The 57,671-nt window shown below is 51.1% G+C and carries 50 protein-coding genes (2 of these 50 only partly in view); 25 read left to right on the top strand and 25 right to left on the bottom strand.

Going from position 1 to position 57,671, the window contains the following annotated elements:
• Window positions 1-713: the 3' portion of a ThuA domain-containing protein gene (locus tag D4L85_RS21825; protein WP_119756297.1), read on the top strand. 34 nt of this gene lie to the left of the window's left edge; the window shows 713 of its 747 coding nt (coding positions 35-747); its start codon lies off the left edge, out of view; it ends in the stop codon at window positions 711-713.
• A gap of 19 nt (window positions 714-732) precedes the next feature.
• Here the strand turns inward: D4L85_RS21825 and D4L85_RS21830 are convergent, their stop codons facing one another.
• The 13 genes from D4L85_RS21830 to D4L85_RS21895 all read right to left on the bottom strand — a co-directional run bounded on the left by D4L85_RS21830 (window position 733) and on the right by D4L85_RS21895 (window position 18,637).
• A complete protein-coding gene (locus tag D4L85_RS21830; RefSeq protein WP_119756298.1) occupies window positions 733-2,958 on the bottom strand; it encodes a monovalent cation:proton antiporter family protein in 2,226 nt (741 codons plus the stop codon).
• Window positions 2,959-3,062: 104 nt separating this feature from the next.
• Complete coding sequence (locus D4L85_RS21835) at window positions 3,063-5,483, bottom strand: TonB-dependent receptor domain-containing protein (protein WP_119756299.1); 2,421 nt, start codon at window positions 5,481-5,483, stop codon at window positions 3,063-3,065.
• Window positions 5,464-6,816 (bottom strand): HTTM domain-containing protein, encoded by a 1,353-nt coding sequence (locus D4L85_RS21840; protein ID WP_119756300.1) that lies wholly within the window; start codon window positions 6,814-6,816, stop codon window positions 5,464-5,466. Before D4L85_RS21840 ends, D4L85_RS21835 begins: the two co-directional genes overlap by 20 nt.
• An 11-nt stretch (window positions 6,817-6,827) precedes the next feature.
• Complete coding sequence (locus D4L85_RS21845) at window positions 6,828-7,976, bottom strand: imelysin family protein (protein ID WP_119756301.1); 1,149 nt, start codon at window positions 7,974-7,976, stop codon at window positions 6,828-6,830.
• A 73-nt stretch (window positions 7,977-8,049) separates the two neighbouring features.
• A complete protein-coding gene (locus tag D4L85_RS21850; protein ID WP_119756302.1) occupies window positions 8,050-9,219 on the bottom strand; it encodes a DUF4856 domain-containing protein in 1,170 nt (389 codons plus the stop codon).
• A gap of 237 nt (window positions 9,220-9,456) precedes the next feature.
• Window positions 9,457-10,068, bottom strand: a complete 612-nt coding sequence (locus D4L85_RS21855) for a hypothetical protein (protein ID WP_119758894.1) — start codon at window positions 10,066-10,068, stop codon at window positions 9,457-9,459.
• A 114-nt stretch (window positions 10,069-10,182) separates the two neighbouring features.
• The gene (locus D4L85_RS21860; RefSeq protein WP_119756303.1) at window positions 10,183-11,340 is read right to left on the bottom strand and encodes a 2,5-dihydroxypyridine 5,6-dioxygenase NicX family protein; all 1,158 of its coding nucleotides are present in this window, start codon (window positions 11,338-11,340) and stop codon (window positions 10,183-10,185) included.
• 177 nt (window positions 11,341-11,517) lie between these two features.
• A complete protein-coding gene (locus tag D4L85_RS21870) occupies window positions 11,518-14,058 on the bottom strand; it encodes an aconitate hydratase (protein ID WP_174236168.1) in 2,541 nt (846 codons plus the stop codon).
• 4 nt (window positions 14,059-14,062) lie between these two features.
• Window positions 14,063-14,596 (bottom strand): MarR family winged helix-turn-helix transcriptional regulator, encoded by a 534-nt coding sequence (locus D4L85_RS21875; protein WP_119756304.1) that lies wholly within the window; start codon window positions 14,594-14,596, stop codon window positions 14,063-14,065.
• A 51-nt stretch (window positions 14,597-14,647) separates the two neighbouring features.
• A complete protein-coding gene (folE, locus tag D4L85_RS21880) occupies window positions 14,648-15,337 on the bottom strand; it encodes a GTP cyclohydrolase I FolE (protein ID WP_119756305.1) in 690 nt (229 codons plus the stop codon).
• Window positions 15,297-15,707 (bottom strand): 6-pyruvoyl trahydropterin synthase family protein, encoded by a 411-nt coding sequence (locus tag D4L85_RS21885; protein ID WP_119756306.1) that lies wholly within the window; start codon window positions 15,705-15,707, stop codon window positions 15,297-15,299. Before D4L85_RS21885 ends, folE begins: the two co-directional genes overlap by 41 nt.
• A gap of 83 nt (window positions 15,708-15,790) precedes the next feature.
• Window positions 15,791-16,696 (bottom strand): PorP/SprF family type IX secretion system membrane protein, encoded by a 906-nt coding sequence (locus D4L85_RS21890; RefSeq protein ID WP_119756307.1) that lies wholly within the window; start codon window positions 16,694-16,696, stop codon window positions 15,791-15,793.
• A 15-nt stretch (window positions 16,697-16,711) separates the two neighbouring features.
• A complete protein-coding gene (locus tag D4L85_RS21895; RefSeq protein ID WP_119756308.1) occupies window positions 16,712-18,637 on the bottom strand; it encodes a T9SS type B sorting domain-containing protein in 1,926 nt (641 codons plus the stop codon).
• 120 nt (window positions 18,638-18,757) lie between these two features.
• Between D4L85_RS21895 and D4L85_RS21900 the strand changes: the two genes are divergently transcribed.
• The 3 genes from D4L85_RS21900 to D4L85_RS21910 are packed head-to-tail and all read left to right on the top strand — an operon-like array spanning window position 18,758 to window position 21,975.
• Window positions 18,758-19,417, top strand: a complete 660-nt coding sequence (locus D4L85_RS21900) for a phosphoadenylyl-sulfate reductase (protein ID WP_119756309.1) — start codon at window positions 18,758-18,760, stop codon at window positions 19,415-19,417.
• Window positions 19,418-19,432: 15 nt separating this feature from the next.
• Window positions 19,433-20,353 carry an NAD-dependent epimerase/dehydratase family protein gene (locus D4L85_RS21905; protein WP_119756310.1) on the top strand — a complete coding sequence of 307 codons (921 nt, stop codon included), beginning with the start codon at window positions 19,433-19,435 and terminating at the stop codon, window positions 20,351-20,353.
• A 35-nt stretch (window positions 20,354-20,388) separates the two neighbouring features.
• Window positions 20,389-21,975: a Na+/H+ antiporter gene (locus tag D4L85_RS21910; RefSeq protein WP_119756311.1), complete on the top strand. Its 1,587-nt coding sequence runs from the start codon at window positions 20,389-20,391 to the stop codon at window positions 21,973-21,975.
• A gap of 65 nt (window positions 21,976-22,040) precedes the next feature.
• Here D4L85_RS21910 and D4L85_RS21915 read toward each other — a convergent pair whose 3' ends face one another.
• The 8 genes from D4L85_RS21915 to D4L85_RS21950 all read right to left on the bottom strand — a co-directional run bounded on the left by D4L85_RS21915 (window position 22,041) and on the right by D4L85_RS21950 (window position 28,708).
• Complete coding sequence (locus tag D4L85_RS21915; protein ID WP_119756312.1) at window positions 22,041-22,457, bottom strand: BrxA/BrxB family bacilliredoxin; 417 nt, start codon at window positions 22,455-22,457, stop codon at window positions 22,041-22,043.
• Between the two features lie 34 nt (window positions 22,458-22,491).
• A complete protein-coding gene (locus D4L85_RS21920) occupies window positions 22,492-22,854 on the bottom strand; it encodes an SUF system Fe-S cluster assembly protein (RefSeq protein ID WP_119756313.1) in 363 nt (120 codons plus the stop codon).
• Entirely contained in the window at window positions 22,851-23,285 is a 435-nt protein-coding gene (locus tag D4L85_RS21925; protein ID WP_119756314.1) for a SufE family protein, read from the bottom strand. Before D4L85_RS21925 ends, D4L85_RS21920 begins: the two co-directional genes overlap by 4 nt.
• Window positions 23,286-23,311: 26 nt before the next feature.
• Window positions 23,312-24,559 (bottom strand): aminotransferase class V-fold PLP-dependent enzyme, encoded by a 1,248-nt coding sequence (locus D4L85_RS21930; protein ID WP_119756315.1) that lies wholly within the window; start codon window positions 24,557-24,559, stop codon window positions 23,312-23,314.
• Between the two features lie 3 nt (window positions 24,560-24,562).
• Window positions 24,563-25,876: a Fe-S cluster assembly protein SufD gene (gene sufD / locus D4L85_RS21935; RefSeq protein WP_119756316.1), complete on the bottom strand. Its 1,314-nt coding sequence runs from the start codon at window positions 25,874-25,876 to the stop codon at window positions 24,563-24,565.
• A gap of 15 nt (window positions 25,877-25,891) precedes the next feature.
• Entirely contained in the window at window positions 25,892-26,647 is a 756-nt protein-coding gene (gene sufC / locus D4L85_RS21940) for a Fe-S cluster assembly ATPase SufC (RefSeq protein WP_119756317.1), read from the bottom strand.
• A gap of 41 nt (window positions 26,648-26,688) precedes the next feature.
• Window positions 26,689-28,134, bottom strand: coding sequence for a Fe-S cluster assembly protein SufB (sufB, locus tag D4L85_RS21945; RefSeq protein WP_119756318.1), 1,446 nt, complete (start codon window positions 28,132-28,134; stop codon window positions 26,689-26,691).
• A 109-nt stretch (window positions 28,135-28,243) separates the two neighbouring features.
• Complete coding sequence (locus tag D4L85_RS21950) at window positions 28,244-28,708, bottom strand: Lrp/AsnC ligand binding domain-containing protein (RefSeq protein ID WP_073131526.1); 465 nt, start codon at window positions 28,706-28,708, stop codon at window positions 28,244-28,246.
• 623 nt (window positions 28,709-29,331) lie between these two features.
• Here D4L85_RS21950 and D4L85_RS21955 point away from each other — a divergent pair.
• The 4 genes from D4L85_RS21955 to D4L85_RS21970 all read left to right on the top strand — a co-directional run bounded on the left by D4L85_RS21955 (window position 29,332) and on the right by D4L85_RS21970 (window position 34,026).
• Window positions 29,332-31,020: an AMP-binding protein gene (locus tag D4L85_RS21955; protein WP_119756319.1), complete on the top strand. Its 1,689-nt coding sequence runs from the start codon at window positions 29,332-29,334 to the stop codon at window positions 31,018-31,020.
• Window positions 31,021-31,158: 138 nt separating this feature from the next.
• The gene (locus D4L85_RS21960) at window positions 31,159-31,590 is read left to right on the top strand and encodes a TerB family tellurite resistance protein (RefSeq protein ID WP_119756320.1); all 432 of its coding nucleotides are present in this window, start codon (window positions 31,159-31,161) and stop codon (window positions 31,588-31,590) included.
• 228 nt (window positions 31,591-31,818) lie between these two features.
• The gene (locus D4L85_RS21965) at window positions 31,819-33,252 is read left to right on the top strand and encodes a TonB-dependent receptor (protein WP_119756321.1); all 1,434 of its coding nucleotides are present in this window, start codon (window positions 31,819-31,821) and stop codon (window positions 33,250-33,252) included.
• A 180-nt stretch (window positions 33,253-33,432) separates the two neighbouring features.
• Window positions 33,433-34,026 (top strand): Uma2 family endonuclease, encoded by a 594-nt coding sequence (locus D4L85_RS21970; RefSeq protein ID WP_160143910.1) that lies wholly within the window; start codon window positions 33,433-33,435, stop codon window positions 34,024-34,026.
• 87 nt (window positions 34,027-34,113) lie between these two features.
• Here the strand turns inward: D4L85_RS21970 and D4L85_RS21975 are convergent, their stop codons facing one another.
• Both D4L85_RS21975 and sixA read right to left on the bottom strand, forming a co-directional pair.
• Window positions 34,114-35,175, bottom strand: a complete 1,062-nt coding sequence (locus D4L85_RS21975; RefSeq protein ID WP_119756323.1) for an agmatinase family protein — start codon at window positions 35,173-35,175, stop codon at window positions 34,114-34,116.
• A gap of 24 nt (window positions 35,176-35,199) precedes the next feature.
• Window positions 35,200-35,703 (bottom strand): phosphohistidine phosphatase SixA, encoded by a 504-nt coding sequence (gene sixA, locus D4L85_RS21980; protein WP_119756324.1) that lies wholly within the window; start codon window positions 35,701-35,703, stop codon window positions 35,200-35,202.
• A gap of 228 nt (window positions 35,704-35,931) precedes the next feature.
• On the opposite strand from sixA, the gene topA reads away from it, so the two are divergent.
• The 3 genes from topA (at window position 35,932) to D4L85_RS21995 (ending at window position 40,141) form a co-directional block, all read left to right on the top strand.
• Complete coding sequence (topA, locus tag D4L85_RS21985) at window positions 35,932-38,448, top strand: type I DNA topoisomerase (RefSeq protein WP_119756325.1); 2,517 nt, start codon at window positions 35,932-35,934, stop codon at window positions 38,446-38,448.
• A 143-nt stretch (window positions 38,449-38,591) separates the two neighbouring features.
• Window positions 38,592-39,284: an SIR2 family NAD-dependent protein deacylase gene (locus D4L85_RS21990; RefSeq protein WP_119756326.1), complete on the top strand. Its 693-nt coding sequence runs from the start codon at window positions 38,592-38,594 to the stop codon at window positions 39,282-39,284.
• 83 nt (window positions 39,285-39,367) lie between these two features.
• A complete protein-coding gene (locus tag D4L85_RS21995; protein ID WP_119756327.1) occupies window positions 39,368-40,141 on the top strand; it encodes a type III pantothenate kinase in 774 nt (257 codons plus the stop codon).
• Window positions 40,142-40,146: 5 nt separating this feature from the next.
• Here the strand turns inward: D4L85_RS21995 and D4L85_RS22000 are convergent, their stop codons facing one another.
• Window positions 40,147-40,497: a hypothetical protein gene (locus D4L85_RS22000; RefSeq protein WP_119756328.1), complete on the bottom strand. Its 351-nt coding sequence runs from the start codon at window positions 40,495-40,497 to the stop codon at window positions 40,147-40,149.
• Window positions 40,498-40,503: 6 nt separating this feature from the next.
• Window positions 40,504-42,969, bottom strand: a complete 2,466-nt coding sequence (locus D4L85_RS22005; RefSeq protein WP_119756329.1) for a penicillin acylase family protein — start codon at window positions 42,967-42,969, stop codon at window positions 40,504-40,506.
• A gap of 119 nt (window positions 42,970-43,088) precedes the next feature.
• Between D4L85_RS22005 and D4L85_RS22010 the strand changes: the two genes are divergently transcribed.
• The 14 genes from D4L85_RS22010 to D4L85_RS22075 form a co-directional block, all read left to right on the top strand.
• Window positions 43,089-43,628 carry a KdsC family phosphatase gene (locus D4L85_RS22010; protein ID WP_119756330.1) on the top strand — a complete coding sequence of 180 codons (540 nt, stop codon included), beginning with the start codon at window positions 43,089-43,091 and terminating at the stop codon, window positions 43,626-43,628.
• Window positions 43,629-43,637: 9 nt separating this feature from the next.
• The gene (gene kdsA, locus D4L85_RS22015; RefSeq protein ID WP_119756331.1) at window positions 43,638-44,468 is read left to right on the top strand and encodes a 3-deoxy-8-phosphooctulonate synthase; all 831 of its coding nucleotides are present in this window, start codon (window positions 43,638-43,640) and stop codon (window positions 44,466-44,468) included.
• A gap of 171 nt (window positions 44,469-44,639) precedes the next feature.
• On the top strand, window positions 44,640-45,233 hold the full coding sequence (gene cysC, locus D4L85_RS22020; protein ID WP_119756332.1) for an adenylyl-sulfate kinase: 594 nt from the start codon (window positions 44,640-44,642) through the stop codon (window positions 45,231-45,233).
• Window positions 45,234-45,293: 60 nt separating this feature from the next.
• Entirely contained in the window at window positions 45,294-46,199 is a 906-nt protein-coding gene (cysD, locus tag D4L85_RS22025) for a sulfate adenylyltransferase subunit CysD (RefSeq protein WP_119756333.1), read from the top strand.
• Window positions 46,200-46,355: 156 nt separating this feature from the next.
• The gene (cysN, locus tag D4L85_RS22030; protein WP_119756334.1) at window positions 46,356-47,612 is read left to right on the top strand and encodes a sulfate adenylyltransferase subunit CysN; all 1,257 of its coding nucleotides are present in this window, start codon (window positions 46,356-46,358) and stop codon (window positions 47,610-47,612) included.
• Between the two features lie 116 nt (window positions 47,613-47,728).
• Complete coding sequence (locus tag D4L85_RS22035) at window positions 47,729-48,118, top strand: GxxExxY protein (protein ID WP_119756335.1); 390 nt, start codon at window positions 47,729-47,731, stop codon at window positions 48,116-48,118.
• A gap of 78 nt (window positions 48,119-48,196) precedes the next feature.
• Window positions 48,197-48,982: a 3'(2'),5'-bisphosphate nucleotidase CysQ gene (cysQ, locus tag D4L85_RS22040; protein WP_119756336.1), complete on the top strand. Its 786-nt coding sequence runs from the start codon at window positions 48,197-48,199 to the stop codon at window positions 48,980-48,982.
• A 325-nt stretch (window positions 48,983-49,307) separates the two neighbouring features.
• Window positions 49,308-50,114 carry a polysaccharide biosynthesis/export family protein gene (locus D4L85_RS22045; RefSeq protein ID WP_119756337.1) on the top strand — a complete coding sequence of 269 codons (807 nt, stop codon included), beginning with the start codon at window positions 49,308-49,310 and terminating at the stop codon, window positions 50,112-50,114.
• Window positions 50,115-50,117: 3 nt separating this feature from the next.
• Window positions 50,118-52,526, top strand: a complete 2,409-nt coding sequence (locus D4L85_RS22050) for a polysaccharide biosynthesis tyrosine autokinase (protein WP_119756338.1) — start codon at window positions 50,118-50,120, stop codon at window positions 52,524-52,526.
• A 52-nt stretch (window positions 52,527-52,578) separates the two neighbouring features.
• Window positions 52,579-54,477 (top strand): DCC1-like thiol-disulfide oxidoreductase family protein, encoded by a 1,899-nt coding sequence (locus D4L85_RS22055; protein WP_119756339.1) that lies wholly within the window; start codon window positions 52,579-52,581, stop codon window positions 54,475-54,477.
• A gap of 3 nt (window positions 54,478-54,480) precedes the next feature.
• Window positions 54,481-55,623 (top strand): acyltransferase family protein, encoded by a 1,143-nt coding sequence (locus D4L85_RS22060; RefSeq protein ID WP_119756340.1) that lies wholly within the window; start codon window positions 54,481-54,483, stop codon window positions 55,621-55,623.
• Window positions 55,620-56,450, top strand: a complete 831-nt coding sequence (locus tag D4L85_RS22065; RefSeq protein ID WP_119756341.1) for an NAD-dependent epimerase/dehydratase family protein — start codon at window positions 55,620-55,622, stop codon at window positions 56,448-56,450. The genes D4L85_RS22060 and D4L85_RS22065 overlap by 4 nt, the downstream gene beginning before the upstream one ends.
• On the top strand, window positions 56,447-57,412 hold the full coding sequence (locus tag D4L85_RS22070; RefSeq protein ID WP_119756342.1) for an ATP-grasp domain-containing protein: 966 nt from the start codon (window positions 56,447-56,449) through the stop codon (window positions 57,410-57,412). Before D4L85_RS22065 ends, D4L85_RS22070 begins: the two co-directional genes overlap by 4 nt.
• 9 nt (window positions 57,413-57,421) lie before the next feature.
• On the top strand, window positions 57,422-57,671 hold the beginning of the coding sequence (locus D4L85_RS22075) for an HAD family hydrolase (protein WP_119756343.1). Its footprint extends 389 nt past the window's final position; only the first 250 of its 639 coding nucleotides appear in the window; it begins with the start codon at window positions 57,422-57,424; its stop codon lies beyond the right edge, outside the window.

Consider the following 57,671-nt stretch of genomic DNA (forward strand, 5'->3'; position numbering starts at 1 on the left):
TCCTCTTTGTTCTCACGGGCTGTATTCATTTTTCCATCGCACAACCGAAAAAGATCAAGGTGCTTGTCGTGACCGGAGGACATGGGTTTAAACACAAACCGTTTTACGACGTTTTTAACGCCATCCCATCCATTACCTATGATAGCCTGGTTCAGCCACAAGCCAACGCGCTCATCGCTTCGCCGGAAGTAAACCAATATGACGTACTTGTGTTTTATGACTTAGCCGACTCTATTTCTGTTGCACAGCAGGAGGCCTACATCCGCCTTCTGAAAAAAGGCTCCTCCATGATCTTCCTCCATCATGCCCTGGTGTCGTATCAGAAATGGCCCAAGTTCCTGCAGATCGTGGGCGGCCAATACCACACCCAACCCGTAGTCGTGAATGGCGACACGCTGAAAGCCAACTACGAGCACGATGTGAACATCCCGGTGAAAGTGGAAGGCAAAAAGCACCCGGTGACCCGCGGCATAAGTGACTTTGACGTAGTGGATGAAGTGTATAGCGACGTTGAAATACTGCCGCGTGTAAAACCATTGCTGAGCACCACACACCCAAAAAGTATGCACTATCTCGCCTGGGTCAATCACTACGGAAACTCGGATGTCATTTGCATCCAGTTGGGGCACGGGCCTTCCTGTTACACGAATCCGAACTACAGGAAACTGATACGACAGGCAATCGAGTGGTCCGCTAAACAATCCGTTAAATAAACCCTGATGGGGAATTCGCCTAAGACAGAAACGCTTTCACTTTTTCTTTTACGCCAACGATCCAAACCACATCACCGTCTTCCAACTTCACGGTCGAGTCGGGATTGAGGATGCGTTCCCCGTTGCGTTCCAGTCCCACCACCAACGCCTGGGCTTCTTCGCGGATGCCCGATTGCCGGATGATCTTGTTGTGGAGACGCGAGCCGCTGCCTACTTTAAAATTCTGAAGGATGATCTCGTCGGAATGGATCTCGGCTTCCGCGCCACCGGGAGCGGTGAATTCAAACAGCTCTTTGATCGTGGCGAGTTGATCGTCCGTGCCGATAATCGAAACCCGGTCGCCGGGATACAAGCGTTCGTAGCGATCGGGGGCGAGAATGGAGATCTTTCCGCGATCGATGAGCGCGATGTTCACGCCGTATTTTTCGCGAAGTTGAAGTTCCTGCAATTGTTTGCCGGCCTGTGGAAATTCAGGCAGCACTTCAAAGTCGGCCAGGTGGGCGTCCCACGGTGTGATCTCCGGGCGGGGTGTTTTTTGCAACTCGCGCTCGTTCAGGTTCCGGAGAAAGCGTCCTTCCACGCGATCATAAAAGGCCTGCAGCTTTTGAGAAAAGATGACGACGGCCAGCGCCATGGCGAAAAGTGCTATGCCAAATGCCACCGATAACGAAATAAACATTTTGATCAATACCCCAACGAAAACAACAGCAATGCCGATGCGCGTGATCTCGATGGCGATGAGCGGGCCCCGGTTCAGTCTTCGGTTCAACCATAGGTTGGCGTACGCTTCCTTGTTTATTCTTCGTATGGCCAACGCCCAGATCGAAGGGGTCATCAGCAACAGCGTGATCACAATGGTAATGATGCGCGAGGCAAAAGCATCCGGAACGATGTTGACGAGGGTGGGGTAGAGAAAGCGTTGCGATAGAAAAATGATGGCTACCAGGATCACCGCATGAATGACCACATTCATGGTGTAGGTTCGGATCAGTTCTTTCCAATCGCTGTAGGCGGAGAGTTGCTGCGAACCACTGCTGTAGCGGTTCAGGCTGTTGACCCACCGTTGCGGCAAACGCTTCTCCAGGAACGCGTAGAAGTTGCCCGATTGTTTGATCATGAACGGCGTGGTAAACGTAGTGACGGCGGAGGCGGCTACGGCAATGGGGTAGAGGAAGGCGCTGGTCACGTTCAGCGAAACCCCTAACGAAGCAATGATAAACGAAAACTCACCGATCTGCGCCAGGCTCATCCCGGCCTGCACCGAATGTTTCAACGACTGGCCCGACAGCAAAGCGCCGAGCGTCGTAGCGATGAGCTTTCCAAAGATCGTGATGAGCGTAATCACCAGGACCGGCACGGCGTAGTCAACCAAAACCTGCAGATCGATCATCATGCCTACGGACACAAAGAAGATGGCGGCAAACAGGTCTTTCACCGATTTAACGAGATGCTCGATCCGCTCCGCTTGTGTGGTCTCGGCCAGGATGGAGCCCATCACAAAGGCCCCCAACGCTGCAGAGAACCCAACCCTCACCGCCAGCAACACCATGGCCAGGCAAAGTGCCAGCGACACGATGAGCATTGTTTCGTCGTTGAGCAGTTTGCTGGTGCGTTTTAAAAACGTGGGAATGAAAAAGATGCCGGCCAAAAACCACAAGATCAAAAAGAACGCCAGCTTCAGTATTTCCGCCAGCAACTGTCCTCCGCCAAACTGTTGGGTCACCGCCAAGGTGGAAAGCAACACGAGCAGCAAGATCGCCACCAGGTCTTCCACGATGAGGATGCCAAAGACCAGCGTCGCGAATTTTTTTGTGCGCACCCCCGCTTCATCAAAGGCCCGGATGATGATGGTGGTCGACGACATCGCCAGGATGGCGCCGAGAAAGATACTGTCCATCATAGACCAGCCCATCAGGGTGCCCGTCAGATAGCCCACGCCGATCATCAGGACGATCTCTACCAACGCCGTAATGGAAGCCGAGCCGCCCACTTTCACCAGCTTTTTAAAACTGAACTCCAGTCCCAGGGTAAACAACAAAAAGATCACACCGATCTCCGACCACGTCTTCACACCATCCTCATCGGCCACGGTGGGCAACAGCGAACTGTGCGGGCCCACGAGAAAACCCGCGATGATGTAGCCCAGGACAACCGGTTGTTTTATTTTTTTGAAGATCAGCGTGGTGATGGCCGCCACGGCGAGGATCAGCCCCAGGTCGGTAACAAAGTGTGGTAGATGTGTCATGATATGTGCGTGAGTGAGAAAATCAGTGTTTCAACTAACCCATTTTTAGGCGGATAAGCAAACGCAAAAATCTAGCCGGAGTGGCTCGGTTTAGGATGGACCTGCTATAATTTTACCTGGAGCGTCACATAAAAGCTCCGCCCATCCGAAGGCAGGATCCCCGGTCCGGGATAGCCGGTGGCCCGGCGGGTAAAATACATTTGATTGGCAAGGTTGTTCACGCTGCCTTCGATGCGAAATTTTTTCCATGGATAGGAGAGGCTCACATCCATAATGGAATAGGCGGGAATGATGCCCACCACACCGGACACGCCCCCATCGACGGCGTTGGTGGCTTCGCTGTATTGATCCGACAAATGCGTGTATTGAAACGATGCCTGCAATTTTTTATGCCCTAGCCTCACGCCCGTCTTCACGTTTACTTTCGGCACGAACTCCACTTCTTTTCCCTTCACACCGGGAATGTCGCTAGAGTGGTATTCCGAATGAATAAAAGCCGCGTTCACAAACACCACACCACTCCAATCCTTTTGCGCAGGATCGGCCAATCCCAGCAGGTTGCTTTCCACGTACGATTCGATCCCCTGTATCAACGCCTGTCCGATGTTGGTCCGCTCGCGGAGCACACGGTTGTTGGCGTCATAGGTCTGCACTTCCCCGATGCGGTTGTTGTAGTTGAGATAGAAAAGGCTGACGTCGTAATTGAACAGGGTGGTCTGCTCGCTGCGAATCCCCAGGTCGAGCGAATAGCCTTTCTCGTCGGTGAGGTTGGGATCGATGACCGACGATGGGTTGGCCACCCGCATATCGTTGAAGGTGATGGAGCGGTAGTTTTGAGAGAGGTTGGCATACACATCCACATGCCCCGTGGGCTTATAGCTCAACCCAATCCCGCCCAAAATAAATTGCCGGTGGTTATCGCGCGATTCTTCGGTGCGGCTGATGTCGATCACGTTGCCCGCCAGGTCGCGCGTAATGTTCCCGTAGTAACCGTTTGCTTTTGTATCGATGTACTCATACCGGATGCCGGGCGTAACCGAAAATTTTTCATGGAGATAAAAGATGTTCTCCGCGAAGAGCGCCACGTTCCGGTTTGGGAAGCGATAGTCGTACGTGATGTAGTCCTCCGGATTCACATAATTAAAATTGGCGTCGCTGCCGTTGCTGCCCAGCCCCTGGTTGCTATGATTGAAGCCATTGTAAAACCGGCTGCCCACCAGCAACACGGCGTGTTTGCCCGCGGGCGTGTAGCGCTTCAGGTAGCGTGCTTCGGCCCCCCAGTTGGTAAAGACTCCCTTGATGAGATCGCGCTCGCTGTTGTCGTCGACCGTGGCCACGCGATTAGGCCGGAAACCGAGTGAATAACGTGAAGCCGACAAGCCAAACACGCGCAGGTTCACTTCGCTGGTTTCGTCGACCTTGTGGTCGACGTGCAAGGCAAACAAATTCCAGTTCACCTTAAACCAGTTTCGCGCCCGGTTGGTTTGCCGAGGGTCGGCTTTGAACATCTCGTCGGTGAGCCCGCCCGGTTGCTGGGCCAGATAACTCATCAGCGTTGCATCGACCCCGATCTTTGTTTTGTCCGATACCTGGTAATTTACGTTGGCATAGCCCGTGTAGCTGTCGAAATGCGAGTTGTCGCGCCACCCGTCGCCACGTTTGTATTGAAAAAAAGTGTAGTAGCTAAGTTTGTTCACGGTGCCACTGGCGCTGGTGAACGCGTTGTAGAAACCAAACGAACCGGCGCTCTGGCGGGCCACCAGTTCCAGCCGTTTGTCGGCAGTAGGTCGCTTCATCACAAAGTTGATCAGCCCGCCGAATTGCGTGCCATATTGAAGCGACGCCGCGCCGCGCACGATCTGGATGCGCCCGATGCCTTCCGTGGGGGGCGTGTAGTAGCTTTCGGGATACCCCAAAGCATCGGCGCTGATATCGTAGCCATTCTGCTTCACATTAAAATTGGCGGTCCGGTTTGGGTCGAGTCCCCTGCCGCCGATGCTGAGCTGAAGACCGGCACCATCGTTCTCATAAATATTCAGACCGGCAACGCGCGAATAGATCTGGCGGGCATTGTTGGTAGCGAGATTGGCCACCAACTGGTCGGGCAAGATCACTTCCGATTTTTTTCCTTCATAGATGCCCATATTCTCTACCGCGCGCATCCGCACAAGTCCCAGGTCTCCGCTCTGGTCTGTCACCACCACCTCCTCCAGGGTGACGTCGTATGGCTCCAGGTAAACAACGATCGACGGGTTGTCGCCTTTCAGGGTGGTCTCTAATTTTCTATAGCGGAAGTCGCTTTGCGTGAGATGAAGCGTATAGGTTCCGTCGGCCAGGTCGTGTATCGTAAAACGGCCTTGAGGATCGCTGGTCACCATTTGTTTTCCATCATTCACGTGCACTGTGCAGTTCGCTATGGCGGAGCTATCGGATCGGGAAAGCACGGTGCCATGCAGTGTATTTTGTCCAAATGCCACTGCTGTAAAAAAACAAAACACGAAAGCACTAAAAACCTTTGATGTCATCGTTGAAGGGTAATACCCACGATTTATGATGGAACGATTCAATTTGTTTCGAAAGATCCGTGGCCGGGTCGATCATCGGTTTTCCCAGCCGGCCGTTCAAGGCGACATAGGAATCCACATAGACCCGCGGCGATTGAAAACCCTGCTCCGCGAAATGTGCCTCCAACACATGCGCATAGTGCAGGATCATGTCGGGCTGTGTGGCCATCATTTTTTCCTGCAGGGGCGTGAGAAACGTTTTGTTGTTCACCACCACGCGTTTTCCAGCTTCGTCTTTCACGGTAAATTCAGCAAAACCGGCCTTCTCCATCAGCATCACGCGCCACGAAAAACGATAGCCTTCCTCCGTCCAAAAAACTTCGCCCGGGTACAGCAGGTAACGCAGCGGCAGCGCCACCTGGATCAATAAAAAGACAGCCAGTGCACCCGTTGTAAACTTGGATGCTGCGGGTGAAAACTGATAAGCCGAGAAGGTTTCAGAGGCGGTTGATCTGAATATTTTTCGAAGGCGGTCAATGATCTTCTCATGAAATTCGGCGGAAAAGAAGATCAGCGCGGTCACGATCATGATATACGGGAACATGCCGATAGGAAACAACACCGCCGTGAGCACGTGAAAAATGACAACAGCAATATACGCATAGGGACGTGTTACCTTCTTTAGCAATAAGAAAGGAATGGAGAGATCATAAAGACAACCGACCCAGCTGAAAAGGAAAGCCATCCACGTGTAGTTCAGCAACGGACCGATCAAGGGCATATCATTGTGGGCCGGCAACCAAATGCGCAGGGGCTGCGCATGGAGCAGCCAATCGCTGTTCACTTTGGCCAATCCCGCATAGACATACACGATGCACACAAAAGCCTTGAGCACATCGATGCACACTTGTGGAATGTGGGTGGCCCGCAGCCCTTTGTTTCGCCACGCATCCACCGAAAAATAAACATGCGCCGGCAGGAAGATCAGGAGCAGGCACACCATGCTCACAAAATAATAATGGTTGAGATAGGTGCTCTTGTCCATGAGCTCAATGTAGGTGAAGCTCACAAACAAACTGACGATCGCCACCCGGTAGAAAAGCCCCAGCGCCACAAACAAGGCTGACAAAGCGCAAAGCGCAAACAATAAATACGTGTACGTGCCCAGCGGTTTAACAAACTCGAAGCCGTAGAACGGGAAGAAATATTGCGGATCGATATAGAGCGTTTTGATCCATCCCTTGGCCCAGAACCGGACGATGCTCAACAACAGCATCACACCAAAAGCAACCCGGAACACCGCCAGGGGTGCGGCGGAAGTGGATTTGCTGATGTAGCGCGCTATCGTCTGCATGGCCCGGGATTTTAGTCGCCGTCGTTGTCGGTATAGGTGATGGTCACGCTCATGGCCGAGGTCATGTCTACCTTCAGCATGCGCACGGCCTTTTGCAATTCGGCATACGTATCGAGCATGGCCTGGTTGTTTGTTTGCACCTGCGCATAGAAGTCCGCCGACAGCGCATTGATCTTTGCGTCGGCCACCGAAAACTGTGCGTTGATGATGGCCGACAATGCGGTGCCCGTGCTGCCATCTTTTGCGCCCAGTGCATCGAGATAAGATTTAAAGGAGGGGCCTTCCTGTGCGGTCAAAACATTCACGCCGTTAAAGAAGTCGATGGCCGCCTGGTGTGCGGTCTCCGCCAACGTACGCGAAATATCCCGTTTGTAATACGCCTCTACTTTTTCAGGATGCTTTGTGCCACCGGTCGACGTGAGGGCACCCGAGGGAATGCCGATCTTGCCCGAACGGATGAAGCGTTCATAGTAAAGCGCGTAAGCGTTCACCATCAACCCGGTAGAAGAGCTGATGTCCAAACCCGTTTTGCTGACAAACGTTTCGCGATAGTCACCCTTCCATTCGCCCAACACGCTGGCGAGCAAATCGTTCATGCGGTCGGTGATGCGTTTGATATAGGCCAGACGTTGGGCTGCACTGGCGTCGGTTGTATAATATACCAGGATGTCTTCGTCCGCGTCGGCCAGTCCGTTGATCAGGTAGTCCAGTGCGGGAAATCCCTGGCGTGGATAGGCTGCGGGCACGGCCATGTTGGCCGAAGGGTTCGCGATGTATTCGGCGATGCCCGCCTCGTCGGCAGGATAGATGTTGAAGAAATTCCGGATGGTGTATTTATCGCCGGGACCGACTTCGAACAATTCCACCTTTTGCCACTCGGTGTAGGCGCTGACCCAGGCCGCGCGGAAATCCGATAGGGTGGTGGTGGCCGGGTTGGCACGGAAGGCATCCGACGCGGTAGTCATGGCATCGAGCTTTACTTTGAAATTGTTGTAGGAGGGAATGATGATATTGTCCGCCCAATGCTCCAACATCGGTTTGCGATCCAGGGGGTCGGTCACGGGGTCCGTTCCGCTGTCGCTGCTGCCACACGCCCAGGCAATTCCCATCAGACCGATCAAACCGGCGAGGCGGATATGCTTACGATTCAAAAATGACATAGTCTTATTTAAATGATAAAAGGTGGGTTGATGCCAAAGCATCGACCCACCATAAATGAATTTGAGTTTTTGATCAGAGACCGAACTTCACTTTGATGGCGTCCGATGCCGTGTTGATCTTGGTAGCGTCCAGGTCCCAGAAGCCATTGGCCGAACCCACCAATCCGTTGAGCAGATTGTCGGAGAACGCTGCGTCGGCTCCGTGAAGCGTGGCAAAACGCAGCGAGTATACAAACCCAAGGCCTTCACCCATAGCGTGCGCGCGGGCCGGATCGTCGGAGCCGGTTTTCCATTTGTCCAGGTAACCCAAAGCGGCGCGGGCAATAGCATTTTCCATTTCGGTGCGAATAAATGTGGCTTGCGTCTGCAGCTCTGCACGATCGTTGTTCACGATAGCCGCGCGTCCTTTCAGGAATGCCGGGTAGATCTTGGCATAGGCGGCTTTGTTGTATTCCCAGATGTAAGAACCCAACGCAAACTCTACCGTTGCGCGTGTAGCGTCCGTTGAACCCTTCAGATAAACGTCATTCAACGTGAGCAAGCCATAGGCTTCATCCCAGTTGTGCTCCAGTTGTGAATAGTTCTTTTCGGAAACAACGCTGTAGTTGTCGGCCTCCAGGCCTTTATTCAACAACACATTAGAGATGTAGTCCAATTGCAAGGCGCCGATCAGAGATTTTTGGATGATCTGTGCCTGTTCAATTCCCTTGGCGTCCACCAGGTAGTTGCCCAACTTGCCGGCAACACCACTGGAAGCGGTTTGATTGACCGAAAGGCTGGCGGTAGCAATGGCGGTAAAGTCGCCTTCAATTTTCGTACGGACGGCTTCTGCTTCCGTAGCCGACAGCGATGAAGCCGTGATGTTGCGCAGTTGCAAACCCGAACCGTTCAGCGTAGCACCGGTCACCGAAACAGACGACGTGCTGATATCATAAAATGGATTGCCCGAATTGGCATATAAACTTTTCAATACGTTGGCGTCGATGGTTGTTTTCGCGGTTACTGAAGAGCTCGAGTGGTAGTTGAGCGCCTGGAACATTTTGAGGCGGTAGTTGCCTTCGGTAAAGTCAACGGTAGAGGCACCGCTTTGGTCTGTGAATTGGCTGGCATACCCTGCGGTTTCATCCAGGGTGGAATAGTCAACATCCGCTCGCAAATCTGGTTTAACATCGTCGTCGCTGCACGCCGCCAGCGCGGCAACGGCGGTTAAAATAAGGGTGTGCTTTCTGAAAGCCTTAAGCATGATAGTTTGGTATTTTAAGTTGGTATAGTGGGTATTTTAATTAGACTGATTCTAAATACGCTGCAATATTAGCCCGCTACACAAGAAATCCTTGTATGCACAAGGAAAATGGAGTCAAATTACCCTCCAGGTGTGATGCGTTATACCCTCAAGAGGGTAGTCAGTACCCGTGAGAGGGTATGGATTTCGAGATCCCGAGAGCGGGCACAGACTTTTCAGATGTACGGGGGGCGGATTTTACTGGTCGATCGAGTGGCTCGGGCGATTCTCAACTTTGGGTGTGATCAACTCCTTGTATCCCATAACCACCAACGGTAGGGCTAACAAAATATCCACAGCATGGGCGATACTCTCGATCCGCGGGATCCGGCTCAACGGAAAAGCGATCGCCCCAAGACACAACAAGGCACCCAACCACACCTCGACTTTCTTCTGGCGGATCAAAACAATTCCGAGGACCAATAGACTGAGGGGGAACAACGGTCCCGGCCAGAATAACAACAGATTGGCGCTAAGCGAATAATGCGACAAGGTTTCCAAATAGGTCTTATGCGGAATCTGAAACGCTTCACCATACACACCGACAAAACCGAAGTTCGCACCGGAAAGACAACCATAAATGGCGACGATCAATCCCACGGTAGCATAGCGTGGCATTTCCATTTTTAACTTATCAAAAAGCACGATGAAGGCGATGATCCAGGGCACCTGCGATAGATTGATGAGCGTTCCGCCCGTCACACCATACTGACCCTCTTTCCAAAAGAACGTGGAAGCGGCAAATACCAGTGGAGCAGCGATCAGGGAAAGACCGCCGGCAGTTTTTGAAATGGGAAGACCAGATTCCATACGCGCCGATTTTTGCTTTTGACGCGGCATGAAAAAAAACGTTACAAGGGGTGCTGATAAGTTTTGGTAAGCATCGGGGAAGTCACCGGATGGATTAGGTTGGACTAAATGCGCTCAAGGCGTCTTAAATGCTACCTTCCCGTCTATCTCCACCGTTACATTGGTGAGCGGAAAACTGATTTGCGGCGTGTCGATCGCATTGTTTCCTCCGGCAAATTGATTGCTTCCCAAGGTGAGCGTTACCACGCCTGCGGCGGCCTTTGGCCAGTAGAGACCACCGCCGGTATCCATCGGTTTTAGCAGGGGATTGAACCCGAACGAAATGCTGCCCACCACATCTTGAGGTCCTTGCGGCGACGCGAACTTATTTTTCAGACACTCGCCACCGTCCTGGGCGGTGAGGGTCTGTAATTTTCCGCCGGCAAAAATAAGCGTGGCCTGATGCGCAGCTTCATAGTCGCATTCCGTTTGTGAAACGACGACTTTGCCGTTGGCGGAATTTTCGACAAGGCTCACTTCGAGCATGGCGGCGGGAAGCTTGTCGATCTTTTTGAATAAGGCGCGCCCGGCCGCCTCTTCCGTGGTAATTTGTCCGTCATAAGAAAGCACGGGACGCCCGGTGGTGGAGAAGGTGAGGTTCGTTCCGAGCGGAGAGGTGATCCGTATTTGTTTGGCCTTGGCCAACAAACTTTTCAGTTGGTTCACGCGCGTTGCCAGGGCGCTGTCGTAATGCGCGTCGATGGCATACCAGCTCATTTCCTCGTAGACATTATAATTCAATGATAATCCTTCGGCAAAAGCGCGGGTGGGGAGGTTGATGTACAGGATGCGGGCATGGGTCTTTATCAGGGCGTCGCGCACAGACGGTTGGTCCACCGAAGCACTTTGCGTATGCCCCAGATCTTTAAAAAGCCATTTCGGGTCTTTATCGAAAGGAGTCAGAATGATGCAGACATCGGTCGTGTTTAGCCAATGCACAAACTTGTCAGCCGGAGAAAGCTCTTTCTCCAGGAACGTGTTCATGCTTTCGGTCCCTTGAAATTTATCGGGATTTAATTTTGGATAGACCGTGGCCCCTCGCGCGGCACAAGCCTTCTCCAAGGCCTCCATGAGTGACACACCGTTTTGATCGCTAAAAATGTAAACGGTTTCACCCGCTTTGACCATCACATTCCGCTCCACAATTTTACGCGCCAGGGAATCATAGTTGACCTGCTGAGCAAAGAGTGTTGTCGTCGATAAAAAAATAAAGAGAGAGAGGACCTTTTCCATTTGTTCGTAAATGCTGCGTTACTAACGGTGTGAGGGGCATGGATGTTGGCGATTCCGGGCGTTATTTTAGCAGCGGCGTATGGGGGTATCGTGACGGAAAAGAAAGGGCTGGCAAAAAAAAAGTCCCTACCGTTTTGGGGCAGGGACTTTTTCCAAAGTTAAAGGTATTGCAGTATTCTACTTCTTTTTCTTCGCCACCTTCTTCGCGGCTTTTTTCGCCACTACCTTTTTAGCGGTTTTTTTAACGGTCTTTTTCGGCGCCGCCTTTTTAGCGACCACCTTTTTCGCCGCTTTTTTTGGAGCCGCTTTCTTCGCCACTACTTTCTTCGCCGCTTTTTTAGGCGCTGCTTTTTTGGCGGCTTTCGGAGCGACTTTCTTAGCTGCCTTTTTAGGCGCAGCTTTTTTCGCAGCCGGCTTGGCTGCAGTTTTCGCCGCTGCTTTTTTAGGTGCAGCCTTGCTGGCGCCTTTACCCATCATGTTGAGGGCGGAGCCGGCTTTGAACCATTCGATCTGTCCCTTATTGTAGGTATGGTTCACGGAAATGGATTCCTCCGTGCCGTTGCTGTGGTGCAGAACGATTGTCAAAGGGGTCTCCGGAGCGAAGGTGGTCAGGCCGGTGATGTCGATCACGTCGTCTTCCTGGATCTTGTTGTAGTCTTCCTTGTTGGCAAACGTAAGGGCCAGCATGCCCTGCTTCTTCAGGTTGGTCTCGTGAATGCGGGCGAATGACTTCACCAGGATCGCGCGAACGCCGAGGTGACGGGGTTCCATCGCCGCGTGCTCGCGGCTGGAGCCTTCACCGTAGTTTTCATCGCCTACCACGATCGAGCCGATGCCTTGGGCTTTGTATGCGCGTTGTACTTTGGGTACTTCGTCAAACTGGCTGGTCAGGTTATTTTTCACGCTGTTGATCTTCTCGTTAAAGAAGTTCGTGGCGCCGATGAGCAGGTTGTTGGAGATGTTGTCGAGGTGACCGCGGTATTTCAGCCACTTGCCGGCCATCGAGATGTGGTCGGTCGTACATTTTCCTTTTGCCTTGATGAGCAGGCGCAGGCCGCGGAGGTCGGTACCTTCCCAAGCTTTGAAAGGTGCCAGCAACTGGAGGCGGTCAGAGGTGGGGCTTACTTTCACCTGCACCTTGCTGCCGTCTTTTGCCGGAGCAATGTAGCCGGGATCTTCGGCATCGAAACCACGCTTCGGCAATTCGTCGCCGGTAGGGGGGTCGAGCTTTACTTTCTGGCCACTTTCGTTGGTGAGGAAATCGGTCTCCGGGTTGAAGGTCAGGTCGCCGGCAATGGCAATGGCCGTTACCAGTTCGGGTGAACCTACGAACGCGTACGTGTTAGGGTTGCCGTCGTTGCGCGACTGGAAGTTGCGGTTGAACGAGTGAACGATGGTGTTCTTCTCTTTCTTGTCGGCACCCACGCGGTTCCACATACCGATGCAAGGTCCGCAGGCATTGGCAAAAACTTTCGCACCGATCTGCTCGAAGGTGTCGATAAACCCGTCGCGGTCGATGGTGTAGCGCACCACTTCCGAGCCGGGCGTGATGGTGAATTCCGATTTGGTCTTCAATCCTTTGTCGGCTACCTGGCGGGCCAGGCTGGCGGCGCGGGAGATATCTTCATAAGAGGAGTTGGTGCAAGAGCCGATCAATCCGACTTCTACACGTGTGGGCCATCCATTCTTGGAGGCTTCCTCTTTCATCTTCGAAATGGGGGTTGCCAGGTCGGGAGTGAAGGGGCCGTTCAGGTGAGGCTCCAGTTCCGTGAGGTTGATCTCTACGACCTGGTCGAAATATTTCTCAGGGTTGGCGTAGACTTCCGGATCGCCCGTGAGGTGTTCTTTTATTTTGTTGGCAAGCTTCGCCACTTCGGCACGGCCGGTGGCATTGAGGTAGCGCTCCATGGAAGCGTCGTAGCCAAACGTAGAAGTGGTGGCACCGATCTCGGCACCCATGTTACAGATGGTTCCTTTGCCGGTACAGCTCATCGACGTTGCGCCTTCGCCAAAGTATTCTACGATGGCACCTGTTCCACCTTTCACGGTAAGGATACCGGCCACTTTCAGGATCACGTCTTTCGCGGCGGTCCAGCCGCTGAGTTTGCCGGTCAGCTTCACACCGATCAGCTTGGGGAACTTCAACTCCCAGGCCATGCCGGCCATCACGTCTACGGCGTCGGCACCGCCCACCCCGATAGCGACCATCCCAAGGCCGCCGGCGTTCACGGTGTGCGAGTCGGTTCCGATCATCATACCTCCGGGGAAGGCATAGTTTTCCAACACCACCTGGTGGATGATGCCGGCACCCGGTCTCCAGAAACCGATGCCGTATTTATTGGACACGGAAGACAGGAAGTCAAATACTTCCTTGCTTTCGGTGTTGGCTACAGTGAGGTCTTCGGCTGCACCGGTTTTGGCCACGATCAGGTGGTCGCAATGTACGGTTGAAGGTACAGCCACCTTGGGCTTTCCGGCCGACATGAATTGTAACAACGCCATCTGCGCGGTTGCATCCTGCATGGCTACGCGGTCGGGAGCGAAGTCAACATACGATTTACCCCGTCCAAAGTTTTCCAGTTTTTGGTCAGTGTGGAGGTGGGAGTAGAGGATTTTTTCGGAGAGGGTGAGAGGTCGGTTAACAACTTTTCGAGCCTTGGCGATGCTGGCGGGCATTTTCGCATACAAGGCTTTGATCATGTCTAAATCGAATGCCATAGTTTTATAATTTTAGCGCTGCTAAAGTAATAATTTTTTCATCGGAATGATGACCGCGCGTTGCACCACTTATATGAGTGGTCTCTTCCAATGTTCTTATTTTATCCAACAGCGTATTGAGCACGAGGGTTTCGGGTTCGGTAAGATTTCCCAAAAGCTGCCCCAGGGTGTCGACCTGCGGGTCCATGATGCTCAGTAATTCCAGGCCTTTTTCGGTGATGCTCACATCGACGGAACGCTTGTCCTTCAGCCCGCTCTGGCGTTGGACTAACCCTTTGATACGCAGGCGCTCCACGATCCGGGAAACATCCGACATCTTGTCGAACATAGAGCGTTTGATGACGTTGACGGAGATGTGATGGGGGTTGTGTTTTTTGAGGATTCGCAACACGTTGTATTGTTGCCGGGTGACCTCGTTTTTCTTGAAGAGACTGTTCATCCTGTCGACGAGGTAATAGTAGGTGTACAGGATGTTAATAAGCGCACGCTGATGTTCGCTGCGAACGTCAGCAAGCATGATATCCTTCTCAAGGGACATAGTAAAGTGACTACTTAGGTTTAGGTACCACCAAAGTAGTCATTTTTACGCCTATTTGCTGTTGATATAATTTAAAAATTCGCGTTTGATGTTCTCGTCCTTGAATTTTCCGGAGAAATACGCGGTTCCCGTCTTGCTGTTGGTGTCGCCCACGCCCCGTGAAGCCACGCACATGTGATTGGCATCGATGACCACGCCCACGTTTTCGGTGTGCAAAACGCGCTCTATCTCCTTGCCAATCTGCACCGTAAGGCGCTCCTGCACCTGCGGTCGCTTGGCGAAATACTGCACGATGCGGTTGATCTTGGAGAGGCCGATCACTTTGCCATTGCTGAAATAGGCGACGTGTGCTTTGCCATAGATGGGCACAAAATGGTGCTCACAATGGGAGTAGAAGGTGATGTCCTTCTCCACCAGCATTTGGTCGTAGTTGTATTTGTTCTCGAACAGACGAGCGTTCGGACGGTTCTTGGGATTGAGGCCACTGAAAACTTCCTTCACATACATCTTGGCCACACGCCGGGGGGTTCCCTTCAAACTGTCGTCGTTCAGGTCCAGACCCAGGATGTTCATGATCTCGGTGAAATGCTTTTCGATCCGCTCGATCTTCACATCGTCATCCAGCTCGAAAGCATCGGCGCGCAACGGCGTCTCGATGGAAGAGTAGGGATGTTCATCTTCAAAGTCGTCGTCCTCCGGTTTAAGCGGCCGGATATTCAACGAAATTCCTTTCTGTCTCATACAAAGTAATTTTCAGTTCCAAATTCGAATCAATTTTTTGACGCAATATCCTCCAGATCATCACCGCGATGTTCTCGGCGGTGGGGTTGATATCCTTGAAATATTCAGTATCCAGGTTCAGGTTCTTGTGATCGAATTTCTTCAGCACGCTCTCTTTGATCAGATCGCTCAGCACTTTCAGATCATACACATACCCGGTTTCGGGATGAGGTTCGCCAATAAGGCTGACAACAAGTTCGTAGTTGTGGCCGTGATAATTGGGATTGTTACATTTCCCGAATACCTGTTGATTCTTCTCGGCCGTCCAGGCAGGATTGTGCAAGCGGTGCGCCGCGTTAAAATGTTCTCTTCGGGAAACTTTAACCTTCATGTGGTAAAGGTAAACCGAATTCCTCGCAAAAGGTTCAGTTTCCAGCCGCTTAAAACCGCTTTCTGTGCAAAAATGGCCCTGGTTTAGAAGTTTGTGATGGTTGTCTCGTGCGATTTCAGGAACGCCAGGTTCACCCCAAAGCTGAACTCGTGGGTGGTAAATCGCGTGCCGACCGACGAATTGGTGGGCACTTCAAAAGCATACCCCAACCGGTATAGATCGCCCAACCTAATCTGAGCCAGAAAGCCGTACGTGTTGAAATTGCGGGTGAACAGGGCTGCCGTATAACGCTCGTCCAGGTTGACCGCCGCGTTGTAGTCGGTAGAGAACGGCGCTCCCTTCACCCCCTTAAAAAGCACGGAGGGCTTGAACCGGACCCGCTCCGTGAGGTGAAACACATAGGCCCCCATGAAGTAGTAATGCTGGCTGTAGAGCCGCGAGGTAACGTCGCCGGACGTGTCGTCCGCCTTCAACAGGCGGGGGGCCGACAACCCCAGGAAAAAGCGTTCGCTGCTGAAAATGAGACCGGCCCCGACGCTGGGGCGGATGATGCTTTGATTGGCGGCAAAGGCGGGGTCTGTGGGATCGTAGGGGTTCAGCTCCGAGTTCATGATCTTGTAATTGATGAACCCGCCCTGCAAACCGAACGACAAGGTTCTGCCGTGCCCCGTGATCCGGTACGCATATGTGGCCAGGGTTTCCGTGTTATTCGTGTTCCCCGATTTGTCTCGCACGAACACCATACCCACCCCCATTTTGTTGTCGGCCAGCGCCGTATGGGCGGTCAAGCTTCCGGTGGCCGGTGCCCCGTCAAACCCACCCCATTGCCGGCGATAGGTGACCGCCGCATTGAAGCTGCGATTCAAACCGGAATAGGCCGGGTTGATCACCAGGGGGTTGTTGAGGTATTGCGCATACAAGGGATCTTCTTGTGCCTGGGCCGGGAGCAATGCGACGAAAAGCAGGAGGCCGGGTAGAAAGTGTTTCATAGTAGTCGTAGTGACTTATTGCTTTAAAGCGAGATAGCCGGTCAGCGCCGAGCGTCCGTCTGCAAATTCGATCTTATAGAAATAGGTGCCGGAAGGGAGACTCTTGCCGTCGCTGCTAAAACCTTCGAAGCGCTTGCCGGGAGTCTCGTCGTTGTAGTTTTGGGTGCCAAACACCAGGTCGCCCCAGCGATTGAAGATGCTCACTTTGTTATCGACCGGCAGGTTCATGATCCGCATGTAATGATTGTCGCCGGGACTGTTGGGAGCCACCGCGTTATGCACGATGACCTCGCCGGTTTTGGTGACGGGGGCTTCCACCTTCACGTCTACGGTCCAGGATAAGATCCTTTCCGTGCAGGCCGAGAGCACGTCGCAGGCCTTCACGTTTACCTGGTCGGTGCCCTTGAAGGTAATGCCGTTGTAATCAATATCCAGTGTATGGTCCGAGTTGATTACCGCGCGGGCTTTGCTCAGCGGTTGGTCCACGATCGCAAAGGTGGTGGGATCCAGGTTGTTGTCGGGGTCGGTGGTGAGCGCCAGCAGGTCGAGGGTGATCTGGTTGGTCTCCAGCGTTGGACTGGGTTGAGCAATGACCGGAGGTTTGTTGCAGGAAGCCTCCACGGTCAGAAAATAATTGCCCGCCGCGAGCCCGGTAAGAGAAGCTTTGCTGGAAGTAAAGTTGTTGGGGCCTGTCCACGAGATCGTGTAAGGCACTTTCGGATCGTCAACGGAAACGCTAAGCGCACCGTCAAACTTGATGCATTGTGTATTATCCTGGACCACATCAAGGTTTACTTTGATATGGGGAATCGACTCATCGGTAATGGTAAGCGCATTAGGGTCGGTGTCGGGCACGATGGTCTGGCATTTGGTTTGGCTATCGGTGATGATGAAACTATAAACCCCACTGTTCAGGTTGGTGGGGTTTTGTAGCGTGCTAACGGTCTCGTCATTTTTCTGCCAGGTCACTTCAAACGGTCCGGAAGAGCCCGTAATTTCCAGCGTGACCGCCCCATTGAAGGGGCTGCTGCATTGCGTGTTAGCGGTGATATCTTTCAGGGAAAATTGAGGATGCACGGTCTGCTCGGGTACGGTGTAGTACTGGTAGCCGGAACAACCCGAGACCTTATCGCTCACAAACACACTATAGTCGGCTCCTTTCATGCCGGTCAGATCCTCCTTGTCGGAGACCACGCCATAGCTTGCGAGGTCATACCAGTAGAATTGATATTGACCCGATCCACCCGCAACACGCACGTCCACCCCGCCGTTTGGCGTGGCACAAGAGGTGTTGGAGGTAAGCGAATTTTGATTGACCGTCAGGGGATTATTGGTCCTGACATAGACGGAAGCAGACACTGAGCATCCCAGCTTAGCGTCGGTGGCGACCAGCAAATACGATCCGGCCTTCAGGCCTGTCAGGTTCTTGGTGGTGACCTCGGTTCCGTCGGTCATTTTCCAGCGATAGGTATAGGTCCCGGAGCCTCCGGTAACCGTGGGGGTGATCGAGCCGTTAGCCACAGCACAATTGGTCACGTCTGTGTGCGCGGCGTTGAGGATCAGGTTGGAGTTGACGGTGAACCCATAGATGTAGGTACCGCAGTAGGGGCTTTGAATGTCGGTGACTTCCAGGAAATAACTGCCGGGCAATACCCCGGTCAGATCTTTCGTAGACGCCACGACAATGCCCGATTGGTTCTTCCATTGATAGAGGAAATCACCCGAACCGCCGGTGGTGCTAATAGAAATTGCACCATCTTTTTTATCACAAGCGGATGAATTTGTGATTAATTGCGTTACGAAGAGAGAGCAGTTGCAATTCGAGGCGTTCTTCACCGAATACGCCTGTTCGAATTTTTTGGTCTGGGCACGCACTATCTGGCTATAAAAGGCAAGCAGGGTGAGCAAGACCGCCAAAAGTAAGCGATATTTAGGGCTCAAGGGATAGGTATGGTTTGGTTTAAGGCAACCGAAGATAGTGGTTTAAGTAATTCTTCGGCACCGCCAAATGGGCAATTTGATTATTAGGCAGTTAGAATGTTTTAATTAAACGACAAGTTGATGAATTTTGAAGGTATTCAGTCGAAGCTAAATGAGTACAAAGAGGCCGGAAAGACCCTTTTTACGACCTCTTCCTTCCAATCGCACAGCCTGGTGCTGCTCCATATCCTGAGCCGGATAGACCGGTCAATCCCCGTCTATTTTATCAACACGGGCTACCATTTTCCGGAGACCGTGAGCTTCCGCGACCAGATCACCGAGCAGTTCGGACTCAACACGATCGACCTCAAATCGGACGTTCCCAAGTTCATGCAGCGCGACCCCGAAGGCCGCCTGCTCTTCACCTCCGACCCCGACCATTGCTGCCACCTCAACAAGACGGCCCCCATGGATGCCATCCTCCTGGCCAAAGACATTTGGATCAATGGCGTACGCGCCGACCAAAGCGCCGTTCGCGCCGCCATGAAAGTGGAGCAGCCCGCCAAACACGGGTGCCTCAGGTTCCATCCCATGCTCGACTGGAATCCAAAAATGATCTGGCAATACCAAAAGGAATACAAGCTGCCCAAGCATCCGCTGGAAGAAAAGGGATTTGTCAGTATAGGTTGTGAGCCTTGTACGCGTAAATTGGACCCTGAAATGCAGGAACGCGAAGCCCGTTGGTTCGGAATGAACAAGGTGGAATGCGGCCTGAATACAGATCTAGTCACTACTAAATAAGCGCGTAAAGAAAGAATGAAGGTTCTCGTCACGGGCGGTGCCGGCTACATGGGCACTGAGCTAATCAATTTACTGGTTGCAAATGATTCGGTTGAACAGGTGATCATTTACGATAACCTGAGCCGGTTAAACTATAATTTATTCCTGGGCCTCAAGCTGCAAAAGCATGCCAAGCTCACCTTTGTAAAGGGCGAGTTGCTGGACTCCCGGATGTTGCGCAAAGTGCTGAAGGGCGTGGATGTGGTCTATCACCTGGCCGCCAAGGTCACCACCCCCTTTGCCCATGCCGACTCGCATGCCTACGAGCAGGTGAACCACTGGGGCACCGCCGAGCTGGTCTATGCCGTGGAGGAAAGCAACGTCAAGAAGTTTATCTATGCCAGCAGTTCCGGCGTTTACGGCTCATCCGAAACCGCCGTGGACGAGCAGTCGGTCACCGATCCCAAAAGCTTTTATGCCATCTCCAAGCTCCGGGGCGAGGAGCATGTGCGCCGCCTCATGGACAAAATGGATACCTGGATCATGCGCTGCGGGAACGTTTATGGCTATAGCAAAAGCATGCGGTTCGATTCGGTCATCAACAAGTTTGTGTGGGAGGCCAACTTCAACAAGCTGGTCACCATCCAGGGCGACGGCAAACAATCGCGCTCGTTCATCCACATCGACCTGATCTCAAAAGCGCTCAACAACCTGCTCACCGCCAACCTGCCACGCGGCACCTACAACCTGGTCGAACGCACCATCAAAATATTCGACATCGTCGACGAGCTGAAGCAGCTGATTCCCGAGTTGGAGTTTATCTTTATCAACCAGCACCTCAAGCTGTCGGAGTTGAAAGTCAGGGAGAATGCCCTGGTAAACCAGACCCTGGGCATCAGCAACCCGAAGCTTTTGAAGGAGGAGTTGCAGGAATTTTTAGCGCGGTTTAGCTTCTGATCTCTTAAATTTAAAGTTTAGGCAAAGGCCATAGCATGGAGAACATCGCTACCATTATCATATTGCTTGCTGTTGTGACTGCCCTGGCCGAGGTGACGGACCGGGTCAAAATTCCGTATCCCATCTTGTTGGTCCTCACGGGCATCACCATCAGCATGGTTCCCGGCTTGCCGGCGATCACCCTAAACCCGGACATCGTGTTCCTGGTGTTCCTGCCGCCCATTCTTTATGCCGCCGCATGGACCATGCCCTGGCAAGAATTCAAGGCCGCCAAACGCCCGATCACCTTGCTGGCCATAGGCTGTGTGATCTTCACCACCTGTGCCGTAGCCTGGGTTGCGCACCTGTTCATCCCCATCATGAGCTGGCCGGAATGCTTCCTGCTCGGTGCCATCATTTCTCCGCCCGACGCCGTGGCAGCGGCTGCCGCCACCAAGGGGCTAAGCATTCCCAAACGGGTCACGGTCATCCTGGAAGGCGAGAGCCTGGTCAACGATGCCACGGGCCTTATTGCCTATAAATATGCGATTGCGGCATTGATCACGGGCGCCTTCAGCGTATGGCACGCCAGCCTTCAGTTCCTCGTGGTGGCCGGTGTGGGCATCGCCCTCGGCTTGCTGGTAGGGCTCATATTCAAGTGGATCCACAAGCTCACCCCCGACAACCCCACAAACGACACGACCCTTACTTTTCTGGCACCGTTCGTCGCTTACCTCAGCGCAGAAAGCATTCATGTTTCCGGCGTGCTGGCGGTGGTTGTGTGCGGCTTGTACCTGGGACGCCAGTCGTCGAAGGTATTTTCACAGCAGGGCAGATTGCAGGCCTATGGCGTTTGGAACACCGTGATCTTCATCCTGAACGGTCTTATTTTTATTCTGATCGGCATGCAACTCCGCAAGGTGTTGGAAGACATCGGTACACATTCCTTCAGCACGTTGCTTTGGTATGGCGTCATCGTGAGCGTGGCCGTCATTGTGGGGCGCATCATTTGGGTATATCCGGGAACCTATCTGCCACGCCTCAGCAAAAGGATACGTACCGCCGAAGTCCGGCCACCCTTGCGCCTGGTAACCGTCATCGCATGGTCGGGCATGCGCGGGGTCGTTTCGCTTGCGGCCGCCTTGGCGTTGCCCCTGACGCTTGGCGAGGGCCAGCCTTTCAAAAACCGAAACCTGATCATCTTCCTCACGTTTTGTGTGATCCTGTCCACGCTGGTTTTACAGGGGCTAACCCTGCGCCCGCTCATTCAATGGTTAGGCATCTCAGCCGGCGACGACGAACATAAACAGGAGCAAAAAGCGCGATTGCAAATTGCCTCCGCCGTGATCGAGCACATCGAAGAGAATTATGCCCTGGCGTTAAGCGACGAAGTGTTGAATCAGATCAAAACGAAATATGAGATCCGGATCCAACGCATCCGGAAAGATGAGTCTTCGCAGAAGATGGCCGAGCAGGAGATCAACGAGTTTCATCGCATCCAACAGGAATTGCTGGAGCGTGAACGGCAACTCACGCTGCGCATGCGCGACGAAGGCAAAATCAGCGACGAGGCGCTGCGCAAAATCGAATACGAACTCGACCTCGAAGAAACCCGTCTCATTCTCGAGCAAGGCATCGCCTGAAAGCACAACACATAAAAAAAGCCACCCGCGAAGGTGGCTTTTCTCTTTACTTATACTTTATTCTCTTAACAAAACTCGTCAAAAACTTCAACCAGGTGCTGGCCGATCATTTGGGCATTGCGACCTTCAATGTGGTGACGCTCTACAAAGTGGACCAACTCGCCGTCTTTGAACAGGGCTATGGCAGGGGACGAGGGAGGATAAGGGAGGGTGTATTCCCGGGCTTTCGCCACTGCGTCCTTGTCTACCCCGGCAAAAACCGTGGTCAGGTTATCGGGTTTCTTGCCCGAGTGCTGCAAGGCCCATTTCACGCCCGGACGGGCCGCACCGGCAGCGCATCCGCAAACGGAGTTGATCACCAAAAGGGTTGTTCCCTTCTGATTTTTTAGATTGCTATCCACCTCTTCGGCGGTTTTAAATTCAGTAAAGCCCGCGCTGGTCAGATCGGTACGCATCGGGGCCACTAATTGTTCGGGATACATAAGTTTACAAAGTTAATCGTATTGTTATAACAAATTATAAAAATCCAAGTTCCAGTTTTGCCGCTTCCGACATCATGTCCTGCGAATACGGCGGGTCGAAGGTAATTTCAACTTTTACATCGTTTACGCCTTCGATGGCTTTTAATTTTTGCTCCACTTCGCCGGGAATCACTTCTGCCGAAGGGCAGGAGGGCGAAGTAAGGGTCATCTGCACATAAACATTGTTCACCGGGTAGATATTCATCTCATAAATGAGCCCCAACTCATAAATATCTACGGGAATTTCCGGATCGTACACCGTTTTTATAGCCGCCAACACTTTCTCCTGCAGGTCAGGAATGGCTGTTGTAGAGACTACTTTTTGTGTCTGTTGGGGTATTTCTGTTGGCTCGCTCATGACTTCACTTCCAGTTTGGTTTTAAAGGCGAGGGCATATAATTTCATTTGCTTGATCATGGCCGCAAAGCCGTTGGACCGTTGCGTGCCGATGAACCGTTCCATACCGATCTTTTGCATGAAATAGAGATTGGCGTTCAATATGGCTTCGGGAGACTGCCCGTTAAAGATGCGGATGAGGAGGCTGACGAGGCCTTTCGTGATGGCTGTGTTGCTATCGGCGGAGAAGTTGATCTTGTCGTCGTCCAGGTTGGCGGTGAGCCACACTTTGGACTGACAGCCCTTGACGACGTTTTCTTCGGTTTTCAGGGCATCGTTCATGACCGGAAGCTTTTGGCCGAGTTCCATAATATAGAACACCGTCATTTCCATATCGCTGTCGAGCAGTGAAAACTCGCTGATGATCTCTTCCTGTATGTCGTTAACGTCCATGTATGGCAGAAACAGCCTTTCGGCTGCTATTTCATGAAATTAATCACGCGTTCCAGCCCTTCTACGAGCTGGTCAATTTCTTTTTTCGTGTTGTAAACAGCAAAGGAGGCCCGAACGGTTCCTTCAATGCCATAACGGTCCATCAGCGGTTGGGTGCAATGGTGGCCCGTACGCACAGCAATGCCGCGGGCATCGAGCATTTGACCGATATCAAACGGATGAATGCCGTCGACGGTGAAAGAAAGCACGCTCACCTTTTCGGGGGCAGTGCCTACTAAGCTCACACCTTTCAACCGCGACACGCGTTCGGTGGCATACTCCAACAAATTGTGTTCGTGGGCAGCCATGGCAGCCCGACCGGTTTCGGTGATGAAGTTCATGGCGTAGCGGAACGCCACCACATCGGCAATGTTCGGTGTGCCGGCTTCAAACTTGTGTGGCAGGTCGTTGTAGGTGGTCTTTTTGAAGGTCACCTCTTTGATCATTTCACCACCGCCCTGGTAGGGAGGCATTTTCTCCAACAGTTCTTTTTTTCCGTAAAGAAACCCCGCGCCGGTAGGGCCATACATTTTGTGGGCCGATACGGTGTAGAAGTCGCAATCCAGGTCTTGCACGTCAATATCCAGGTGAGCGCCTGCCTGGGCGCCATCGATGAACACCACGGCTCCGACCTCGTGGGCGAGGCGGATAATTTCTTTTATGGGGTTGACGGTTCCCAGGCTGTTGGAAGCATGGTTCACCGATACGATCTTGGTTTTGGGGGAGAGCAGTTTCCGGTAAGCATCGAGATCGAGCTCGCCGCGATCCGTCACGGGGATCACTTTCAGTGTCGCATTTTTCTCCTCGACAACAAATTGCCAGGGAACAATATTGGAGTGGTGCTCCAGTTCGGAAACAATGATCTCGTCGCCCTCCTTTATAAAAGTTCTTCCATAAGAAGAAGCCACGAGGTTTATGCTTTCGGTCACGCCACGGGTGAAGATGATCTCTTGTTCCGACTTGGCGTTGATATAGTCCTTTGCGGTGAGGCGTGTTTGTTCAAAAGCTTTGGTTGCCTTTTCCGCCAGCGTGTGAATGCCGCGGTGGATGTTGGCGTTGTAGCCTTTGTAATATTCGGTCAGGGCGTTGATCACCACCAGGGGTTTTTGTGATGTGGCGGCGTTGTCGAAATAGACGAGGTCGCGACCGTTCACGGTTTGGTGGAGGATGGGGAATTCTTTCCTGATCTTCTCAACGTCGAGGGCAGTGGACAGGGCAGGAGAAGTGGTTGTCATGGGTCAGAAGTTTTTGTGAAGCCGTTCACTCACTAACTCATCGAGGTACGCTTTCAGTTCCGGGTGTTTCACATTTTCCAGGATTTCCGCCGCAAAGGCGTAGAGCATCATCGCGCGCGCCGTTTCCTGGGCAATGCCGCGGGTCTGCAGGTAGAACAATGCTTCTTCGTCCAGTTGTCCCGTGGTGCAACCGTGAGAGCATTTCACATCGTCGGCCCAGATCTCCAACTGGGGCTTGGTGTTCACTGTGGCCTTGTCGGACATGAGGATGTTCCGGTTGGCTTGAAACGCATTGGTTTTCTGAGCCTGGGGACGCACATAGATCTTTCCATTGAAAACTCCCCGGGAGTTTCCATCCATAATTCCTTTATAAAGCTCGTTGCTGAACGAGTTTGCTTTGCGGTGATCTACCACGGTGTGGTTATCGGCCAGCGTGTCGCCCGTTACCAGATACAAGCCGAACATGTGTGACTCAATGCCTTCACCGTCGATTGAAAGCTGTAAGTTGTTCCGTACGAGTTTGCCGGAAAGGGTAAACGTATACGTATTGACACGACTCGATCTCTCTTGGTGAATGTTGGTAGTCACAACCTGGTAGCGATTACCGGCGTCGTTTTGAATAGTATAATGGTTGAAGCCGGCATTTTCGGCGACTTCTGCTTCCGTTACGAGCGTGGAGAAGTGATTGCCATCACCCACCGAATCAAATTTCTCTACGATGGTGACCTCGCTGTTCAACTCCGTGACGATCAGATTGCGGCCGGCTGTGATGACTTGGCCACCACGCGCGTCGTGGATGTGATAGATCACGATGGGTTTTTCCACCACTTTGCCTTTCGGCACGTGAATGAATACTCCGCTTTGCCACGTGGCTGTGTTCCAGGCCGTAAAAGCGTCTGCCGAGGAGTCCGCATATTTGGCCAGATGGGCCATGGCTACCGGATGTTGTCCGGCGATAGCAGTGCCCAGGTTGGTAATGGTTATTTCCGAGGACGGCGAAACGATAACCGAATGCTCCTCCGAAAAGACTCCGTTGATCACCACGATCACATTTCCCTCGACGCCGGGAATAAAGAAATCCTTTACATCAAGTTTTTGTGCCGCTGCATTGGGCTGGTCGAGCACAAAGTTCTTTTGCAGCAACCGTGTGATGGGCGTGTTCTTATATTCTTCCGATTTATTTTCCGGAAGGCCCAGCTTTTCAAATGCTTCGAGCGCTTCCTTTCGGTAGGCTTGGGCCGGATATTGGGCTATGCTTTTTTGAATTTGGCTAACCACTTCCGGGGTCGTGTTTTTCTCGTTCACCGCTACGTTCATGCGCTCTGTTCCGGGTTAGGCTATGGCCACTTCGTCTTTGATCCAATCGTATCCTTTTGCTTCCAGCTCCAGGGCCAGGTCTTTCGTTCCCGACTTCACGATCTTGCCTTTATAGAGCACGTGCACAAAATCCGGCACGATATAATCCAGCAAGCGCTGATAGTGTGTCACCACGACTACCGCGTTTGATTTATTGCGCAGTTTGTTCACGCCGTTTGCCACGATCTTCAAGGCATCGATGTCGAGACCCGAATCCGTTTCGTCGAGGATGGCGAGTTTGGGTTCCAGCATGGCCATTTGGAAGATCTCGTTGCGTTTCTTTTCGCCGCCGCTGAAGCCTTCGTTCAACGACCGGTTCAGCAACGATTGGTCGATTTCCACGAGCTTCATTTTCTCTTTCATCAACTTCAGAAACGAAACCGCATCCAGGGGTTGCTGACCGCGATGTTCCAGGATCTGGTTCAGCGCCGTCTTCATAAAGTTGATGGTGCTCACACCGGGAATTTCTACGGGATATTGAAAGGCGAGGAACAACCCTTCACGGGCGCGGTCCTCCGGAGAAAGTGTCAGGAGATCTTTGCCGAGGAAATCCACTTCACCCGCCATCACTTCATATTCCTCGCGACCGGCCAGCACGGAGGCCAAGGTGCTTTTGCCCGAGCCGTTGGGGCCCATGATGGCGTGCACTTCGCCGGGTTTTACTTCCAGGTTGATGCCATTGAGTATTTGCTTGTCGCCGATCTTCGCTGTCAGATTCTTTATGCTTAACATAGTTCGTAATTCCGATGGTAAAAAAAAATAAGATGAGATAATTACCCTACGCTGCCTTCGAGGGTAAGCGCCAGGAGTTTTTGTGCTTCCACGGCAAATTCCATGGGGAGCTGGTTCAACACTTCCTTGGCATAGCCGTTCACGATCAACGCCACGGCAGATTCTTCGTCGATGCCCCGTTGCAAACAGTAGAAGATCTGATCTTCGCCGATCTTGGACGTGGTGGCCTCGTGTTCGATGCGCGCCGTGTTGTTCTCTACGTCGATGTAGGGGAAGGTATGGGCGCCGCATTTATCGCCCATCAGGAGCGAATCGCATTGCGAGAAGTTGCGCGCGTTTTCGGCGCGTTTCATGATATGCACTTGTCCGCGGTAGCTGTTTTGCGAGTGGCCCGCAGAAATGCCTTTCGATACGATGCGCGACTTCGTGTTCTTGCCGATGTGGATCATCTTCGTGCCTGTATCCGCTTGCTGATAATTGTTAGTGACGGCTACGGAGTAGAATTCACCCATGGAATTGTCGCCTTTCAAAATGCAGGAAGGATATTTCCAGGTAATGGCCGAGCCTGTTTCCACTTGCGTCCAAGAGATCTTGGAGTTGTCGCCAAAGCAGAGACCGCGTTTTGTTACGAAGTTATAGATACCACCTTTGCCTTCTTTGTCGCCGGGATACCAGTTTTGTACGGTTGAATACTTCACTTGCGCATCTTTCATGGCGTAGATCTCCACCACGGCGGCGTGAAGTTGATTTTCGTCGCGCATGGGGGCGGTGCAGCCTTCGAGGTAGCTCACATAAGCTCCTTCATCCGCTACGATGAGCGTTCTTTCGAACTGACCCGTGTTCGCGGCGTTGATCCGGAAGTATGTCGACAATTCCATCGGGCAGCGTACCCCTTTGGGGATGTAGCAAAATGACCCATCGGTGAACACCGCGGAATTCAGTGCGGCAAAGTAGTTGTCGTTCACCGGGACGACGGATCCCATGTATTTTTTCACCAACTCAGGATGTTCCTGAACGGCTTCGCTGAAAGAGCAAAAGATGATGCCCAGCTCAGCGAGTGTTTCTTTATAAGTAGTAGCAACAGAAACGCTGTCGATCACGGCATCTACCGCGATGCCAGTAAGGCGTTTTTGCTCCGTCAAAGAAATGCCCAGCTTCTCGAAGGTTTTGATCAACTCGGGGTCGACATCTTCGAGGTTTTTGGCCTTTGCTTTTTGTTTGGGCGCAGAATAATAAATGAGATCCTGGTAATCGATGGGAGGGTAGGTCACGTTGGGCCATTTGGGCTCCTTCATCTTGGTCCACTGGCGGAAAGCGCTCAGACGCCACTCCAGCAACCATTCAGGCTCGTTCTTTTTGGTGGAAATAAACCGTATGATATTCTCGTTGAGCCCCTTAGGCGCCGAATCGGTTTCGATATCAATAGTCCAGCCATGTTCGTACTCCTTCGAGGTCAACTCCTCTAAAACCTGATTGTCTTTACTCATAGCAGTCTATTTAGACTAATTTTAAACAACCTACAAAAGTATAACAAAAATGCCATTTTTAGGTTCTTTGAGGCCCAGAAGTTTTCGCTATGGGGAGTACGAACCACCGTCAGGTGAGGTTCAGACTCCTGTCCAGGCTCTCTTCCAACGATATCATGGTCTCCGTCCGTTCGATGCCTTCCACTTGCTGGATCTTGTCGTGTAACACCTGTTTGAGGTGATTGGTGTCCTTACAGTGGATCTTTGTGAACATGCTGTAGTTTCCGGTAGTATAATGGATGTTGGTGATCTCGGGAATGGCTTTGAGTTTGGCCATCACCTGGTCGTAGAGGGCGCTCTTCTGAAGGAAGATGCCAATGAAGGCCGTGATGTCGTAGCCCAGCTTGGCATAGTTCACTTTCAGGGTTGTTTTCTCGACAATACCGGCTTCTTCGAGCTTATTCATGCGGACGTGGACGGTGCCCCCGGAGACAAATGCTTTCTTGGCTACTTCCGTATAAGGCTTTTTGGCGTCTTGCATGAGGATTTCGAGGATCTTCAGGTCGACATTGTCAACTTTATAATTTTCGGCCATGTAAAATTTGAGTTTTGACTATAATTCAAAAATATGAAATTAAATTAAAAAATATACAATTATTCAAATGTTTCATTGTTTAGCATAGCAGCTTTTGCGTTACTTTGTTAAAGATTTTACAACGCACACACATTTATCACACAACAAAAACACAACTTGTAGGGTGTTGAAATTTGGCAGACAAGCCCTCCGGTCTCGGGGGTGGGGACAACGGGATAAAGTCCAGCCTTTGGCGACCTAACTGCTCCGTGGAGGTTCGAACCCTCCCTCTACAGCAACCACACCGCACACACACACACAACAACATTGTAGGGTGTTGAAATTGGCAGACAAGCCCTCCGGTCTCGGGGGTGGAGAGTACGGAAGAAAGTGTAAGCACCCTGATCCCAGTAACTACTACCAGGATCAGGTCTGGCACCTAACCGCTCCGTGGAGGTTCGACTCCTTCCTCTACAGCTAGCTCAGTTTAGGTTAATGAGTTATTCAGAGCTGCCCGTCCCGGTTTCGGGGCGGGTTTTTTATTTTATTCCTTTCGCATATTCGCTATTGATTTGCTGGCAAACAATCGTTTGCTTTGAATCTGATAAGAAATTGAAGGATTTCCCATTTTTTAGTCCATGTCTATGAAAGATTTCCCCTGGTTCAAAAATTACCCGGAAGGCGTTGCTCACGAAATAAAATTATACGACTATCCTTCACTGCTGGCCTTCTTTGACACAGGCTTCAAAAAATACAGTGATCGCGTGGCCTATGAAAACATGGGCGTGACGATGACCTACCGCCAACTGGACGAGCTTTCCACCAACTTTGCCGCCTACCTGCAGCAAGACCTGGGCTTGAAAAAAGGCGAACGCATCGCGATCCAGATGCCCAACATGCTACAATTTCCCGTCGTCTTCATCGGTGCCCTGCGTGCTGGACTTATCGTGGTGAATACCAATCCTTTGTATACCCCGCGGGAGATGGAGCACCAATTTAAAGATGCCGAGATCTCAGCCATTGTCATCGTCTCCAACTTTGCCTTCCACCTGGAAAAGGTATTGACGACCACGAAAATAAAACACGTCATCATTACGCAGCTTGGCGACATGCTGGGCGGATTGAAGGGAGCGCTTGTAAATTTTGTGGTGAAGAACATCAAGAAGATGATCCCGGCCTACCATGTTCCACAGGCCATTGCTTTCAAGACCGCCATGAAAAAAGGCGCTTCGCTGAAACTGAAGCCGGTGGAGGTCGATCTGAAAGATATTGCCGTGCTTCAATACACAGGAGGCACCACCGGCATTGCCAAAGGCGCGCAACTTTCGCACGGAAATCTGATCGCCCACAATTCCATGATCACGGAATGGTTCAAGCCCTACATGAATGCATCGAGCGAGAATTTGATCGTGACCGGGATTCCGATGTACCACATCTTCGCCCTGAGTGTGAACGGGCTGCTGATGTTTAGCACCGGCGTGAAGAATGTGCTCATCACCAATCCACGCGACATGGAGGGATTTTGTAAGGAACTGAAGAAACATAAGTTTACGATCCTCACCGGCGTGAACACGTTGTTCAATGGCATGCTGAACAATCCACATTTTAAAGATTTGGATTTCTCCCATTTGCATGGTGCCGTTGGCGGCGGTATGGCCGTTCAGGATGTTGTGGCGAAAAAATGGAAAGAAGTTACCGGCACGGCGCTCATCGAAGGTTATGGCCTCAGCGAAACCTCGCCGGTGCTGTGCTGCAACCCCCTTGATGGCAAACACCGGTTGGGTACGATCGGTCTGCCCGTGCCCAGCACCGAAGTGGCAGCGTTTGATGAAGCGGGCAATCAGTTGCCCCAGGGCGAAACCGGGGAACTTTGCGCGCGTGGCCCCCAAGTGATGTCGGGTTATTGGAGAAAAGACAATGAAGGTGTTTTCTTCCCCGGCGGCTGGTTCCGCACGGGCGATATCGGGCTCATGGATGCCGACGGATTTTTCAAGATCGTGGACCGCAAGAAGGACATGATCAAGGTCTCCGGCTTCAACGTGTTCCCCAACGAGATCGAGAACGTGGTGGCGGCCCATCCCAAGGTGTTGGAAGTAGCGGCCATTGGCGTGCCCGATGCGAAGTCGGGGGAGGTGATCAAGATCTTTGTGGTGAAGAAAGACCAGAGCCTCACCGAGGAGGAATTGATAAAATATTGTCATGAAAACCTGACGAACTACAAAGTTCCCAAGCACGTTGAATTTCGGAAGGAATTGCCCAAGACCAACGTAGGTAAAATTCTACGCAGGGCGTTGAAGGAGGAGGAAGAAGCAGCTCACCACGCTGTGGCATAGTGCCCTCCTTTGCTAAAGCTCCCGCCTTCGCTAAAGCTACGGCGGGCAAGTCGGCGGGTAAGCAAAGTCTGGCGCAAAGAGGTTTTTTATTCGCGCCGGGTTCGGTATTTTAGTTTTTGATCCTTAACTCTACCGCATATGATCGGCTTTTTCGAACATCAGTACCTCTCGTACAAAAAAAATCACATTAAAAACCTTCTTGCCCTGGCCAAGGCAGATGGGCACATGCACCCCAAGGAGGAGGCTTTGCTGTACAAGATCGCCAAGCGCTATGGTCTGAAAGACCGCCAGGTGCGGGAGCTGGCCGAAACGGACGAGAAGTTTGACGTGAATGTTCCAGATAATCACAACGATAAAATGAACCTGCTTTACGATCTCATCCTGATGGTGTACGCCGACGAGGTGGTGGACCAGCACGAGATCGAATTCTGCGAAGACGCGGTGACGCGCTTTGGTATGAAGAAAGAATTGGTTGGATGGTTGTTACAGGAGTTCGAAAGAGGCACGCCGCCACCCCCTGAAGAGTGGGAGGAGATCAAGCGTGAAGCGAAAACGAACTTTGTGCTGTAGGTACCTTCACCGTTGCCGGATTGGGTTGAACACTAAACGTGTGCCGGTAAACGTTTGAATTTTGTGGAAATCGTTGCCAAATCTTGAAGGGAACCTTAATGGCACGGAATGCATTTAAATCTTGCACACCCGAAATGCGGGAGCCCAGTTGTCGGAAGATTTAAATGTTATTACCTTTCAACGATTGGACGATTAACGGTAAATTGAGGAGGAAAGCAGTAGCAGGTTATGGATGAATACAGAAAACTCACTACCCAGGAGAAAGCCCTTCGTATCAACCTAAGCAGAGCCATCTATGGGTCTTTCGCCGAGATCGGTGCAGGACAAGAAGTCGCCGCCAATTTCTTTAAAGTAGGAGGAGCCTCCGGCACGGTGGCCAAAACCATGTCGGCCTACGACATGAAGTTCAGCGACGCCATCTACGGCGTGGGCGATCGCTACGTGTGTGAGGAGCGATTGATCCGCATGCTCGATCACGAATACGTGCTGCTGCCCGAGCGGCTCCCGCACCGCATCGAAACCACCCGCTTTTTTGCATTTGCCGATACCGTGGAGGTACTCAACTACGACCGCACCAACCAGGGCCACGGCTGGATGGGATTACGCTTCCAACTCACACCCCAGAGCGAGCCAAACGACTGCGTGCTGCACTTGAAGATGCACGACAACGATCCCCTGCAACAACAATATGCGCTGGGCATTGTGGGAGTGAACATGCTGTATTCCTGTATGTTCCTGACCAATCCCGAAGAAATCCTGATGTCGCTGATCGACGGGTTAACGGCCCGCCGGATCGAGATCGACATGTTTCGTTTGAACGGACCGGATTTCAAACACGTCGACAACCGGCTCATGGCGTTGAAGCTCGTGAAGAACGGCCTCACCAAAGCCGCCATGTTTGGCCCCGACGGCCACGTGATGCAGCCCTCGGACGAACTGTATAAAAAGAACGTATTGGTATTGCGCGGCCGCTTCCGTCCGCCCACGCATGTGAATGTGGACATGCTGCTGGCCTCGCGCCGGCATTTCAAGCACGAATCCGATGTGGATCGTTCCAATATCGTGTTGATCTCCGAGCTGACGCTCAACGACCTTAGCCCCGACGGCAAGATCGACGAGCGCGATTTCCTGCACCGCGCCGATATTTTGTGTTCGCTTGGGCAGAACGTGCTGATCTCCAACTATTTTGAATATTACCGCCTGGTAGACTATCTCTCCAAGATCACGCGGGGAAAAAAGATCGGCATCACCATGGGGATATTTGCGTTGCAAAAAGTTTTTGAAGAGAAGACCTACGAAAATCTTCGCGGCGGAATCCTGGAATGTTTTGCATCGCTGTTTGGCACCAATGTGAAGCTATACATTTACCCGGCATGGCAGAACAACGAGCTGTTCACCCTGAAGACCTTCGAACAAACCCTGCCGCCCAACCTGAAAAGCCTTTTCCGCTTTCTCATGGACAACAACAAGCTGGAAGAGATTCAGGAAGCCAACGTGAAAAACCTGCACATCATTTCCGACAACGTCTTGGCCATGATCAAGAAAGGCGAGCCGGGCTGGGAGAAATTCGTGCCCCACAAAGTGGAAGAGGCCATTAAAAACTTCGGCTTGTTCGACTATCCTAAGCAGCAGGAGGCCAACCAGGTTTCGGTGGAAGGGTAGTGTCGGTTTTTCAATTTCAAGCGACGCGCCACACGTCCTAAAATCCCAATCAACAGAACGATTTTGTAGCGTTATCGCCATGCTCCGTGGCGATTCGTATGTTTTTTATTTTAAGGAAACAATTGGGCAAAGCTGTGTTACAACGGTTGGGGTGTCTGTTTTTTACTTGAGATAAGAATTTTGGATGAAATCTATTGTAGGAGTTGTTTGGTGATCTCATGGAAAATGGTTGCTTTGGTTATGCAACGACGGGAGGAAGATCTGATGACAACGATGGAGCTATACAAAACACTCCCGGAAGGGTTGCGCGCAGAGATCATCGATAGCCAAATTTATATGTCACCCGCTCCGTTTATGATACATCAACGGATCCTCAATAAAATCAACAACAAACTTTTCAACTACCTGGAACAAATGGGGCACGGCGAAGTCGTGATTGCACCCATGGATGTTTTCTTTGACGAAGAGAAAAACTCTGTTCAACCTGACCTTGCGGTGTTGTTGGATACGAACCCGGCTGTTCGGGAAAATTCCGGACATATCCATGGATCACCGGATTTATTAGTGGAGGTCCTTTCCGAAGGAAATCAAGCCTACGATCTGATCTTGAAAAAGGAACTCTACCAAAGATTTGGAGTCAAAGAGTATTGGGTTGTTGAGCCATATTCAAAACGTACCTATGTTTTTCAATGGATCGATGGCAGCTATGTGTTGGCAGGCGATCAAATCGGCCAACTCTACTCTCCGTTGCTAAAGATCGATCTGAAATTTTAATCGTCGGGTTCTTTCCGTTCTACATTCAAAACTATTCTGGGAATTTCAACGTCAGGAATCAGGTGTAGATGGGATGTCTGATGCGTGCTACGATTTGCGAATGGCCAATTTTCCCTGGGAAGCACCCATCCAGTGACAAAGTTGATACAAGAGGCGGGCACCTACATTGGCATCCCAGTCGTCCTTGCCGGGGGCCACTTCATTCAAGTCGAAACCGATGATCTTTTTTCCGGAGAGCACTAATTTCTTTAGGAGGTACGTCACCTGCTGGAATTCCAGACCGCCGGGGACGGGTGTTCCCGTGTTGGGGCAGAGCTTGGGATCGAGGCCATCGATATCGAAACTGATATAGACCAGGTGGGGGAGTTGTTTGATGATCTCGTCGCATTGGGCATACCAGGTTTTTCCCTGGTAAGCATAGGCCTTGAGATCTTCGTCAAAAAAAGTGGTGATACGGCCCATAGCCCGGTGGATAACGTCCATTTCTTCCGCACAATAATCGCGCACGCCTACCTGGACGAGCTTGCCGACGGCGGAAATTTTCAAAGCGTTATACATGATCGAGGCGTGCGAATGGGTGAAGCCTTCATAGGATTTTCGCAGATCGGCGTGGGCATCGATCTGCAGAATGCCGAAGCGGGGATGGTGCTCGCTCAGGGCCCTGAGAAAACCCAATGGCGTGCTGTGATCGCCGCCCACCAGGGCTACCATTTTTCCTTGCTTCAGATAATTTTGTGTGACCGATTTGATGTAGATATTGAAATTTTCGCAGGCCTCGTTGATCTTGGAAAGCACCACGTCGTCGGGGGAAACGGTTTCGCCGTTCCCGATGCGGGCCAGGTGTTCACGCGACCAGTTGCGCAGCTTTTTGTTTTCTTCCAGCATATCGGCCGGAACGGGAAGCATGCACACGCCGAGTTTCCAGGCGTCGGGGATGTCTTGGAGAAAATGATCTACTTGAAGGGACGCATCCAGGATGGCGCGGGGGCCGTTGGCGGTTCCTTCATGATAGGAAACGGTGACTTCCCACGGTGCGGGCACGAGGATGAGCTCCGCGTTGTCGGGAGAAAACGGGAGACCGAAAATATTCCCTTTCATTCCGGGGCCGTTTGGGTCGAAACGTTGTATGGCTTCTTCTTTGGAGAGCATTGCCGGCAAGAATTAAAGAGACGATCAATCCGGCTGTAGCATGCCGGGATGGGTGTAATTTTCAAGTTCTCCGTTTCCTTGACTCACTTCTTTCCAGGAATGGATGTGGAATTTGATGGCGGCCAAGCCTCCTGTGGCCATGTCGCCGATCTCGGATTGTGTGAGGTATTCGGTCACGTAGGTGATGACGGGATTGTGGCCGACAATTAATATAGTGTTGAACCGGTCGTCGAGGCCGCTGAGAAACTGGAAAAAAGTGCGCGACGAAGCTTCATAAAGCTCTTCGACGACGGAAATCCTTTCGGTGTCCATCTTCATAGCATCAGCCACGAAGCGAGCTGTATCTTCGGCGCGCTGCGCTGTGCTGGTCAGAATGCAATCGAAGGAGATGTTTTGCTGATACAAGTATGTGCCGACAACAACACATTCGCGCAGGCCACGGGGTGTCAGCGAGCGGTCTTTGTCGGACTGGCCAGACTGTTTTTCGGCACTTTCAGCATGGCGCAATAAATAGAGGTGTCGTGTCATACCGGGGATCAGAATAGCAGTATGGTTGGGCTAATCGGTTCAATATTAAGCAGCCTAAATTAAAAAAGTTGAAAAAGAATGTTGAAAATATGCTAATCGCGTGAAGGTCAGCCTCTAAATAATAGCGCGCAGACCACCCATTCATCCCCGTTTAGGGCGTGGATGGAGGGGTCAAATTTGATTTTTTAAAAATTTACTGATATTTGAACCTCTTGAAAGTTAAGCAGCATGTCAAAAAATCTCGTAATAGTTGAATCTCCGGCGAAAGCAAAGACCATTGAAGGCTACCTGGGCAAGGATTTTAAGGTCGCCTCGAGCATGGGGCACATTCGCGATTTGCCGAAGGGAAGTGGGGCCATCGACATTGAAAACAACTTCGAGCCTACCTATGAGGTGAGCGCGGAGAAGAAGGATATCATCGCCAAACTAAGAAAACTTGCAGACGACGCCGACATGGTTTACCTGGCAAGCGATGAGGACCGCGAGGGAGAAGCCATTTCGTGGCACTTGAAAGAAGTGCTGGATCTGACCGATGCCAAAACGCGGCGAATCGTATTTACCGAAATCACCAAGAAAGCGATCCTCAACTCGCTGGAAAGCCCTCGTGGCATCGATATAGACCTTGTTAACGCGCAACAAGCCCGTCGTGTACTTGACCGGTTGGTGGGCTATGAATTGTCGCCCATTCTCTGGAAAAAGATCAAAACCGGTTTGTCTGCCGGCCGCGTGCAATCGGTGGCGGTGCGGCTGGTGGTGGAGCGCGAACGCGAGATCACGGAGTTCAAAGCCAAGTCATCCTTCAAAGTGAATGCACTTTTCGACTTAGGCAAAGGAAAGAATCTTGTGGCGGAGCTTTCGGAGCGTTTCGATACGGAAGAAGAGGCCATGGCCTTTCTGGAGTCGTGCAAAGGTGCAAAATTCGCGATCGCCGATTTGCAAACGAAACCCTCCAAGCGTTCACCGGCACCTCCCTTCACCACCTCCACGTTGCAACAGGAAGCGGCCCGCAAGTTGGGCTTCTCGGTTATCCAGACCATGATGGTGGCGCAGAAGTTATACGAGGCCGGTAAGATCAGCTACATGCGTACCGACTCTGTGAACCTTTCCGATGAAGCGCGCAGTGGTGCGCAGAGACAGATCACGTCGGCGTTTGGCAAAGAATTTTTTCAATCGCGTGTTTATAAAACCAAGTCGTCGTCGGCGCAAGAGGCCCACGAAGCGATCCGGCCCACGGACTTTTCGGTGAACGATCCCGGCATGGACCGCAATGCCCTTCGCTTGTATGATCTCATCTGGAAACGCGCCATCGCTTCGCAGATGGCCGACGCGGAATTGGAGAAAACGACAGCGACCATCAGCATTTCCACCAACCCAAGAACCCTGATCGCCTCGGGAGAAGTGATCAAGTTTGAAGGATTTTTGAAAGTATATATGGAGTCGGGCGACGATGACGATGAGGAGGAGAACAGCAAAGTGTTGCCGCCCCTCACGATCGGCCAGCAGTTGACCCTGGAGGAGCTTGTGGCCAAGCAAGTGTTTAGCCGTCACCCACCGCGTTACACGGAAGCGAGCCTGGTGAAAAAACTGGAAGAGCTGGGCATCGGCCGGCCTTCAACCTACGCGCCCACCATCACCACCGTGCAAAAGCGCGGGTATGTGGTGAAAGAAGCCCGCGAAGGCGTTGAGAGAAAATATACGGTGCTTTCCCTGAAGTCGGACGCCATCACGCGTGTGGACGAAACGGAAATTACCGGCGCAGAAAAGAATAAACTTTTTCCTACCAACACCGCCATGGTGGTGAACGATTTCCTGGTGGATCACTTTCCCGACATCACCGATTTTTCATTCACCTCGGAGATCGAACAAGAGTTCGATGAGATCGCCGATGGCAAGCTGAACTGGAAAAAGATGATCGACAACTTCTACCAGCCCTTTCACAAGAAAGTGGCGCTGACGGAAAAAGTGGAGCGATCGTCGGTCGGCAAAACAAAAGAATTGGGTGTCGATCCCAAGACCGGGAAGAATGTGTATGCAAAGCTGGGGAAATTCGGTGCCTATGTTCAGATCGGCGAGAACCCCGACGACAATGGCGGTGAGAAACCGAAGTTTGCCAGTCTGCGTCCCGGCCAATTCATCGAGAACATCACGATGGAAGACGCGATGGAGCTTTTCAAAATGCCTCGCGACCTGGGCTTGTTCGAAGAAAAAAATGTGGTGGTGAGCATCGGCCGGTTTGGGCCTTATGTGTTGCACGACAAGAAATTCGTGTCCATTCCCAAAGACATCGATCCGTATACGATCACCCCCGAAAGAGCTGTCGAGCTCATCGAAGCCAAGCGCATTGCCGACGCCAACAAGACCATTAAACTCTTTGCGGAAGATCCGGAGATTCAAATTCTCAACGGTCGCTTTGGTCCTTATATCAAAGCCGGTAAGAAAAATGTGAAGATCCCGAAAGACCGAGAGCCTGCTTCGCTCACGTATGAAGAGTGTGTGACCCTCGCTGCCGCTGCCCCCGAGCGCAGAGGGAGATTTGGCCGCAAGGCCCCCGCTGAGACGGCGACGAAAACCGCTGCTAAGACAGCAACAAAAACCGGCGAGGTAGCCAAGAAAACCACGGCAACAAAAGCAACTGCCGTTAAAAAAACTGCGCCAAAGAAAGTGGCCGCAAAGAAAACCGCTGCCAAGAAAACGGCCGCGAAAAAGACAGCCACCAAAAAAGCTGCTCCCAAAAAGAAGAAATAATCTTTCCATTCGAAGTTAAGCAAAGAAAGCCAGCGCTTTCTTTGCCTTGACTTTGCATCCGCTGCCGATTCCGTAAAAACGTGAATCGCGGTTCAGATCCACCGTACAAAATCGTATTTTCGTCCTCATCCATTTTTTTATTTATGAAAAAGAAATTGGTCGTGCTTAGCGGTGCTGGCATCAGCGCCGAGAGCGGCATACCCACCTTTCGCGATTCGGATGGCCTATGGGAAGGCCACAATGTGATGGACGTAGCCACGCCCGAGGGATGGCGCAAAAATCCTGCCCTGGTGCTGGACTTCTACAACCAACGCCGCAAGCGTGCCCTGGAAGTGCAACCCAACCGCGGTCACGAGATACTGGCTGAGTTGGAAAATTATTTCGACGTCACCGTGGTGACCCAGAATGTCGACGATTTGCACGAGCGCGCCGGCTCTTCGCATGTGATCCATCTTCACGGCAGCTTATTTGAATCGCGCAGCACCCGGGACGAAACGTTGGTCTATCCCATCAAAGGTTGGGAGCTCAACCTAGGTGACGTCTGCGCCAAAGGCTCCCAACTCCGCCCCAACATCGTGTGGTTTGGCGAGATGGTGCCCCTCATGGAAGTGGCTGCGGATCACGCCGCGAATGCCGATTTCTTTGTGGTGGTGGGCACGTCGATGGTGGTGTATCCGGCTGCAGGCCTGATCAGTTATGTCCCACACGATGCATTGAAGTTTGTGGTGGACCCCAAGCTTCCGGAAATGGGTCAGATCCCCAGCCTGCATATGATCGCCGAAAAAGCGAGCACGGGCATGGAAAAAGTGAAGCAAGCGTTGATGGGGTTGAGCTGAGCGGAAAGCATCCCGTTTTAATTTTACAGGAAGGGATGGTAGATTCGGGGAAACTTAGGTCAAATTTTTCAACACGATGAACTATGGTATTAGCATTCGACATCGGTAATTCCGACATCACGATAGGGGTGTACAAGGACAACGCCTGGAAGCATACATGGCGCGTGCCCTCGCAAGCCGAACTGCCCGAAATGTTCTACGCGATGAAAGTACGCGAATATTTTCTGGAGGACAGGATCGCGTTAGACGAAGTGAGTCGCGTGGTGATCAGCAGCGTGGTGCCCGATCTAACAGGGAAGCTGGTGCATGCAGCCCGGACGTTGTTTGAAAAAGATCCCCTCGTGCTGGGACCGGCGGTGTACGAAAAGTTATCCATAAAGGTATTACGGCCTTACGAGATCGGTTCCGATTTGGTGTGCAACGCTTTTGCGGCCTATACTTTCTTTCAGCGCAGTTGTGTGGTGGTTGATTTTGGAACGGCGCTGACCTTCACCACGCTGTCGCAGGACGGGGAAATACTGGGCGTTTCGATAGCGCCGGGGTTGAAGACGGCGATCAAGTCGCTGTCACAAAATACGGCAAAGTTGTTCGATGTCCCCTTGGTCATGCCGGCGTCGGTCCTGGGGAGAGGCACCGTGCACGCTATTCAGGCGGGCGTGTTGGTGGGCTATGAAGGCATGGTAAAACATATGCTGCACCGGATACGCGTTGAGTTGAATGACGATAGTCTGAAATCTGTTGCTACGGGCGGGTTGTCGTCCATTATTCCTTCGTTGAAAGAAACATTTGATCACATCGATCCGAACCTTACCCTAAATGGGTTGAGGTTGATCGGAGAGGTGTTTGCGAAAAAATAGAAGTCTTAATACCACCGCATCTTCCGCTTGTACTTCAACAGGGCTCCTGTTAGCGTAGCAAATCCACCGACCAGTCCACCGATCAGGGCGGTCACCGACATCAGGATAAATTTGTTTTTAACCATGAGGATGGTGGCCACGCGCGTGGAGAGGTCTGACACGGTGTGCGCATCGGCCCACCAGGCCTTTAAAAACCACAACACCGCGATGGCCAGGAATCCCGCGAGGAAATTTGCGTTCGACTTGAAAAAATATCCCATGGCCAATGCCACCACGGCCAGGCTATACCAGGGCAGGAACCACTGGGCGATAAACGCGGAGACCAAAATCGCGAAGAATTGTATAACGAATTTCATAGACGACTACGGATGGAGTTGGGTTGAGTGTTGAATTTTGGGATCGTGCGCATCGCGCAAGAAGGGGATCTGGAAATATTGACCATCTACCCAAGGTTGAAGCAGATCCACATAGTGTGCGCTGCCCAGGTTGCCCGATTGGCCGCCGGGATAAACGGCCCACATCTTGACGCCGGACTTCTCCAGGCTCACGATCATGCGCCAGGATGGGCCGTGCGTGCGCGAGTGTGCATTCACAATGTCGCGGTTGCCGCCGGCCTTCACATACACACGCAAGGGCTCCAGGCGCGTCAGGTGCCCCATATAGCCATCTTTATATTCGCCCCACGATGCTGTGGATTGTGCATGGTCCTTCTTCCACTTCTCCATCGAAGCGACGCTTTGTGAAAACGCTTTGCGTATCACTTCGGTCGCCGTTTCTTTTTCGGGCGTATTCACGATATCGAAAAAAGAGAACGTGGGGTTCTCCTTCAGCAGGTAGATCGTGTTGAAGGTGGTGGGGTTTTCGAGGGTCTGGCCCGCCATCTCATCCCAGATCAACGGCATCAGGCTGTTCCACCAGGCTTCGTAATACGAGGCGCCTTCGGAAGCCTTGTCATTGTAGCGATTCCAGGAGGCCAGTATTTGCCGGGCTTTTTGTTCTGCCGGCGTGAGCGATGCCGAATCCAGGGCCTTGAGAAAATAGGGGAGGCTCTCTTCGGCTTTCAGATTGAAATTGTCGGTTTGCAATTTCATCATGTCTTCGGGGCGAACGTGGTCCAGGCCGGCGAGGGTTTGATTGATGCGGCGGTTGCGATAGGCCTCGAAACTTGAAGCGGTGATGTAGTAGGGGTATGTACCATCCACCGGGTATTGATTGGCAGAACTCACAAATCCTCGCGCCGGATTTTTATCCATGATGTTTTGATCGTTGGGAATAAAGGCCTGCCATCCGTTGGAGCTTTTGCTTCCGTCGAGCAAAAACTTTCCTTCCTGCTGACGGCGTACGGGGAATTTTCCCTGGATGCGCATGGCGATGTCGCCGGCCACAGAGGCGAAAACAAAATTTTGCGCCGGCGATTCATAGCGATCCAACGCCTCCATGTAGTCGCCGTGATTTTTGGCGCGGTTGAGTTTATAAAATGCGAGGAATTCGTTTGAAGGATCGTGCGAGATCCAGCGGAAGGCATAATATTTTGGATTGCTTTGATCGCCGAACGTGTCGTCGTAGGTCACCGGCCCCCAGTGGGTATAAAGAACCGTATCATAGTAAGCCGGTCCGTCTTTCACCAGGAATTTCTCCACCGTTTTCTTCGTGTCCACCCACTGGCCATCGAGCAGGTATTTGTCATGCGTGTTGTCCTGGAAAGAAACCTGATACCAATCCACCAGGTCGCGTTGCGCATTGGTCACGCCCCACGCGATGGAATCGGTGCAGCCGATAATAATGCCCGGTGCACCCGGAAGGGATGCTCCCATGGTGTTGACGTCCGGGGCGTGAAGCTGAAGTGCATACCACAGCGACGGGAGATTCAATCCGAGGTGAGGATCGCTGCAAAGCAGGGGAGAGCCCGTGGCAGTTTTGCTGCCGCTCACGGCCCAGTTGTTGCTGCCGGTGGTGGGATCGGAGCTAGGGAGTTTTTTAACTTTGATCGGTTCGACCGTGAGTTTTTTGAGTTGGATCAGTTCGTCGGGAAGTGCCAGTGGCACGGTGTCGTTGAGCGTTACCGGTTTGAATTTCCAGCTGTTGGGTTTGTCTACGATCGGGTCGCTCACGGGCTCACGGTCGGGGTAGAGTGCCTGCAGCACGTCGAAGCCGAACATTTTCAGCGCGTTGGTCATTTCCATGTCCTTGTCGCGCATGTTCAGGGTCTGGGCCATGCTTTTGAGGAGCAGGGCGCATTTGAGCAGCGTCCAGGGCTCGGGTTTGTAATGCAGGAGTTTGTATTCAAAGGGCAGGGTCTTGTAGTCGAGCGTCTGGATATAGGCGTTGACGCCTTCCGTATATTTTTCGACCATTTTGTGCGTCACGGGATCGCTTTCCAGTGACTTTAAGGCCTGCTCGGCACCAAAGACCAAGCCGAGTCGTCGCTGGCCGCGATCATAGTTCAACACAGCATCGCCTGTGCCGCGCCCAATGATCTCTGTGAGGCGGCCGGCAGCGGCATGGGTTTGGAATTCCATTTGCCAGAGGCGGTCGTGAGCGGTGATATAACCCTGTGCGAGATAGAGATCTTCTTCATTTTGAGCAAAAATGTGAGGCATGGCCAGGCTATCGAACAGCACCGTCACCTTGTCGTGCAGGCCTGGGATGGGCATTGCGTCGGGGATTTGGGGACCGGAAGCCTCCAGATTTGCCCAGAATCCTTGAAAAGGGTCCAGGAAACGGCCCACGGGAGGCACCGGCGCATTCTTGATGTTCCAGGGACGATCCAACACATAAACAAGCCCTGCGGTGATGGCCAGGCAAAGAAAAAATTTGAAGACACGCATAATCCGGGATTAACGGCTTGCATTCAGAGGAGAGGTTCGGGGAATGCAGCGGAAACAGGGAGGTAAAATAAAAAGCTTTTCCTAATTTTCGGAACACATCACCGAAAATTAACAAACGTTTGAAACTCATCTTATCCCTTTACACCAAGGAACTCATCAAAAAGGCCGGCAACATCAAAGCCATTTTCTTTGATGCCGACGGTGTGTTGAGCGATGGCAAGATCATCTATGACGAAAATGGCAAGGAGACCAAGAACTTCAACGTGAAGGACGGCTTCATCATCACACACTTGAAAAAAGCAGGCATCCTCACCGGTATTATTTCCGGTCGCGATTCCGGCGCTACCGCCAAGCGCGCCGTTGAACTGAAACTGGACTTTTGCCACCAGGGCATCCTCGACAAAGCTTCCGTGTTTGAAAAACTGGTGAAGCACTATAAACTCAAAACGAAAGAAGTGGCCTACATCGGCGACGACATCAACGACCTGCCTGTGCTGCGACTCGCGGGCCTCAGCGTTTGCCCCAGCGACACGTTCGACTACATGAAGCAGGAAGTGGACCTGGTGACGCGTGCAGGCGGTGGACAAGGCGCGTTGCGCGAAGTGGCCGACCTGGTGCTGGCCGCCCGCGGCGAAATGGAAAAAATTATAAGAGGATAAGCCATGAGAATGAATACGTTTGAAGAAACCGTGAAGGTGACCGACACCATCACGCTGGGCGGCGATCGCATGGTTTTGTTCAGCGGGCCTTGCGTGGTCGAAAGCTACGACCTCTGTCTGGAGACCGGCACGCGCATGAAGGCCATCTGCGAAGAACTCGATATCGACTACGTTTTTAAATCCTCGTTCGACAAAGCCAACCGCACAGCAGCCACCTCGTACCGCGGCCCTTCGCTGGAAGGTGGACTGGAGATCTTGTCGCGTGTGAAGCAAGCGCTGCACGTGCCGATCGTTACCGACGTGCACGAGTCGTATCAATGCGCCGAGGTGGCCACGGTGGTGGATGTGTTGCAGATACCGGCCTATCTCTGTCGTCAAACGGACCTGCTAAAGGCAGCCGCCCGCACGGGCAAGGCCGTGAAAGTGAAAAAAGGACAGTTCATGGCGCCGGAAGACATGAAATATGCCGTGGACAAAGTGCGCAACGAAGGCAATCCTAATGTTTTCCTGACCGAGCGCGGCATCAGCTTTGGCTATCACACCTTGGTGGTGGACATGCGCTCGTTGCCCATCATGCGCAAGTTCACGCCCGTGGTTTTCGATGTAACGCACTCCATCCAACAACCCGGAGGAAGAGGAGCAACATCCGGCGGGCAGCGTGAGTTTGCGCCCTTTCTGGCGCGGGCCGCGGCCGCGGTGGGCGTGGATGGATTTTTTATTGAAACGCACCCTCGCCCGGAAAAAGCCCTCAGCGACGGACCCAACATGATTCCCCTGCGGGAGATGGAAGACTTTTTGAGGATGCTGCAGCGCTATTGGAAAATGGGACGTGAAGAATAGAAAAAACAGATACTACGTCGCAACGGTTGCCAGGCCGTTTTCTGCCGGCCAACAAGCGTTAGTGAGAGATACTTTTCAAAAACCTCACCTTGTAGTTTTATCCATTACTTCTACCTTTGCCCGAAATACGCTATAGGATAAGTAGACTTTGGCGTAGATCAGCTCCGTCCCATGAATCATCTGTATCCCATTAAGACGAAAGTCAGCAAACACCAGCGCGAGAAGGTGTTGAATCAACGCGCCTCCGTGATCTGGTTTACGGGTTTATCCGGTTCCGGGAAGTCAACGCTGGCTGTGCAATTGGAGGCGCAGCTCCACGCCTTGGGATTTAAGACCTACCTGCTGGACGGCGACAACATCCGCACCGGCCTCAACAAAGACCTGACCTTTACCGACGAAGGTCGCGTAGAAAATATCCGCCGTATCGGCGAAGTATCCAAATTGATGACGGATGCCGGCGTCATCGTGCTGTCGGCTTTCATTTCGCCTTTCAACGCCGACCGCGATCAGGTGAAGAACATTGTAGGAGCTGAAAATTATATCGAGATCTTTGTCGATGCCCCGCTGGAGGTGTGCGAGCAACGCGATGTGAAAGGATTGTATAAAAAGGCGCGGGCAGGGGAGGTAAAGAATTTCACCGGCATCGATTCGCCGTATGAGACGCCCGTCCATCCCGATCTGACCGTTCCCACGGGCGAATGGAGCGTGGAAGAGTCGATCGGGAAGCTTATGGCGTTTATTTTACCGCGGGTAAAATTGAAGTAACGCGAAACGCGTCGGACGCGTAATATCAAGAAGTAGAACAGAATTTGTAATAACACCAGGATGAGTCAATATTATTTAAGTCATTTAAAAGAGCTGGAAGCGGAGGCGATCTTTGTGATCCGTGAAGTGGTGGCGCAGTTTGAGAGACCGGCGTTGTTGTTTTCCGGAGGCAAGGACTCCATCGTGCTGGCCTTTCTGTCGCGCAAAGCCTTTGCCCCAGCGCGCATACCCTTTCCGTTGGTACACATCGACACCGGCCACAATTTCCCGGAGACAATGGAGTATCGCGACTGGCTGGTGAAAGAACTCGACGTGAAGTTGGTGGTAGGCTCCGTACAGGAAAGCATCGACAAGGGCAGGGCGAAAGAGGAGACCGGCTTCAACGCCAGCCGCAATGCCCTGCAGACGGTTACACTGCTCGACACCATCGAACAAAATAAATACGATGCCGCCATGGGCGGTGCCCGTCGTGATGAAGAAAAGGCCCGTGCCAAAGAGCGCTTCTTCTCGCACCGCGACGAGTTTGGTCAATGGGACCCGAAGAACCAGCGTCCTGAGCTTTGGAACCTGTTCAATGGTCGCAAGCACATCGGCGAGCATTTCCGGGTATTCCCCATCAGTAACTGGACCGAGATGGACGTGTGGCAATACATCCAGGCCGAGAACATTCCGATTCCAAGCCTGTACCTGGCGCACGAACGCGAAGTGATCGAGCGCGATGGCGCACTCCTCTCTACGTCACCCTGGTTGAAACTGAAGGAGCATGAAGTCCCTACCCGTAAGATCGTTCGCTTCCGTACCTGTGGCGATATGCCGATCACCGGGGCGGTGGAGTCGGATGCCGATTCGGTGGAGAGGATCATTGAAGAGATCGCCGCTTCGCGTAAAACGGAGCGCGGTACCCGTCATGACGACAAGCGTTCGGAGACGGCGATGGAGGATAGAAAAAAGAGTGGATATTTTTAAGAGGGGCTTTGTGGTGAGGATAACAGCTCACCGTCGCTAAAGCTCCCGTCTTCGCTAAAGCTACGACGGGCTAGTCGGCGGGCCCTCCTTCGCTGAAGCTTCGGCGGGCAAGCAAGCAACCAAAGTCAACACAAGTTTTTTAAAGGCATTAAGTTTATGAGTAACGTGAATAATCAACTTCTCCGGTTTACGACAGCAGGTAGTGTGGATGATGGTAAGAGTACCCTTATCGGGCGCTTGTTGTACGATAGCAAATCGATATTTGAAGATCAGTTGGAAGCGGTGGAAGCTTCCAGCGCAAAAAAAGGGTTTGACTATGTGGATCTGTCGCTGCTTACGGATGGATTGAAGTCCGAGCGGGAGCAAGGCATCACGATCGATGTAGCCTACCGCTACTTTGCCACGCCCAAGCGCAAGTTCATTATTGCCGACACCCCGGGCCACATTCAGTATACCCGCAACATGGTGACCGGCGCTTCAACAGCCAACCTGGCCCTCATTCTTATCGATGCGCGCAAAGGCTTGGTGGAGCAAACCCATCGCCACTCGTTTATCGCCTCGTTGCTGAAGATCCCCCACGTGATTGTCTGCGTGAACAAGATGGACCTGGTGAATTATGCCGAGGACGTTTACGAGAAAATTGTAGAAGACTATAAAGCTTTCTCCTCTAAACTGGAGATCTCCGATATCCAGTTCGTTCCTATCAGCGCACTGGTCGGCGACAACGTAGTACACCGTTCTGAAAACATGGAATGGTACCAGGGCGCTACTTTGATGCACATGCTGGAAACGGCGCACATTGAAAGTGACCATAACCATATCGATAGCCGGTTCCCGGTGCAGTATGTGGTGCGGCCGCAGTCGAAGGAGTATCATGATTTCAGGGGCTATGCAGGCCGCGTGGCTGGAGGCATTTTCAGACCCGGTGAAGACGTGGTAGTGCTGCCTTCCGGATTTACGTCGAAGATCAAATCCATTTCATTGGGGAATGAGGTGTTGGAAGAAGCCTTCGCGCCCATGTCCGTCACCATGACGCTGGAGGACGAGATCGACATCAGCCGCGGCGATATCATCGCCAAACCCAACAATCATCCGCACGCCGACCAGGACATCGACATGATGTTGTGCTGGATGAACCAGCGGCCGATCCATCTGAATACAAAACTCTACGTGCGCCACAACACCAAAGAGGTGAGAGGCGTGTTGAAGGAGATTCAGTACAAGCTTGATATCAGCACCTTGCACCGGATCGAGAATGTGGAGCAATTGACGATGAACGAGATCGCGCGGGTCAAGATTCGTACAGCGCAGCCGTTGGCATTTGACAGCTATCGGCGCAATCGGATCACGGGAAGCGTGATTTTGATTGATGAGGGGACGAATGAGACGGTGGCGGCGGGAATGATCGTGTAGCAAAAAAAATAACCGCAAGGACGCAAAGACGCAAAGTTAACGCAAAGAAATGCCTTTGCGTTTTTTTTGTGTCTTTGCTTCATGGATTGTAAATTTAGTCATCATGTTTAGCGGTTATGAAAACTACAGATCAATTGAATGCCTTGTCTCGCGAAATTATTAATTGTGCTATAGCGGTTCATAGTGAGATGGGGCCGGGTTTGCTGGAGTCTGTATATCAACATTGTCTTACGAGGGAATTCTTTTTGCGTGGTATTGCGTATGCTTCGCTTGTCCCCATTCCGCTTATCTATAAGGGTCAGGTATTGAACAAGGATTATGTGATCGACATCCTGGTTGAAGACGAAATAATTCTGGAGCTAAAAGCTGTAGAGGGAGTTCTGCCGATCCACGAAGCTCAACTCATCAGTTATATGAAACTTGCCCAAAAGAGGTTGGGATTTCTTATTAACTTTAACGTCCCTTTACTAAGACAGGGCCTCAAAAGATTCGTAAACAAACTCTAACCGCACAAAACTGCCAAAGTACCGATGCACCCTTTGCGTTAACTTTGCGCCCTTTGCGCCTTAGCGGTTCAAACTGACATGCAAGCACCCACGCTCCTAATCACCGCCATCACTGCCGCAGAAAAAGCCTGCGCCGAGATTCTCGCTGTCTACCACTCCAACGATTTCCAAGCCGAAGCCAAAGGCGACAACTCCCCGTTAACCCTGGCCGACCGGAAAGCACACCAAGCCATCACGGCCATACTACAGGCGTCGTCCGCTTACCCCATTCTCAGCGAGGAAGGCAAAACCATTCCTTACGTCGAACGCAAAGACTGGGGCTACTTTTGGATGGTCGACCCCCTGGACGGCACGAAGGAATTCATCAAACGTAACGATGAGTTCACGGTGAACATCGCCCTCATCCACCAAGGTCGGCCCGTGCTGGGGGTAGTGGCGGTGCCCGTCACGGGCGATGTGTTTTATGCGACAGAGGGTGAGGGTGCGTTTTTGAAGCGAGGCCCCTTCCCCGCGCCCCTTCCCCGGAAGCCACCAACCGACCTTACTCAGCCAGGATTACGGGTGGTTGCCTCCCGGTCGCACATGAATCCCGAAACGGAGGCCTTTATCGGCCGGCTGACGGCCCCCGAGTTGGTTTCGGCTGGGAGTAGCCTGAAATTCATGCTCTTGGCCGAGGGAAAGGCCGATGTCTATCCCCGCTATGCCCCCACGATGGAGTGGGATACTGCAGCGGCGGACGCGATCGTGCGGGAGGTGGGATTGACCGTGAGAAGCCAGGCACAGGGCGATCGCGACGAAACGGCAACGGGGGTCTTGATGTATAACAAGGAAAGCCTTCTGAACCCGTCTTTTTTGGTTTCATAACGTGGTTACGTTCTCGCGGGCATTGGAATGGATCGCGGTGTTTTTCTTCAAAGTGTCGGTCTGGGGTGGCGTTTGACGGTGGTAAAATCTGTCCAGGCTGGTATATTTGCACCGCAAACCCGATGTGCCTTGAGAATTGCTTGAAGCCGAGGGGTTTAGAGTAAATAACCTGGATGGATAGATTTTAGCGCTCTTGCCGTGTGATGGACCGGAAATGTCGGGGACCCGAAGTACCTTCTGGTTTGGCCGTGGATGGACGTTTGGCAAAGGCATTTGAAGTTATTGGATTATATTTGCCCCTTTTGGCAGTTTAAAAACTTAATAAATGAACCGTATCTGGCTGATTTTTGGGCTTGCTCTGATTGCCCTAAGTTCGTGTGTTCCCAACCGGAAGTTGGTTTATCTGCAGAAGGATGATTTGAAGAACCGCGATGAAATTCCGAAAGACACTGTGCTGAGAACGCATCAGCTTAAAATACGGGAGTACACCATTCAGCCGTTGGATTTGCTTGCCATTAATTTTGAGACCCTCAGCGATGAAACCGATGCCTTTGATTTTCTTTCCAAACTAACTCCGCAGCAGAGAACTTCTTCAGGAGGAGGGAGTGGCGGGGGAAACTCAGCCCAAAACGGCATCTTGGTGGACGGCGACGGCTATATTGAATTTGCCGTGCTGGGCAGAATGAAAATGGCCGGGCTGACCCTGTTTGCTGCGCGCGATTCGCTTCAAGCTGTTGCGGGAAAGTATTTGCCGGACGTTGTGGTTCGGGTGCGGTTATTGAATTTCAGATTTACGCTTTTGGGCGAGGTGAACGGAGAAAGAACCGTTACCTCAACCAACACGCGTTTGACATTGATGGAGGCAATAGGCCTTGGCGGTGGCTTGGGGGAGTTAGCGGATAGAACCCACATAAAAGTTGTGCGGCAAGTGGAGAATAGGACCGACGTTTACTATGTTAATCTTCTCAAGGAGGATTTTATTGAATCGCCATATTACTACGTCCAGCAGAATGACGTGATCATTGTGCCCCCCCTGAAGCAAAGACCCTTCAGAAAATATTTTCTCCCGAATCTAGCCGTCGTCACGGCTTTGATATCCTTTACAGCATTGATTATAACCTTGACCCGCTAACAGTTGAGCACCTCTACCACACCGGCATCAGACTTTACGGAGGCTTCCGGAAACAAAAACGCTGGAAGTCTGCAAATCAATTTTAAGCGCGTGGCCTCACGCGCCATCAAGTTTTGGTATTTGATTGTGTTGTCACTGATCGTAGCGGTCTTCATTGCCTATACGACAAACCGATACAGCGCCAGAACCTATCCCATTCGGGCTTCGATCCTGATAAAGGAAAACGATGAAAACCTGGGTGCCAAATTTCTGTACAACAATGAACTGTTGAATCCCTACCGAAATTTTCTGAATGAAATTTACATTATGAAGTCCTATCCCCTCATCCAGGAAGTTCTGGAAAGCCTGGGGTTTGAGATTTCAATCTTCAGAGAAGGCGATATTGTGACTACGGAGTACTATGATCCGGATTTCCCTGTGAAGTTTAGAGTGCTACCCGAAAGTAAATCTCCTTACGGGAAATCTTTTTATTTTACCGTGAAGGATGATCAGACCTTTAGTTTGCAGCATCTGGGCGAAAATGAAGAAATGGGCAATGAATTTTCGGCTCTTCATTTTTCGGATACCATTCGGGTCAATGGTTCGGTTCTGATTGTTCAAAGGGTCGGATCTCTTGCAGAAATCAGGGGTAAAAGATTTACCGTCCGGTTTAACAACCCGGTCTCCATGGCGATGCAGTATTCCAACCGGTTGAATGCGAATTGGGCGCAACCCGGAGCGGCGGTTGTGAACCTCGAAATTACCGGAGCTGTCCCACAGAAAGAAATTGATTTCCTAACTCGGTTTATTGAGCGATATCAATTTTATGACGTAGAGAAGAAAAACAAAGCAGCGACCATGGCGCTACAGTTTCTAGACGACCAGCTTGTGATTATTAGTGATTCGTTGTCCATGTATGAAGATCAAGTGGAGAATTTCAAGAAACGCAATATCATTACGAACCTGGATGAGGAGACCGACCGTTTGTATCAGAAGCTTATCGGGTATGAAGAACAGAAATTTCAATACCATCTAATTGATAATTACTTCGCTTACATAGAGAAGCTTTTGGAGAGCAATCAATATGATGTTGTTTTTACCCCCGCCAGTGTCGGTATTACGGATGAGGTTGTAGGCGGTTTAATAACCAGCCTCATTGAACTTCAGGCTCAGATTAATTTGTATGAAACCAATAAATCGAAGGGTGTTGAAAATTTGCAGAATAACCCTCGATTGCAAAGTGCCCTGCAGCGGATGGAGTTAATAAAGAAGGATATTGGTAAGACCATTGAAAATAGTAGAAAGACACAGGAAATAAATGTAAAGTTTATCAATGATCAAATAAAACTGGTGAACGATGAGCTCGCAAAATTACCCAGGACCGAGCGTGAGCTCGTCGGGATTCAACGGAACTATTCATTGCGAGAGACCCTTTATATCTTCCTTTTGCAGAAACGTGCGGAGGCCGGACTATCCAAGGCTTCGACAACATCCGATGTTGTCGTTGTCAATCCGCCAATGGCAGGAGGAGCGTTGACACCGAAGATCGTGCAGAACTATGCCTTAGGCGTGGCCTCAGGGTTGCTCGTACCCCTTTTAGTTTTCCTGCTACTGGAGGTTTTGAATGATAGAATTCAGTCCAAAGAGGATATAGAGAAACTGACTGGTGTTCCCGTAATCGGAGGCATCGGACATAACAAAGCATCTGATCCGCTCATTGTGTATCGCAAGCCAAGATCGGCGATGGCGGAATCCTTCCGGGCCTTGCGTTCGAACCTGAATTATTTCACCAGTAACAAGGATCACCAGGTGTTTATGGTGACTTCTTCTATACCGGGTGAAGGAAAGTCTTTCACCACTTTGAACATTTCGACAGTATTGGCATTGGCGGGAAAAAGAACCGTGATACTGGGTGCCGACTTAAGAAAACCCAAATTGTATGACGACTTAGGTCTCCACAATAATGTGGGCTTGAGTCAATACCTCTCGGGTATGGCGACACTGGAACAAGTCATTCAATCCAGTGAAGTAAGTAATCTATTTCTCATAGCCGGTGGGCCAATGCCGCCTAATCCAAGCGAATTGCTAATTCGACCCGCTATGGGAGATTTGATCGAACATCTACGTAAGCAATTTGATTTCGTAATTATCGATACGCCACCGTTGACATTTGTTACTGATGCGTTTGTATTGTCCGGATTCGCAGACCATACGCTGTTTGTGGTGAGGCAGGATTTTACACCGCGCGCAGCACTGGAGCATCTGGATGATTTTTATTCGACCGGGAAACTTACAAATATTAGCATTCTCTTCAACGATTTGCGAAAGTCTGGACTTGGCTATGGGTACGGTGGATATGGATATGGATACGGATATGGGTATGGGTACGGATATAGAGCGAAAAACGACTCTGGGTACTACTCTGATAATTAGCGCTGAGCAGTAAGTTGGGTAATACAATGAATCTCAATAATTACATTAAGGTATGATCAGATATTTGATAGATGTGATTGAGAGGGCGTATACGAAAAAGATAGACGGTTCTGGCTTGGCGCTGTTTAGAATAGTCTACGGTGTGGTGCTATTGTGTGAAGTCATTCAGCTATTCTATTTTCGTCACCTTGTATTCGATAAGATACCCTACCTGTCTCCTTCGGAGATTGATTTTGCCATTCCATTAATATTTTGGATGATATCGCTTGTCTTTCTAATCGTAGGGCTATATACCCGATATGCCGCGATTGTTAACTATATCCTTTCCGTTACGCTTATTGGAACCATTCAATCCTATGAGTATCATATGTTCTACATGTTTGTGGGGACAAATTTCCTGCTGATATTTTTGAATGTAAGCCAGGTGAATTCCCTTGACAGGCTTAGAAGTAAGCTGAAATACTCAACAACTCGTTTCCAATTGGAACCAACCCGGAAAGTGAACGCATTACATTATTATGCGATTCCGTTAATGTCCGTCGGCTTTACTTACCTGGATTCCGTTTTTTTTAAACTAACGTCTCATATTTGGCTCAGCGGGCTTGGCATGTGGGCGCCGGTATCGCTTCCACAAACCACACAATTCAATGTATCATTCTTGCTGAATCTAAAGTGGGTAATGCTTGGTTTGGGTTACATAACCTTGATTTTTGAGCTACTGTTCATTTTTTTATTTTGGAGAAAAAAATGGAGATGGTTCTTATTCGTCGTTGGGGTAGGCTTGCACATCGGTATTGTAGTGATGTTCCCCATTCCATGGTTTGGGCTCGGTATGATGTCTTTTTATCTTCTGCTGGTGCCCGTTGGTACTTGGAGCAAAATCAGGAAGGCATTCCAAGCGAAGAAACCTCTGTTGGAATTTTTTTATGACGAGGAGTGCCCGTTGTGTATCCGTGTGAAAATTATTCTGTCTCATTTCGACGTTTTCAACGTCATTGAATTTAAGAGTGTCCAACGATACGCGGCTCAAACTCCTGCACTTTCAAACTATTCGCAAGAGCAACTTCTAAACTCCATTTTTTCAGTGTCGTCAAAGGGCAAGGTACTGAAGGGAATAGATACTTATATTTTTGTCTTTCTTCGCCTGCCGGCATTGTTTCCACTTGGTCTTATCATGAAGTTCCCTGGAGTATATCAAATTTCTAAGCTGGTTTATCGTAAAGTCGCTGAGGATAGAGTTGTTGAACGCTGTACGGAGGACAATTGTGGATATACACCGGTACCGGTATATATTGCAGACACAGATAATATTAAGCTGCTGAAAAATTTAACGTTAAAGCAATTCAAAATTCGCGTCATTACCTTCTTGTTAGTTTTTTTTGTGATTCTCCAACTAAACGTTTCGTACAATTCGGATTTGGTCAACGCAGTGAAGACGAAAATAGGATTCAAGAATAGCGCTCCGGAACGGATTATCCAGAAGATAACGAGTCCTGCGCGTAAATTCAGTAAAATTTATTTTGGTATATGTCATCACCCGTTATTCCTGGATAGTCACTTCGACGGCTATAATCATATCATTGCAATAGAAGCTGTTGGTGAGAATGGAAAGACGTATTGGCTGCCGATTATTGACAAGAATGGAATGCCCGGTTCCTACCTATACGGATTTGTCTGGGCAAAATGGACCTTCAGGGTTAACTCTCCGCGTATTAATCAAAATCGACTGGCACAAGGAATAAGAGATTTTACGGCATTTTGGGCAACCAACAATGGGATTCCTCTTAACAAGTTTAAATTTAATGTGTACGTGAAGAAAGTAGAGGTTCCGTCCCAATGGAAATTGGATCATTTAAACAATCAAATAAAGCAAAATTGGCAATTAGCAGGTGAGGCCCATTGGGAAGGAGACAATTTTGTATCCAGTCTAAAGCAAATCGAGGACCTTTAAGATATGAGCATTTTTTTTAAAGGCCTGAACGAACTAAGGGGGCTAGCGGCACTAGCCGTGGTATTCCATCATATTGAACTCTATAAGCATAGGGAAAATATTGGAAGCCTGTTCAATGGTTACGGTTACTCGTTTATTGAAGGACTCGGAAAAAATGGAGTCTATTTGTTTTTCGTGCTGAGCGGCTTTTTGATCACGTATTTGCTGCTAACTGAACTAAACTTGAAAGGAGATATTGACGCCTTTAAGTTCTATGTTCGGCGAGTTCTTCGCATTTGGCCGCTATACTATTTGATCACTGTTTTATCATTCTTTGTTTTTCCGTTCATTGTCACTCATTTCGGACTTTCCGAAGGCAGCCGCTATCATACTTTGGCGTCCTCCCTGCATGAAGATTTCGGATGGCGATTGTTTCTGTTTCTGATGTTCCTCCCCAACCTGGCATTGATACTTTTCAAAGCCGTTCCCGGAGCAGCGCAAAGCTGGTCAGTCGGCGTGGAGGAGCAATTTTACATCCTGTGGCCGCAGTTGCTCAAGCGTTTTAAGAATAAGGTGTTAATGCTTTTGATAGGGGTTATCGTTGTAAAGTTTTTGCTTTATTACGCGGCGATCTTTGGGGGCCGAAGCATTCCACAGCTAAAGATCGTTGCTTCATTCCTGCAGTCGTTCAATATCGAGTTGATGGCCATGGGCGGTATCGGGGCCTATTTTTTAATTCACGGCCGTTTGGAACGGGTGTATGCGCGGCTACCGCGTTTCGCAAACACTTTTTTTGTTTTGACCGCACTGCTCATGTTGTGGTTTTCCATGCACTACTTGCTGCTGTCATTCTTTTTTCTGATGCTCATTCTTTTGAACATCAACGACAAGCACGCGTTCTTCAGAGGCCGGTTTTTCACCTTTGTGGGGGATATTTCTTATGGTGTGTACATGTACCACCCCTTGGTGATGTTTTTTGTTTTTACGGGTGTGCAGCATTTTTTTGGAAATGAAAATTTGGTGCTTTTCAATGGCTTGCTATACGTGCTCATCTTTGGGTTTACCATTTTGGTAAGCTATATGTCGTTCCGGTATTTTGAATCCTTCTTCCTTCGCCAAAAGGAGAAATTCATTGTGGTTGCGAGTGGAAAAAAAGTAATGCCATGACAAAGAATATTCTTGTGGTCGGCCCCGATGGTTTTCTGGCAAGAGAGGTCTTGACTCAATTGTCGGCAGGGGAGCGTTCGCGGATAATTCTTCTGGGAAGAAAAGAGATGACGGGCCGGGACAATTATTTTTCAGATGTGGTAACACTGAAGAAGGCCGTGCCTGAGGTGGATGTGGTGTATTTGTTGGGGGCGTATATTCCCTACGGTGCGTTTCAATCCGGTGATGCTGCGTTGGTCAAAACGAACATTGAATTGGTGGCCGACCTTTCGCTGTCGTATCCGGAATCAAGAATCGTATTTTCTTCGAGCGTTTCGGTTTATGGGTCACCGCTTCAACTGCCAATTGCCGTGGACAGTCCGTTTAATAATCCTGACCTTTACGGCATGTCGAAATTGGCGGGCGAAGCGATCGTTCGGAATCACAAACATTTCGCCATCCTCCGGTTTTCATCCATCCTTGGACAAGGGATGAATAACCTGACCATGATCCCCAGAATGATTGCAGCGGCTAAGGCTGGAACCATTGTCGTGTGGGGAGATGGTGGGCGCCTTCAAAATTATATTGACGTGCGAGACGCAGCGCGCCTGTGTCTGCTCGCGGCACAATCCGACAAGAACATCGTTGCGTTGGGGGTTGGTGCGAAATCGTATTCCAATGCGGAAATAGCAGGGCAGATCGGGTTACTTACGCACGCGACGGTGGAATTTAGCGGCACGGATAAATCGCCATCGTTTGTGTATCAGGTGGAGGAGTCTTACCGAAGCTTAAACTTTGCGCCGCTTTATTCGATAGAACAAACGCTTAATGATTTGATAAAGCCATGAAAAAAATATTGGTCACGGGTATCGGGGGCGTCGTCGGACAAGGAATTCTTCGGAATATTCGAAGCATGGCCAGGGATATTGAAATTGTGGGTGTAAACATTTCCAAGGTCAGCGCTGGAAACTACTTGTGTGATGCGGTGTACGAGGTTCCCTATTCGTATGATCCAACCTACATCGGGGTGATGAAGGAACTGGTCACCCGGGAAAATATCGGGCTCATTATTCCAAGCACGGACTATGAATCCTATTATCTCGGAGCATCCCGTGAAATGTTTGCCTGCCCGGTAGCCTGTTCGCCGGCCTGGATCACAAAGTTTTGTTTGGATAAGTATTTGAACTTCCAGGAATTTTCGCAGTATGACATTCCGTTCGCTACCTCCATATTGCCTTCACACTACAAAGGTGAATTCGACCAGTATGTGGTGAAGCCGCGCGAGGGCAGGGGATCGCGCAACATTTATGTGAATCCCCCCAATCCTGAAAAATTTGACGACAGTTATGTCGTTCAAAAATATTTGGAAGGCCCCGAAATCACGACCACCGTCTATGTGGATAAACAAGGTGGGGTTCATGGGATGATCACCTTTGTACGTGAACTTGAACAAGGAAACACGGCGAAAGCAGAGGTGGTTTTTGAGTATGACGAACCGCTCGGAAAACTGGTTCAAAAGATACTCGCGCATTTTCCTTTTTCCGGATCATTCAATATTCAATCGCGGGTCACCGACGCAGGCATTGTTCCCTTTGAGATCAACTGTCGGATCTCGGGGACAAATTCCGTGCGGTCGCAGTTCGGCTTCCAGGACGTGGCCTACACGGTTCAGGAGTATTTTTTTAATGAACCCCCGTCTCCTCCGGCCGTAACGAAGGGGACGGCGCTTCGGGTGATATTGGATATCATCTATCCCGGACAAAGCCTGGAAGATATCCAGAACAATAAGAATACATTTTATATTCATTAAACGAGATTCATGGCCAAGGTAGTTTTTTTTGATGTTGCCAATACCCTGCTGGAGAAGCCCGCGGTATATCTCGCTATCCAGCGCGTGTTGAAAGAGCATGGATTTGAGACGGACATCAAGGAAATAATACTAAAACATAAGCTCCTGTCGGAAGTTATCGAATTCCCGGATCGAACGTCGAGCGCATTCTATACCGGATTTAACAAGGACTTGCTTTACATGCTGGGCATCATTCCATCCGATCATTTGCTGAGCGAGA

The sequence above is a fragment of the Chryseolinea soli genome (assembly GCF_003589925.1).
Lineage (GTDB): Bacteria > Bacteroidota > Bacteroidia > Cytophagales > Cyclobacteriaceae > Chryseolinea > Chryseolinea soli.

Coding starts and splice junctions, on each gene's coding strand:
- D4L85_RS21830 (WP_119756298.1), bottom strand. CDS start 2,958: ATGACACATCTACCACACTTTGTTACCGACCTGGGGCTGATCCTCGCC.
- D4L85_RS21835 (WP_119756299.1), bottom strand. CDS start 5,483: ATGACATCAAAGGTTTTTAGTGCTTTCGTGTTTTGTTTTTTTACAGCA.
- D4L85_RS21840 (WP_119756300.1), bottom strand. CDS start 6,816: ATGCAGACGATAGCGCGCTACATCAGCAAATCCACTTCCGCCGCACCC.
- D4L85_RS21845 (WP_119756301.1), bottom strand. CDS start 7,976: ATGTCATTTTTGAATCGTAAGCATATCCGCCTCGCCGGTTTGATCGGT.
- D4L85_RS21850 (WP_119756302.1), bottom strand. CDS start 9,219: ATGCTTAAGGCTTTCAGAAAGCACACCCTTATTTTAACCGCCGTTGCC.
- D4L85_RS21855 (WP_119758894.1), bottom strand. CDS start 10,068: ATGGAATCTGGTCTTCCCATTTCAAAAACTGCCGGCGGTCTTTCCCTG.
- D4L85_RS21860 (WP_119756303.1), bottom strand. CDS start 11,340: ATGGAAAAGGTCCTCTCTCTCTTTATTTTTTTATCGACGACAACACTC.
- D4L85_RS21870 (WP_174236168.1), bottom strand. CDS start 14,058: ATGGCATTCGATTTAGACATGATCAAAGCCTTGTATGCGAAAATGCCC.
- D4L85_RS21875 (WP_119756304.1), bottom strand. CDS start 14,596: ATGTCCCTTGAGAAGGATATCATGCTTGCTGACGTTCGCAGCGAACAT.
- folE (WP_119756305.1), bottom strand. CDS start 15,337: ATGAGACAGAAAGGAATTTCGTTGAATATCCGGCCGCTTAAACCGGAG.
- D4L85_RS21885 (WP_119756306.1), bottom strand. CDS start 15,707: ATGAAGGTTAAAGTTTCCCGAAGAGAACATTTTAACGCGGCGCACCGC.
- D4L85_RS21890 (WP_119756307.1), bottom strand. CDS start 16,696: ATGAAACACTTTCTACCCGGCCTCCTGCTTTTCGTCGCATTGCTCCCG.
- D4L85_RS21900 (WP_119756309.1), top strand. CDS start 18,758: ATGAATTTTGAAGGTATTCAGTCGAAGCTAAATGAGTACAAAGAGGCC.
- D4L85_RS21905 (WP_119756310.1), top strand. CDS start 19,433: ATGAAGGTTCTCGTCACGGGCGGTGCCGGCTACATGGGCACTGAGCTA.
- D4L85_RS21910 (WP_119756311.1), top strand. CDS start 20,389: ATGGAGAACATCGCTACCATTATCATATTGCTTGCTGTTGTGACTGCC.
- D4L85_RS21915 (WP_119756312.1), bottom strand. CDS start 22,457: ATGTATCCCGAACAATTAGTGGCCCCGATGCGTACCGATCTGACCAGC.
- D4L85_RS21920 (WP_119756313.1), bottom strand. CDS start 22,854: ATGAGCGAGCCAACAGAAATACCCCAACAGACACAAAAAGTAGTCTCT.
- D4L85_RS21925 (WP_119756314.1), bottom strand. CDS start 23,285: ATGGACGTTAACGACATACAGGAAGAGATCATCAGCGAGTTTTCACTG.
- D4L85_RS21930 (WP_119756315.1), bottom strand. CDS start 24,559: ATGACAACCACTTCTCCTGCCCTGTCCACTGCCCTCGACGTTGAGAAG.
- sufD (WP_119756316.1), bottom strand. CDS start 25,876: ATGAACGTAGCGGTGAACGAGAAAAACACGACCCCGGAAGTGGTTAGC.
- sufC (WP_119756317.1), bottom strand. CDS start 26,647: ATGTTAAGCATAAAGAATCTGACAGCGAAGATCGGCGACAAGCAAATA.
- sufB (WP_119756318.1), bottom strand. CDS start 28,134: ATGAGTAAAGACAATCAGGTTTTAGAGGAGTTGACCTCGAAGGAGTAC.
- D4L85_RS21950 (WP_073131526.1), bottom strand. CDS start 28,708: ATGGCCGAAAATTATAAAGTTGACAATGTCGACCTGAAGATCCTCGAA.
- D4L85_RS21955 (WP_119756319.1), top strand. CDS start 29,332: ATGAAAGATTTCCCCTGGTTCAAAAATTACCCGGAAGGCGTTGCTCAC.
- D4L85_RS21960 (WP_119756320.1), top strand. CDS start 31,159: ATGATCGGCTTTTTCGAACATCAGTACCTCTCGTACAAAAAAAATCAC.
- D4L85_RS21965 (WP_119756321.1), top strand. CDS start 31,819: ATGGATGAATACAGAAAACTCACTACCCAGGAGAAAGCCCTTCGTATC.
- D4L85_RS21975 (WP_119756323.1), bottom strand. CDS start 35,175: ATGCTCTCCAAAGAAGAAGCCATACAACGTTTCGACCCAAACGGCCCC.
- sixA (WP_119756324.1), bottom strand. CDS start 35,703: ATGACACGACACCTCTATTTATTGCGCCATGCTGAAAGTGCCGAAAAA.
- topA (WP_119756325.1), top strand. CDS start 35,932: ATGTCAAAAAATCTCGTAATAGTTGAATCTCCGGCGAAAGCAAAGACC.
- D4L85_RS21990 (WP_119756326.1), top strand. CDS start 38,592: ATGAAAAAGAAATTGGTCGTGCTTAGCGGTGCTGGCATCAGCGCCGAG.
- D4L85_RS21995 (WP_119756327.1), top strand. CDS start 39,368: ATGGTATTAGCATTCGACATCGGTAATTCCGACATCACGATAGGGGTG.
- D4L85_RS22000 (WP_119756328.1), bottom strand. CDS start 40,497: ATGAAATTCGTTATACAATTCTTCGCGATTTTGGTCTCCGCGTTTATC.
- D4L85_RS22005 (WP_119756329.1), bottom strand. CDS start 42,969: ATGCGTGTCTTCAAATTTTTTCTTTGCCTGGCCATCACCGCAGGGCTT.
- kdsA (WP_119756331.1), top strand. CDS start 43,638: ATGAATACGTTTGAAGAAACCGTGAAGGTGACCGACACCATCACGCTG.
- cysC (WP_119756332.1), top strand. CDS start 44,640: ATGAATCATCTGTATCCCATTAAGACGAAAGTCAGCAAACACCAGCGC.
- cysD (WP_119756333.1), top strand. CDS start 45,294: ATGAGTCAATATTATTTAAGTCATTTAAAAGAGCTGGAAGCGGAGGCG.
- cysN (WP_119756334.1), top strand. CDS start 46,356: ATGAGTAACGTGAATAATCAACTTCTCCGGTTTACGACAGCAGGTAGT.
- D4L85_RS22035 (WP_119756335.1), top strand. CDS start 47,729: ATGAAAACTACAGATCAATTGAATGCCTTGTCTCGCGAAATTATTAAT.
- cysQ (WP_119756336.1), top strand. CDS start 48,197: ATGCAAGCACCCACGCTCCTAATCACCGCCATCACTGCCGCAGAAAAA.
- D4L85_RS22045 (WP_119756337.1), top strand. CDS start 49,308: ATGAACCGTATCTGGCTGATTTTTGGGCTTGCTCTGATTGCCCTAAGT.
- D4L85_RS22055 (WP_119756339.1), top strand. CDS start 52,579: ATGATCAGATATTTGATAGATGTGATTGAGAGGGCGTATACGAAAAAG.
- D4L85_RS22060 (WP_119756340.1), top strand. CDS start 54,481: ATGAGCATTTTTTTTAAAGGCCTGAACGAACTAAGGGGGCTAGCGGCA.
- D4L85_RS22065 (WP_119756341.1), top strand. CDS start 55,620: ATGACAAAGAATATTCTTGTGGTCGGCCCCGATGGTTTTCTGGCAAGA.
- D4L85_RS22070 (WP_119756342.1), top strand. CDS start 56,447: ATGAAAAAAATATTGGTCACGGGTATCGGGGGCGTCGTCGGACAAGGA.